This window comes from Geotoga petraea (assembly GCF_900102615.1).
GTDB lineage: Bacteria > Thermotogota > Thermotogae > Petrotogales > Petrotogaceae > Geotoga > Geotoga petraea.
The window spans coordinates 1-57671 of sequence record NZ_FMYV01000006.1 but is presented as its reverse complement, the minus strand read 5'-3'; the positions used below and the strand labels follow the sequence as shown (position 1 = coordinate 57671).

Below are 57671 nucleotides of genomic sequence, written 5' to 3'. Positions count from 1 at the left end.
CAGGGAAAACTACTACTAAAGTTTGTTTAAAAAATATAATAGAAAGTAATATATCTACTTTTGCAACAGAAAAAAATTATAACACTGAAATTGGAATACCTATTTCAATATTAAACAACTACTCTAACGAAGAAGTTGCCATAATAGAAATGGGAATTCAAAAAAAAGGAGACATGGAAAATCTAACAAAATTTTTTAATCTGGATGTAGCTTTTATAACAAACATTGGAACTTCTCACTTAGAATTTTTGAAATCAAAAGAAGGCATCGCAGAAGAAAAGTCAAAAATAATAACTGCGTTAAATGGTGGATTATTGGTTTATAATAGCGACTCTATTGAATTACAAAAATTTGTTAAAAGTTACAAAAACAAAATTTCATTTGGGCAGAAAGTAAATAGCGATGCATATTTAATTGATTATGAATATTTTGAAGACACTACGAAAGTACACTTTAAAACATTTGGAAAAGATGGATTGCTAACTCTAAAGTCTTATTGGAGCAAAGGACAAATATTAGACCTTTTAGCTGCTGTGACGTTTTCTATTTTTGCTAAAATACCTATAGACCCTTTTGTTATATCTGAAATTAAATTACCAGAATCCAGGTTTGAATTGATCAAAAATGAAAACAACATAATCATAAACGATTCTTATAACGCCTCAGAGGAATCTTTCTTCAGTGCGTTTGAAAGTGTTGAAAAAATTCAAGCAACTTCTAAAATACTCATTATGTCTGAAATAAAAGAAATAGGACAGGATGATAAAATAGTGTTAAATCGGGTTATTGAAAAAGCAAAAGAAATTTTTGATGAAATTTATTTTTATGATAAAGAGGACAAATATTCATTTGATGATGTTATTAAAATAAAAGAAATAAAGAAAATAGAAAAAATATTGAATAGCTCCAAAGGAGTTATTTTGATTAAAGGGTCGAATTCAACTGGTTTATATAAATTTATGCAAGAAAGGGGTTAATTATGGAGCTTTTAATATCTTTACTAATTTTTATATTATTACTTTTTTTATATCCGGTTTATATAAAATGGGCCAAGAAAAAGCAATTTGGTCAATTTATAAGAAAGGAAGGACCGGCTCTTCACAATTATAAAGAAGGTACACCAACCGCTGGTGGACTATTGTTTGTAATATCTATAAGTGTTTTGAATTTTATCTTCTATTTTTTAAACTCTCAACCTTTGTATTATATTATAGGCTTGACCACGTTATTATTTGGATTCATTGGTTTTTTAGACGATTTTTTAAGTATATACAAAAAACATTCTACTGGTCTAAATTCAATACAAAAATTGATTTTACAGTTTATTTTTTCAGGGATAATTTTATATATAATACAACTGAACTCACCAGAAACATCTATAATAATACCTTTTTTAGATACAGAAATTAATTTAGGGTTACTCTACATTCCGTGGGGAGTTGTATTCATATCAGGTATGTCAAACGCAACTAATTTGACTGATGGGTTGGATGGTTTGAACGGCTTTATATTCACATCTTCTATGATTTTTACAATTTTAATCTCTGGCTTTAACAATGTTGAATTTATTTATGCTATTGTCTTTCCCGTTATAGCTTTTTTGATTTTTAACATAAAACCTGCAAAGATATTTATGGGAGATACAGGTTCACTTTCTTTAGGAGCTATTTTTGCAGTTTACCTTATGTACAATTCTATGGACGCTTTTGTTATTTTCACTGGAATTATCTTTATTGCAGAACTATTTTCTGTTATAATACAAGTTTCCAGTTTCAAATTGAGAAAAAAAAGAGTCTTCCTAATGGCACCAATTCACCATCATTTTGAATTGAAAAAATGGAGTGAAGAAAGAATAGTAATGACTTTTTTATTGATAAACGTCTTGTTTAGTTTAATTGGATTTGGGGGTATGTAAATGAAAGTTTGTTTAGTGGGGTTTGGTAAGAGCAATAGTGCCCTTGTCGACATAATATTAGACAAAGGAAATTCTCTTTGTATTTCCAATAATAACAAATTCTCTGAAGAAGAGAAAAAATTTTTTATCAGGAATAATATCAAATTTGAAGAAGATCACGGAGAACTGTTAAAAACCACAGATTTAGCCATAATCAGTCCGGGTATAAGACCAAATAGTAAAGCAGCAAAAATAATTTTTGATAATAACATAAATTATACTACCGAACTGGAATACTCATGGATGCATTTGAAAAGATTTAACCCAAACGCCACTTTTATTGGAGTAACAGGAACAAATGGTAAAACAACAACTACATCTTTAATAAATCACATAATTCAAATTTCTGATAAATCTTCTTATAAAGCAGGAAATATAGGGATACCTTTAATAAACGCCCCTTTAAACATAGATTACTATGTTTTAGAAGTTAGCTCTTTTCAAATGTATTGGTCTAAAAAATTTTCCCCAGATATAGCGATATTGTTGAATTTGGCTCCAGATCATCTAAACTGGCATTCTGATTTGGAGGAATATTACAACAGCAAGTTAAATATGGGTGGGAGAACCCTGGAAAACTACGGAACATTCATAATCAATTCAGAAATAGATTATGGATGTTCCAAAAACAACTTAATCAAATTTTCACCAAAGTACAACTATAAAGAAAAGAAAGTCTTTTATAAAAACGAAGAAATAATGGTTAAAAATGATACATTGAATTTAGCTATATATAGAGAAAATGTTGTAGCAGCTGTGGTATGTTTATTAGAACTAAATTTCGATAAAAAAACAATAGAAATGGGAATATCTACTTTTAAACCTTTAGCGCATAGACTTGAAAATTTTGCACATATTAACGGGACATATTATATAAACGATTCAAAAGCAACCAATGTTCATTCTGCTTACTACTCTTACATGAGTTTTAGAAATAAAAAGTACATCGCAATTTTATCTGGAGAACCAAAAAATGAAGACATGTCCAAACTAATAGAAGAACTGAATCAATACGCTGCAAAAGTGCTTGTTTTTGGACAAATGGTATCTGAAGTAAAGAAATACAAATTAACTGACAAATTTTTATTTCTAAATAATTTAAAAGAAGTAGTTGAAGTTTTGAAAAATACTGAATCTGAATTTGTTGTTTTTTCCCCTTCTGGGGCTAGTTTTGACTTATTTAAAAATTATGAACATAGAGGATATGAATTCAAAAAGTCCATATTGGAAAACATTCAATAATATTGAGGGGATTTTTATGTATAAAAGTTTTAGACAAAGATTTATATTTTATTTAGTAATATTAGGATCAACTCTTATAATGGGTGTTTTTTTTGTATATAGTTCTTTATACGCAATGAAAAGCCTTGAAGGGTTAGACCCTGAATTAAAATTGTTTAACTATATCATCGCTTTATCTGTAGGAATTTCAGCTGGAATTTTTATGTTTTATTTTGGGGAAAGAATTATAAAAGGTAGTTACTTTTTGCCTTTTATTTTCATCATTCACATAGGCCTTTTGTATCTCCCACATATGTATAGCTCTGTAGCGAATGTTAACAGATGGATTGATTTAGGATTTATTCAATTTCAACCATCAGAATTATCCAAAATACTTCTGCCGGCAATAATAACATACATTTTTTATAAGGAAAAGAACAACATTTTAAAGTATTTATATTCTTCTCTATCTATAGCAATTACAATATATTTCATTTTTATTCAGCCTGACCTCAGCACATCGATAATAGTTTTATCGATAGGAATTTTTACTATATTTTTAAATCTAAAAAATAAAAGAGAATTTATTGTTTTCTCATTAATAATATTTATACTTTTCTTCGCGGTATTTGTTAACAAAGATTTATTTCTACAAGATTATCAAATGGAAAGAGTTTTAGGGCAAGATAGCTTTCAAACAGAACAATCCAGAAAGGCAATTGAAAATGGAGGAATAATTGGAACAGCTCCTTTTGGAGGAATGTTAAAATATAATGTTCCAGCCTCTTATGCCGATTTTATAATGTCAATTATTGGTGAAGAATGGGGTAAAGTTGGAATTATATTAGTTTTGACTTTATTCTTTATATTGTCCAGAGAGATGACGAGACTTTCTTACTTCACCAGAGATCAAGTAACTTTTTCTTATTCTACAGCAATAGCCTTTTTCATTTTTTTACAAATGGCTATAAATGCTTTGGTAGGTTTGGGGGTCCCAGGTATTCCAGTAACTGGAGTAACACTACCATTAATGAGTTACGGAAATAGCTCTTTAATGATGACTTTGGCGAGTATTGGGCTGGCTATAGGGTTGATTTACTATAACGGAATAAGAAGAATAAACGACGAAGGTGAAGACATTGAAAACTAAAAAAATTGTTGTGGCTGGAGGGGGAACTGGTGGGCATTATTATCCGGCTCTTGCATTTATAAAATATCTTGAGCAATATTACAATTTGGATATTTTGTATTTCATGACAAAAGGTAGAATTGAAGAAAAAAAAATACCCAAAGATATTCCTTATGCTAAAACTATAACTCTTGAAACCAAAGGATTATTAAGACCTCTCTATAATTTAGAAAACGTCAAAAGAATAAATGACTTTTTAAAAGAATCGAGAGGTATTAAAAAGATAATAAAAGAATTTAATCCAGACTTTGGTTTTTTCACAGGTGGCTATATAACTGCTCCAGTTATTTTAGCTATGAAAAAACTGAAAATACCATATTATTTGCACGAACAAAATTCAATCCCAGGACTAGTTAACAAAAGGTTTTCTAAGTATTCAAAAAAAACTTTTATTTCTTTTAAGGAAACTCCTTATTTGCAAAATACTGTCTACACCGGTAACCCCGTTAGGTATCCAAGCAAAGATATCAAAAGAGAAATTTTGCTAAACTACAACTTAGAAGATTTATACAAAAAAACAATTCTCGTAATGGGGGGTAGTTTGGGATCGGAAAAAATAGATGATATAATGTATGAGGTGTACCAATCGACTGAAAATATTAACTTTATACATATAACAAAAGATTCAGAAAGATTCCAAAGTTTTAAAAATGTTAAAACATTTGATTATATAGATAATGCTTACGAAATAATGGGTGTTATTGATGGAATAGTATCAAGAGCTGGTGCAACTTCTATAGCAGAAATCATATTTTATAACCTAAACTCCGTTTTAATACCTTGGAAGGGAGCTGCCGAAAACCATCAAATGATAAATGCCAAAAAAACACAAGAAAATGTAAACAGCATTATATGTGATGAAGATAATTATTCAACTAATTCAATTATTAATTTTTTAAATAATATCAATAGTAAACCCGCTGATTATATTTGGTATCAAAAATCAGATGATAGCGTAAAGAATATAACAAATTATATTGAAGAACTAAATTAGGAGGAAAAAATGAAATATTATTTTTCGGGTATCGGCGGTATAGGGATGAGCTCTATTGCATTACATACTTTTTATAATAATGAAAAAGTATATGGCTCAAACAACATAAAAAACGAAAGAATAGAGTATTTAAAAACTAAAGGTATTGAGATAAAAACTAAACAGGATAAAACACTACCAGATGACTTAGACTATTTTATAAAAAGCACAGCCATAAAAGATGACAATCCTGAAGTAATAGCCGCTAAAAAAATGAATATCCCAATAATTTCAAGAATGGAGTTTCTAAATAGCATATTAAAAGAAAATAAGAGTTTGGGAATAACGGGAACTGATGGAAAAACAAGTACAACTGCTATGATTTCACAAATATTTAAAGTAGCAGGTAAATGCCCAACCGTCTTTTTGGGAGGAATTCATGACTCTTTAAAAGATGGTAATTATTCTTTTGGTGAAGATTTAATAATAGCTGAAGCTGATGAAAGTGATGGATACATAAAAAAAACTATAGTTGATTTTTTAATAGTTACTAACTTAAGACCTGATCATCTTGAACATTATGACAACGATTTTGAAAACCTAAAAAATTCTATAGAAAATGCCATAAATAACACAAAACAAAAAGTTTTTATCAACAATGATGATAAAAATTTAGAAAAAATGAATATTAAATCTAAAAATGTAATTACATTTGGTTTGAGCGAAGAAAGCAATTACTATTTTAAAAATAGAAATCAAGTTGGAAAATACCAAGAATTTGAAGTTTATTACAATAAAGTATTCTTGGGAAAAATAACAATGTCAACTCCAGGTCTACATTACGCTTTAGATGCTTTAGCAGCTATAGCTTTTTGCCATGATTATGGAATTGGTTTCAAGTATATTTCTGAAGGCCTTTTCTCATATAAAAATGTAGACAGAAGATTCAATATCTTATATTCAAATACATCCAGATATATTATTGATGATTATGCTCACACACCTGAAGAAATAAGACACACCATCCAAGCAACAAGAGAATTTTTCCCAGATAAAAAAATCGTTTCAGTATTTCAACCTCATAGATATACAAGGCTACATAGAGAAAAAGACCAATTTGTAGACTCTCTTTTAAAATCGGATGAAATAGTGGTTTATAAGATTTACTCTGCATTTGAAAAACCTATTGAAGGAATAAAAGAAAATTATGTTGTTGATAAACTTATAGAATCAAAAAAGAACGCAATATTTATAAATAATACCAAAATCCTTTTCAAATATTTAAGTGAATATAGTGATACTGTATTTCTTTTTTTAGGTGCTGGAGACATAAGCAAAGTAGCATACGAATTTAAAGAACATTTAGATAAAATGCATGTTAGAACTTAAACTAAAATTTATACTTATTAAAGGAAAATACTTGACATATAATTTTTAATATGGTATTATATATTTCGGCTGTCGATGATTGCCCCCATCGTCTAGAGGCCTAGGACATTGGCCTTTCACGCCAAAGACACCAGTTCGAATCTGGTTGGGGGCGCCATTAAAGGGCGCTTAGCTCAGCGGGAGAGCATCTGCCTTACAAGCAGAGGGTCGTAGGTTCAAATCCTGCAGTGCCCACCATTAATTTGGGCAGATAGCTCAGTCGGTAGAGCAACGGACTGAAAATCCGTGTGTCGACAGTTCGATTCTGTCTCTGCCCACCAAAAACACCAGTTTACTGGTGTTTTTTTTATATCATTTCAAAATCTTTTTTAACCCACAAGATAAAACAGGTCATTATTTAAAGGAAAGACCTTTTTAATTTTAATATTTTTTCTTCAACAGAAATCTCTGATTTCTATTCTTCCAAACTCCAACTTCCAACTAACCACAAAATAAATTGCTTTGTGATTTATTTTAAAACATCATTTTTATGTAATTAGCAAATATAACAACCACTAAAGCTGGTAAAAAGTTCCCTACCTTTATATCTTTTATATCCATCAATCTTAAAGAAATTGCAACTATCATCGCACCACCAACAGCTGTAAAGTCGTTTAGATATATTTCCTGAGATAAGAATTGTAATTGTCTTGAGCCAACAACTAATAACCCCTGAACAACCCAAACACTTAAAGCTGAAAAAATAACTCCAACTCCATACACAGAAGACAATATGATTGACGAGATGCCATCTAACATCGATTTTAAGAAAAGAACAGAGTTGTCATTACTAATCCCCGCATTTAAAGAACCGAGTATCGTCATAGGCCCTATAACGAACAAAACAGTTGCTGTGATAAAACCTTTAACAAATTTCGTTTCCCCTTCTGATTTTTCGATTTTGTTGGCTATTTTTCCAATTCTATCCTCTATTTTCAAAAATTCTCCAATAACTCCACCTATTGCAAGAGATATTAAAACAACTATCAGGTCATTTGCCTCTAACCCCATGTTTATACCGATAAAAATCGTTGTCAAACCAACACTTTGAAACAAAATTTTTCTGATATTATCTGTTAATTTGTTTCCAATAAAAGTTCCAAAAAAACCGCCGAAAATAACGGCTATTGTATTTACTAGGACAGCTACATTAAACATTTTTTTAACTCCTTAATCAGCTACAGCAAATTGAAGAAATTCGTCTTGACAAGTTATGAGTAGAAATTTGTCCTTCAATTTGTATAAATTATGTATAGATTTACTAAAATCATAATTAAATATAATTTCTGAATTTCCTTCCTTATCAAATTTATACAAATTATCTCCATAAATAGTGTATAGATTCTCATCAATTATAACAACAGAGGACCTGTAATTTTCTTCTTCAAAATTCTTTTCCCAAGCTAATTCATCATTCTTAATTGAGGATATTTTATTTTTAGAAACTATGAATAAATTTTCACCATCGTGTTCATAACCATAAACGGGATCTATTTTTATTTCTTTTAAATTTTCTCCATTATAAACAAAAACTGAATCATATGCTATCAAATATATTTTATCATTAATTATTACAAGGTTGTATAATTTGGTTCCAAAGTCTTCTAAAACTTTAAATTCTCCATCGTGATACTTGTACAATAACGAGGAATTAATTATATATATTTCTTCATTCCAATACTCGATGTCTGAAACTTTTAAATCAAGGTTATATTCTTTTAACAAAGTTAGATCCCTCATGTCGTAAACTAAAATTTTTGTACTAAATGTACTATAAATTATTAAAAGATCGCCTCTAAGTTTATATAAAAAGGAATGTGAAAACTCCCTTTTTTCTTTGACTTCAAAAGTTTTAGCGTCTAAAAGAAGTATACTCCTATTATCTCTTAATAAAATGTGGTCCTCAGTACCTCTTATAACACTTATATAATGGCTATTTGTATCAAACTCTTCAATAACCTTTTCTTTATTTATTAGACCCTTTTCAGAAAGCGCATACAAATTGCTGTAATTATCCATTATAAAATACTCATTTTCGTTATAACCTGAAGAGAAATAATCCATCTTTCTCTTAAAAATCAAGTTTTTATTTATACTTACTATATCTCCTGACTTAATTTCTTGTTTATTAATAATTATTGAATCTTTTCCATATACAAATTTTCCAGAATAAGTTTTTTCTTTAGTTTTGATAGTGTATATATCGTTAGAAGCATTGTTCCCACCATCAAAAGAAGCATCAATTTTTATAAGAGAATTAAAGTCTTTTATATAATATTCATCATCAACAAAAGGTTTTATCCCTTTTTCTGTTATTTTTATGTCTTTTAAAAAATATATTTCATTGTCTTTGTTTAAAATATATTCTTTATCTTTTTTAGAATATTTTTCTAAATTATCATAATTTAGTTTCAGCTTTCCTTGAGGTGTTTTTATTAAATGTTCCTTATCATTAATTGAATTGATTTCTGTAAAATCTATTAAACTATCCTCAATTTTTATTTCTGGTTCATTTGAGTTTTCTATAAAAGATAATTGAACTATGTCTTTTTTGTTCAAAAATAATTTTGAACTGCCATCTGAAAATTCCAAAACCCCTTCAGACATATTTCTTAAAGGGATGGCCTTCTTTATTACTATTCCATTTTTTAAATAAAAACCATTTTTAAAATTTATGTTTTGGGTAAAAAATATATATGAAATGTTTGATGTTGAAAAAATGTGTTTATAATCGTCTACTTCTACAATTACTATACCTTCGTTGATATCTGTTATTTCACCTTCAACAATTCTACCGTTGTTCAAAAAAATAACTTCTGATATACCCGATACTAAAAAAAATAATATTAATAGTACACCAAATAACTTCTTCACAAAGCTCACCCCTATTAGTGCGTATATATACATTATACCATCAAAAAAACCCTTATTTAAGGGCTTTTTTGATTATATTTTTTTGATCGCTTGTGAAGCTGCTATTAAATTGATATCCCATACAGGTGAAAAGGGTGGTGCATATGGAAGGTCCATATTTAAAAGATCAAAAACAGTGGAGTTTTTATATATTAGAGAGACCATTGTGTTAACCCTTGCATGAACTTCTTTTCCAATGTAATGGGCTCCCAATATTCTCCCAGTTTTTTTATCAAAAACCATTTTCATTTTTATTCTTCCACCACCGGTGTAATACCCCGCTCGACTTATGGATTTTATTACCACAGAGTCAACATCAAAGCCCTTTTCTTTTGCAGCTTTTAATGTGAGACCAGTTCTTGTGTATTCTAAATCTTTGAATTTTGTAATGAAAGAACCTACAATACCCTTGAATTCATCTTTTTCTGTTGAAAATACATTTTTACCGGCTATTTTTCCCTGTTTGTTTGCTGTCGTACCAAGTGGGAAATATGTGTCTTCTCCAGTTATCAAATGTTTTACAGAAGCACAATCACCAGCTGAATAAACATCTTTAATATTGGTTTCACTTTTTTCGTTTATTATTATTGCTCCATTTTTAAGCATGCTAATTCCTGAGTCTTTTAAAAATTGTGTATTTGGCCTAACTCCTATAGCAACTATCACCATATCAGTATTTATCGATTTATTATTAGTTTGAACTTCAAAACCATCTTCTTTTTTAACAATATTTTTAACCATGTTGTTCAAATGTACTTTAACCTTTTCTTCTTCCATCTTCGCCAACAAATCTTCATGCAGTTCTGGTTCTATATCTCCCATTAATGAATCGAGTCCTTCAATTAGATCGACTTGCAAACCCCTTTCCAAAAGTCCTTCTGCTGTTTCAACACCTATAAAACCACCACCTATTATAACTGCTTTTTTAGGTGATTTTTTTTCGATAAAATTTAAAATAGCTTTATCATCATTAGGGTTCCTCATTTTAAAAACTCCATCATTACCAATTGCATCGAATCCTGGTATTATAGGAGAAGCACCAGTTGAAATAACGAGTTTATCATAAGACACTTCGATTTCTTCTTTAGAATTTCTTATATATACTAATTTGTTGTCAAAATCAACATCATAAGCTTCGTGTTCTGTATAAACTTTAGCTCCCTTTTTCTTTTCAAACTCCTCTGGCGAAAAAGCTATAACATCGTCTACATTTTTAACATCGCCTGTTATCGCGTATGGAAGGCCACACCCTCCATAAGAAATAAAAGGTTCTTTTTGATAAATCACCACATCTTTTTCTTTATTTTCTCTTATGGCTGCAGCTGCTGCAGATGTACCAGCGGCAACTCCCCCTAAAATAACTAAATCATGACTTCTTTTTAACATATTAACCCCCCTTTGATAGTTGCATTTTGGTTGTTGGTTGTTGGTTGTTGGTTGCTGGTTGTTTGTTGTTGGTTTGTTTGTTGTTGGTTGTTGGTTGCTGGTTGCTGGTTGCTGGTTGTTGGTTGCTGGTTGCTGGTTGCTGGTTGCTGGTTGTTTGTTGCTGGTTTGTTTGTTGTTGGTTTGTTGGTTGTTTGTTGCTGGTTGTTGGTTTTTTTCTATTTTTGATTTTTATCAATGTTTTTTCTTCCAACTTCCAACCTTAAACCTTCAACAGAAATTGTTGTAAAACAATTTCTATTTAGTTTCTATGTGCTTTTGAAACAGTCATCCCATAAACATTTTTAACCTGATCTTTTATCAATTTATAACATTCGTTCATGCTGGCTCCTGTAGTATAAACATCATCTATAATTATAATATATTCTGGTACTGACTTTGTTAATTTTATCTTTTTATGCACATTATCTGATCTTTGATGATGTCCCAAAGAAGCCTGCTTTTTCAAAGTCAAAGATTTATAGAGTTTTATATACTCAAGGCCAGAAAGCTTTGAAAACTCTTTGGCTATTAACTCTGCTGGTGTAAACCCCCTGTTTATATAACTTATATAATTTGAAGGAACAGATGTAACTTTATAATTTTCTACGTCTAATTTGTAATAAATCAACAAATCCATTATCATTTCTGCTAAATATTTCGATATTTTTGTAAAATTCCCATATTTATATTTTCTTATTATTTTTTTCATTTTCTCATCATAATATGTCATATGATATGTATTAAAAACCCCATCAGTAATTGTAGGGTTTTTAACAGTTTGAATGCAATCATCACATATTATAGTATTAAAATTTGTTCGAGTTTCACAGCTTATACACCTATTATCAAATAATTCTGAAAATATTTTTTTAAATATTTGTCACCATCTCCGGATTTAATTTTAGCAAAGCGTTTAATGATGCCAATTTTAGTTGCCCATTTTCGTATGGATCTTTTAATATATTAAAAGGTATTTCCCATAAATTTTTAGCTTTGAAATATTTTAATAGATTTATAGCATTTTTTCTTATAGACATAGGGTATTTTTTGTTGTTTGCAATATCTGAAATTTCGTTTATAAAGTTTTCCAATTTTAGCTTTTTGATTATTTTAAGAGCTTCTTTTATCCTTTTTGAGGACACAGAATGTAGAAATTCAGACACATAGTCTGTAAGTTGATAATCTTGGAAAAAAGTCAGGTAATCTGCCGCACCAATAACCAAATCATCGTCCACTTCATCTAACAGTTCCCTTGCATAATCAACATATCCTATATCTTCTTTATCTTGAGCTAATTTCAACCCAAACTTAACTATTTTTGGATCTTTGTGATCTACAAAGTTGTTTATCAACCAACTTGGTATATCTTCAGTCCCACAAACTTTTCTTATTACCTTTGTGATGGACATTAAAATTTCGTAGTCTTTTTCTTCTTCTATTTTACCTTCTAAATATTTTTTTATTATATCGCAAGGCAGCCCAGCTAAAAATCTCAAGATGATTTTTTTGGTTTCTTTATCAACTTCTCCATAAACTTCTTTTAAAGTTGTGAAAAATACCATTGCATCTGTCTTTTCATAATATCTTATTAATGATATTTTTTTAATGTTGGATGGAATAGTATCATCCAGCATAGTTTCAGATACATTTTCCAAAGCTTCTATAAGTTGTTTTATCTTTACATATGGATCATCTTTCATCTTTTCTATTAATTTTGGTGATTCTTCTGGATAATACTCTAAATAAGATATCAAAAGTTGATATCTTACGGTTGGATCTGGATCTTTTATTTTTTCTTCAATTATTTTTTCATCTTCTATACCCATGCTTATAAAGAATTTTATCGATTCTCTTCTTATTGCAGGAGAAATGTCTTTTGTCAATTTAATCAAATCTTCTTCTTCTAACAAGGCTAATTTTTCCAAGTATTTTAAGCTGGATAATCTAACCTCTCTATCTGGATCTTCTATGAATTCTTTTATAGCTGGTGTTTCTATTTTTAGTTTTGTTAATTCTTGTATAGCTCTTGACTTAAAAGCTGGATAATTGGAATCCAACATTTCAAAAAATATTTTGGCATTTTCAGATTTTATTTTTTCTTCCAATATTTTATATGATTCTATTATTTCGTTCGCCATTTTTATTCCTCCTGTTTTATATATATCTTGTAAGAATAACCTTCTAATTCAATTGTAAGATAATTATCTTTATACTCAAAAAAGTCTATATTATTTGTTATTAAAGTGGCTCCAGTTCTTGTTTTTCTTGTTACCTTTTTTAAAAAAGGACTATAGTCAAGTCCAACATATGTCCCATTTGGTTTATAATTGTAGATATAATTATTAGAAAAATTATTTGTTGTTTTTATTTCATCTTTTGCCAAAGTATAAATTGAAATAAATGCGTTTTGCGATAAGTTAAGGTCTCTCATCTCTGTTAGAGAGTTTTTTAATATAAACAAAGTCCTTGCAAATGTCGCAAGGACTGTTATTGTCATTATTGAAATTAAAAATAATTCTAATACTGATTCAAGTAATAAAAAACCACTTTTACCTTTGAATTTATTCATAAATTGGTGTTGAGATGAATATAGAAATATCTCTCCTTAGTTTTGTAAACCTAAACTGCAATTTCAAGTCATCTATAAAATTTGCAGGTTTCGGAACTGTATAAGTCATTCTCAAATTAAGGTAGTCTATAATATTTGTTGTTGGTTCAAAATCTTGACCAACTGGATATCCTACGCCAAGTTTGGCGCTGACATTTTGAACGTGAAAGTTAAAACCGACATTAGCAAAGATAACACTTCTATTTTCTCCAGCATCAATATAATCTTGAGTAGGTCTGTCATTCAACCAAAGCACACCTGCAGACAAACTAATCATGTCATTCAAATCTGCTAATTTTAAATCTAAATCTGTTATCGTTATCATATTCAGTTCTTCACCAAAATTTGGGCTTAAATCAAAGTACAACTTAAACTGTTCAGAATCAAAACCTGTTCTCAAAGCCCAGTTTACTTGTTCATCTGTCATAATAGTCAATCCATAATTAAAACTGTTAGAAAGACCAAAAATAAAAATGAAAATTATAGATAAAATGAGAAAAGATTTTTTCATTCTAATCACTTCAACTTTGTTTTAATTTCATCTATTTTGTCTACATCTCTTATAATTGTTTTCCCTTTCTGAATGTCTACAAATGCTTCATCCAAGTAGTTTTTATTGGCATGATATTTATTTGGTTCTTTCATGTCTTTATCATTTTTTATTTCTTGAGCTCTTTTTGCTGCTATAATAGGCACTGCATACTTGTGATGCATTTTTTCCATAATTATATCATAATTAAAACCTGTACTCATCTTTTCACCCCTATGAAAAATCGTATTTAAAAAATTTATCTACTTTTTCTTCAAGACCATCTTTTATTCTTGATATTTTTAATTGTTCAGCGATTATAATAGATATTAATCTGTTTACCGATTCGGGAACATCGTTGTTCTCCAAAAGATAATCAAATTCTTCCATACGCTGTATTTCCCACTTAGAATCTTCCAACCTCTTTTTGAGATCCTTTTCATTTTCTGTTCCTCTACCCATCAACCTTTTTTGAAGTTCTTTGTAAGATGGAGGAACAACAAAAATCAATACAGAATCGTATGGCATTTCTTTTTTTATATTTAATGAGCCTTGAACGTCTACATCTAAAACTATGTTAAATCCTTCATCCAATTTTTCTTTGATAAAAGATTTTGAAGTACCATAGTAATATCCATGAACTTCAGCATATTCTAAAAATTCACCTTGCTCTTTTAATTCATGAAACTCTTCTTCGGATATAAAAAAGTAGTCTTCCCCTTCTATTTCACCTGGTCTCTTTTCCCTGGTAGTATATGAAACTGAAAAAGTAAAACCTTCTACTTTATCCAAAGCTTTTTTTATTACTGTGGATTTTCCAGCACCGGAAGGACCGCTTACCACATATAAAACTCCTCCCGTCATCCGTTGAAAGCCTCTTTCCTAATTCTCTCCAATGATTTTTCTATATCATAGAAGTTTTGAGAAAATCTATTTGTTATTGTTTCTGGTTGTATTGCAGAAGCAATTACATGTCCCGAGTCAGTTATTATAAAAGCTCTTGTTTTTCTTCCATGATTAACTTCTAATAGCTTTCCCTGTGTTTCTGCTACATCTCTGAGCCTTTTTAATGGTTGACTACCTGGATTTACTATTGCTATAACCCTATCACCAACCACAACATTACCAAAACCTATATTTATTAAACCGTACACTAATAACACCTCCAGAAGCTATATTTTAATGAACATTTTGTACTTGTTCTCTTAATTTATTTACTACTACTCTCCCGTCAACTGATAAGTTCGTTATATCTGTTATTTTTGATTTTGAAGCTATTGTGTTGAATTCCCTATGTAGTTCTTGGCAAAGAAAGTCCAGCTTTTGTCCCTTGCTTTCGTTTTCGTCATTAATTATTTTTGTAAATCTACTTAGATGACTTTTTAATCTGTCTATTTCCTCAGAAATATCTGCTTTTTCTGCAAGGAGGGCTACTTCAAGCTCTAATCTATCTTCATTTATTTTTTCAGAATCTAATATTTCATCCAAATTTTCTTTGATCCTTTTTCTGAATTCCTCTTTCATATCATTACTCAAATTTTCTATTTTTTTGACCATTTCTTTAAGTTCATCAACGTTGGATAACAATATACTTTTAAGGTCTTCTCCTTCATGTTTTTGAAATTCTATGACCTTTTCAATTGTTTCTTCTAATACATTTTTTAAGCCTTCCCAGATTTCTTCCTGTTTTTCTTCCTTTATTTTTATTTTAATTATTTCTCTGAATTTTGTAAGAACATCCAAACTAACCTCATCTGAAAGATGAAGTTCACTTGCTATTTTATCCAAAGCTGTTGAGTATGATTTTGCAAGTCCAAGGTCAACATCTACAAAATCTTCTGGGTTCATAAATCTTATATCAATATATACACTTATATTTCCCCTATTTAGCTTTGATTTTATTAAATTTTGAATATCAATTTCTAATGATGAAAAAATACTTGCTAATGAAATTTTGACATTTGAATATTTTCCATTCAAGGTTTTGATCTCAACGGAATAATTATAATCGCCAATAATTTTCTCTATTCGTCCGTAACCAGTCATACTTCTCATATACATCTCCTCCAATTTAATTATACACTAAAAATTTCAAAATCTCAAAAATTCGAGTACTTTTTTGAGAATATTTATGAATCTTTGTACTTCATCGGCTGTGGTTAGAGCTGAAAGACTAATCCTCACCATCCCTTCTGAAGCTTTTGAAGAATAACCCAGTTCTTTTAAAACCCTGCTTCCAGAAGTACCTTTAGAAGAACAAGCAGCCGATGTTGATATATAGATCTCTTCATCGGATAATGCGTTAACTATTACATCACCTCTAAGTCCTTCAAAAAAAGCCGATAAGGTATTTGGTGTTGAATTATCCAACGGAGTTACAATTTTTGCTCCCAACTTTTCCATTTGTTCTGCTAAATTATCCCGCATGTTTTTTATATTTTCCATTTTTGGAAGATCTTCAAAACTAATTTCTAATGCTTTCGCCATAGCAACTATAGAAGCAACATTTTGTGTCCCACCTCTTTGAGATCTCTCTTGAGATCCGCCTGTTATCAAAGGATGTATCAATGCTGTATCTTTTTTATATAAAAACCCTATCCCTTTTGGGCCGTGAAATTTATGTGCTGAAAAAGAAGCCATATCACACTTGAAGTCTTTCAACCTAAAATCTATTTTTCCTATTGCTTGAACAGCATCTAAATGAAATAATGTTTTTTCATTTTTTTCTTTTATGATTTTATAAACTTTTTTTATAGGGTTTAATGTCCCAAGTTCGTTATTTGCAACCATCAATGTTACCAAAACTGTATCTTGCCTTATCTTGTTTTTCAAGTCTTCCAAATCAATTTTTCCATAATTATCAGTTTTTACGTATTCTATTTCAAACCCTTGTTTTTCTAAGTAGGATAATGTGTTTATTGTAGATGAATGTTCTACTTTTGAAGAAATGATGTGCTTTCCTATATTTTGTTTAGATAAGACGCTCCCTTTTATCGCCCAATTAATAGACTCTGTGGCACCAGAAGTAAAATATATTTCGTATGGCATAACTCCCATCAATTTGGCAATTTTAAACCGGGCTTCTTCCAAGGCAATCTCAGCTTTTACCCCAAACTCATGAATTGAATTTGGGTTTGCGTACACATCTATTGAGTATTTTTTCAGAACATTGAAAACCTCTTCATACATTATAGTTGTGGCATTGTTGTCTAAATAAATCAATTTTATGCCTCCTAAAACAAAATAATAAAATAGTAAAAAAAGGCCGGTTATCCGACCTTTCTTCAATTTTATATTAGTTATATTAACTTGAATTAATTAAATTATTAAGATAGTTTGTAATCAGTGAATTTTAGAGTGAATTGAACTCCTTTTTCTTTGTTTTCTACTTTTATGCTTATGTTTAATTTATCTGCTAATTTTTTGGCAATTGACAAGCCTAACCCATGTGATTTTGTACTGCGTGCTTTGTCACCTTTATAGAACCTTTGAAAGATTTTGTCTATCTCGTCTTCACTAATTCCATTACCATAATCTCTTATGCTTATTTCTCCTTCACCGTATTTTATATCAACTTTTTTTCCCTCTGAATTGTATTTTAATGCATTTTCTATTACCACTTTTAAAATTATGGATAGATATTCTTCTGATGTATTTATATAAAAATCTTCACCTTCAAGATTGAATATTTCATCTTCTTTGTGAAATATTTCCAATGTTTCTTTTATTATCTTTTTAACATTATGTTTTTGCTTTTCTATCTCGTAATTTGGTTTAGTTAAAATTAACAACTTTTCAACCATATCTTTTAAATATTCAGTTGAATTTTCGATACTTTCAATTGATTCAGTAAGAATTTTTTCATCTTTTGTTCCCCATCTTTTTAGCATCTTAACAAACCCATTTATAGAGGTCAAAGGGGTTCTAAGCTCGTGAGACACATCTGAAACAAATTGTTTTTGAGCGTTAAATGCATCTTCTATTCTTTCAAGCATCGAGTTCAATTTGTTGGATAAGTTTTGATATTCCACAGTGCTTTGCTCAGGAATTCTTTGGTTAATAGAGTTCGCATCAATTTGAGATATTTGTCTTGATATGGTTATAGTAGGTTTCAATAGCCTTCTAGCCAGTATATAAGAGATTGCTAAAGAAACAAGTGACAACAAAAATATCGCAACAATAGCTACTTTATCAAAGGTTTCTATTAAAGCTGTAAACTCTAAAGATGGACTTCCAACTATTAAAAGTTTATTCTGAAACACTTCCAATCCTACAAATATATAGTATTTATCTTGAGCTTTATATAGATAAGGTAATTTATCTATTTTAAAACCATTATATATGATGTTGTATGGGTCAGACATTACCGTTCCATCAATTATAACTATTTTGTTTGACAAAAGACTCCTTCTAAAAATATCGGTATCATCCATTAATTGGTTAAAAAGTTCTTCGTTATTCCGAGGAGCTTTTTTACTTTTTTCAAGATATTCTGGACTAATTTCATTTATAAACATTTTTCCATAAGTATCCATAGAAATATCTATAACTGTAAACCTCAATAATAATATAACTACTGAGGTTAATAAAAAAGTTGTTATTGTTATTACAAAAGTTTGTTGAATAACAGCAGATTTTTTCTTTTCATTCTTCTCGAATAACGTATCCAACACCTCTTACTGTCTTAATGTATTTTGACGCTTCGCCCAATTTTTTTCTTAAATAGTTCATGTAAACTTCCACAATATTTTTGTTTTCTTCTTCTGTATATCCCCAGACTTCTTCCATGATTTTTTCTTTTGATACAACTATATTTTTGTTGATCATTAGTGTTTTGAGTATGTTGAATTCTGTGAGACTTAAATGGATTTCATCTTCATTTACGTATACTTGCATCCTGTCCAAATACATGTTTATCCCATCTACTGTCAGATAGTCTTTGCTTTTGTTAAGTCTCCTAAGAAGAGCTTCTAACCTCGCAAATATTTCTTCAATTTCAAATGGTTTTACAATATAGTCATCAGCATATTTTAACCCTTCAACACGGTTTTCTAACTCTCCTTTTGCAGTTAACATAATTATACCAATGTCTTTATCATAATTACGTATTATCTCTGCAATTTCAAAACCATCTCTAATAGGAAGCATTATATCTAATAATATAACATCTGGCTTAAAATCCTCATAAAATTTTATGGCTTCATCTCCATCATTTGCAATTTTCGTATCATAGCCTTCATGGCTAAGTTCTAACTCGAGCAGTCTGGAAATTGATTTATCATCTTCTACAATAAGAATTTTATACACAGTTCCACCTCCATCAATAAAAAAACGCTCTTTGAGCGCTTTAAAAGTTATAAAAAATCTTAGTATTAACCTTGAATCCTTCGTTTATTATGTATAAAAGTTCTCCAACTAATTCAAATTTTTCGTATTCATAATTGAATTTTAATTCAGAATATGGATTTATTTTTATATTTGAAATATTAAAATAAATATCCGCACCCGCTCCTAATTCAATTGTATCATTTTCATAGCCAATAAAAATATCATAAAATAATCCATCAAAAGAAGGGTTTAAACTGTTGCTTTCAAATCTTATATTGCTTAACAACCCTATTTCACCATTCAAAATAATCTCTTCAAAATGCTGATATTCTTTAAAAGACAGTAAAAAGTACAACAAATCATCGTGATAGTCAATTCCCACATTTGAATAAAAATCTTTACTTATCTCATCTGTGAAAGTAAACTTATATTTGTCAAAAAAACCGTATTTAAAATTTAATTTGTAATCGTTTGTTATAAAATCGAGGCCTATGTAATCATTCCCTTTATCGAACTCATACTCCAAGCCTATAGAATTGCTATTTTTTTCTTGAAAATAGTTTGTATAATCCCTCTTTTCGTAAACACCCAAAACTATCATGAAATATTTATTTGAATTATTCATAAAATAATAAATAGGTGTATTCATTTGTGAATAACTCAAATTTAAATCCAGTATCAAAGAATCATCGATTAAAAGTTTAAGATCAATTCCATCGTTTTCTACTACTGATATATCTACTTTTTTATCGTAGAACACAAATGACATTTCATTCTCATTTTTAAAGACATTATAATAATTATATCTTAAATTTTGCTCAAAGTTCAAAAACTCAAAATTTGTCCCATTATTCTTACCAACAATGAAATCTATCGTTATGTTGTTAGCTTCTTTAACTTTCCATTGAGCTTCTGACAATTCTATTATATTAACGGCTAATATTTTGTTGGTGTAGCTGTTGTTGTCGATATCTCTTATCATCTCTATTATCTTGGTGGCAATTTCATCTTTTCCATAAACGATTACCAAATTAGAATCTTTTAAAAATTTGACTCTATAAGGATACAAACTTAGCAATTCTGATATTGAGTTGGTACTTATATTAGAAAGCTTTACCACATTGGGTTCTAAAAGATAGTTCGCTAAATTTGTTCTTTCTCTGTAATCACCTACAAAATATATATCTTCTGAATATTTTTCAAAAAAGAAAGGTTTCCCAAAAAGTATAAGTTCCAAAGCTGTTTCAACATTATTTGTGTTTATTAAAAGATCCACCTTTCCTGATACACTTTCTGAATAAACTATTTGAACATCTGCTGCAAAGGCTATATCGTCTAAAGCATCTTTTAAGTCCACATCTATAAAATCAAAAGCTATGGTGTTTCCAAATATAGAAAAAGTAAACAAAACAAATAATATAATAAAAAGTTTTTTATTCAAAGTTTTCACTCCTGATTTTGTTAAATTAAAATGATTTCATGTTCTTTCTCTTGTTATGTTTTTCTAACCATCATAGAAATCCATGTCTATTTTTAGAACTATGCTCTCAGAAGTTTAATAGTATACTGATTGGTAACATTAACTATTCTACACAACTTCTGTTATAATTATTACCAGAGATCTAATAAATTCCAATACCAGAAGAATAACGTCCTTTTCACTCTAATCCTCCTTTCTTTAGTTATTATTATATTATTCACATGTTACATTTATGTATATTTCGTGACTTCAATTTGTATTAAATTTGCTTATATTAGTGTATTATTTATTACTTTTAAAATAATAAATATACAGAATTAATTATCGCAGGAGGTGCCTGCATGGCAAAAACGTCCTACTGGCTAAAAAAATATGAAATAAAATTAAAAAAAAGATTTGGACAAAACTTTTTAGCAGAAGACACTATAGCTAAAAGAATTGTAGAAGAAGCGAATATAAAAAAAGATGATTTCATAATTGAAATCGGAACGGGGGCTGGAACGCTTTCAGAAGAAATTATAAGCAAAACAAATTCCCTTGTGTCATTTGAAATAGATAAAACACTAAAAGATTTGTTGGAAGATAGGTTCAGCGATGAAGAAAAAATAGAAATTGTCTTTGAAGATTTTTTATCTGTTGATATATCTAAATACGACGATAAAAAACCAATTTATATTGCAAACATACCTTACAACATATCTTCACCAATATTAGAAAAAATATTCTTAGAAACTCCGAATTTTCAAAGAGCTTATCTGATGGTACAAAAAGAGTTTGGAGAAAGAATTTTGGGCATGGACAAAAAAGATTTTAGTCCTTTAACGGTTTTTAGCCAATATTTTTGTGATGTGAAAAGTGTTTTAGAAATACCTAAAGGTGCTTTTATTCCCAACCCAAAAATAGATTCATTGGTTATTGAATTCAAACCACATAAAAAATACGATTTAGACAGTAAAGACTTTATGAGGTTTGTAAAAACATGTTTTTCTATGCGAAGAAAGACTATAAAAAACAATCTAAAAAGATTAACTAAAGATCCAGACTCTGTTTTATCTGAATTAAACATAAACCCAAAAAACAGACCAGAAGATCTAACAGTGGAAAATTATGTAGAATTATATAAAAAAACACGGGAAAGCTAAAAATTAAGCTTTCCCGTGTTTTTATAATTTTTCATTTTTTTCTTCTTTTTTCAATAGCTTCCGTAAAAGCTGAAAACAAAGGATTTGGTGTACCAACTTTCGATTTCAGTTCTGGATGGTATTGAATCCCTATATAAAAATCATTCTCTTTCATTTCGACTGCTTCGACAAATTCAGTTCTTGCAGACACAATCATTTGATCAAATATATCTCCAAACTGTTTATCGTTTACTTCATATCTATGTCTATGCCTTTCATATATTTCCGTTGTTTTATAAATTTCGTATAACTTTGTTCCTTTTAAAACTTCTGTTTTCTGTGCTCCAAGCCTCATAGTTCCGCCCATTTTCAAAATCTTTTTCTGTTCTTCCATAATATCTATTATTGGATATTTTGTTTCTGGATCAAACTCTGTCGAGTTTGCACCTTCTAAATTTTTAACATGTCTTGCATATTCAATAACCATTAACTGCATTCCCAGACAAATTCCCAATGTTGGAACGTTGTTTTCTCTTGCGTATTTCAGAGCTCTTATCTTTCCTTCAATTCCTCTTTTGCCAAATCCTCCAGGGATAATTATCCCTTCATATTTTCCTAAAACACTTTTTAATCCTTCATCGTCTAATTCTTCCAGCATTTCAGAATCAACTATTTCTGGTTTCTTTACCCCAGTTAAAAATATACTTTCCAAAATACTTTTATAAGCATCATCAGTACCCAAATATTTTCCTATCATTGCTATCTTCAAGTTTTTAAAAGTTTTTGGGCATGACCATTTTATGTTGTTTTGGATTTTCAAATCCAACCTTTTCGCTACCAAATCTTGTATATTCATTTTATTCAATACTTCAGGGACTTCATAAATATTGCTTAAATCTGGTAAGTTAACTACGTATTCGTTTTTAACTCCTCCAAATAACGCAACTTTTTCCAAACTTGAATAGTCAATTTCTTTCTCAGTTCTTATAACTATCATATCAGGATGTATACCAATTCTTCTCAATTGTTGAACAGATTGTTGAGTAGGTTTTGTTTTAAATTCATTAGTAACCCTCAAAAAGGGAACAAAAGTCACGTGAACAAACATGAAATTTTCTCTTCCTTTTTCATTGGATAGTTGTCTTATTGCTTCAAAAAAGATTTCTCCCTCAATGTCTCCAACTGTTCCGCCAATTTCAATTAACAAGAGTTCTGTATCAATACTCTCTATTCTCTCTTTAATCTCATTGGTCACGTGTGGGACCATTTGAACTGTTCCACCTAAAAATTTACCGTCTCTTTCTTTGCTGATTACAGAGCTAAAAACTTGACCAGCAGTCAAGTTATTCTCTCTCTTCATATCAATACCCAAAAACCTTTCATAATGGCCCAAATCAAGATCCGCTTCATAACCATCATCGGTCACAAACACTTCTCCATGTTGATTTGGATTCATAGTCCCTGCATCCACATTCAAATAAGGATCGATTTTTAAAGAATTTATTTTGATACCAGATTCTTTCATGAGCCTTCCCATAGAAGCAGATACAACCCCTTTTCCAATACCACTTAAAACTCCACCTGTTACGATGATATACTTCTTGGCCATGTCATCCTCCTTTACCTATTAATGTCTTAGTTAAACAATTTTTGTTGGAAAATGGAAGAAAAAAGCTGCATTTTAGTTGTTTGTTTTTGGTTAAATACTTTTTTTACTTTTAATATTTTTTCTAACAACTAACAACCAGCATCAAACAACAGAAATCTCTGATTTCAAAAAACCATTAAAAAAGAGGGAGCAAATGCTCCCTCTTTTATGGGTTAATCTTCATCATCAATATTTAGTTTGTCAGCAATTGAATTTACTGCATCTTCTACAGTTTTAATACTTTCGACTTCTTCGTCTTCAATCGTAATTCCCAATTCTGATTCGAATGCCATAGTTAAGTCGACTAACTCTAATGAATCTGCATCCAAGTCATCTGTGAAAGAAGCATCTATAGTTACATCTTCTTCGTCAACACTTAAAGTTTCAGAAATTATTTCTTTTACTTTTTCGAACAAATCTTCCCTTGTCATTTTATAACCTCCCGGAAAAAACAAATTTATAAAAATTCTTTTTAATTATAATAACTAAAGGAGGCCTTGTCAAGTTAAAAACCAACAGCTAAGTTAATTTTTGCTGAAATACCTTTTAAATCAAAAATATTTGACAATTCATAGTTGGTTAAAGATATATTAAATCTTGTTTCAACTAAATAAGCATTGAGTCCTAAACTAAAACCAGCTTTCCACAAATCTGAATATCTTTCAAGACTGAAAGAATATGGAATTATATTGAAAATATTACTTTTTGCATTTATTCCAAAGTTGAATTCTGAGGTTATAGGATACCATTCTACAAAAGGGATCCAATCAAAAATATATGTAAATTTGTAAAATCCAGATATACCTAAGGGCATTGAATATTCTTTGTTTACACTTGCATTATCAACAAACTCAAAATTTTCACTTGTTTCAAAAGACTGCTCAAAAACTATATTTGATGCTTCTACAGTATATTCCGCTTCAAGATTTATAGATTTTGCTAAATTAGCCTTTTTTAAAGTTATATTATTTACTGCTATTCCCCATTTAGGATTTTCGTCGTATCCATTTATATAACCTATATCAATTTTAAACCCATTGTTATTCAACAAATTGTTCATCACCAAGTCTGTGTCTAAATTTTCTAATTCGTTTGCACTGAAATTGGAATAAACTGGAACGCTGACTTTTACATTCCCATTAATTGAATTATCAGTCTCGTCTGTAGATAAACCATATTCAAAAAAAGCGTCTTCATCAGAAATGGCTATTGGTGAAAAAGCACCTATTTTAACTCCTAATAAGTTTTCATCTTTCCATGAAAAAGAGCCATAAGCTCCCGCTTCTATAGTACTATCTAAAACAACTTCTCCGCTATCTGTATAAGTTTGACCAATTTCATTCCCCTCAGTCAACAGCTTTAGCAAACTATTTGGTATATCTAATTTTAATTCTAAATCAACATTTGAATAAACCCCAAGGCCTAAATTCCAAAGGTTAATCAAACCATAAACATTAGCATTATCTACTGTGTATAGCTTTAAATCTTCTCCTTCTAATCCTCCATAAAATTGATCCAAATCTATAACTATTTCTTCTTTATCATAATTATCTAATATAAATTTAGAATCAACTAAATTTTGAAAAAACATTATATCAGGAGTAACCCCTATCTCAATAAAACCTCTTTTTTTTGAATCCATTAAAGCTGGATTGAATTGATTGTCCCAGGCTGTTAAAGATTCTGAAAAAATCATGACACTAAATATAGTCAAAATAAATATTATAATTAATCTTTTCATCATTCATCACCTCCACTGTTGAGGTTTATTGGAATGTCTAATTCTGTATCCAATGACGCCCAGAAACTAATTGCTATCTCACCATTTGCCAACTCATAATCTCCTGCTGGAATGAATGGCTCAATTGTAAGAGAAAATGGTTCATTATTTTTAATTTCTGTTATCAAATCGTTTAGTGATATTGAAGAATTAGAAAGTGTTAATGTATCAATAAGTTCCGAACCATTATATAAATTGATTCCCACATCTAAACCCGTTGTATTACTTAAATCTAAATTTAGATCCAAAGTTTTGATCTGATCCAACAAATCATTGATCATTTCTCTATTATCTGCATCTCTACCCAAAAGATCACCTTCGGTAGTTATGTTTTCTATAAATGTGGCGTCTTGAGTTACATTGAATTTCATTGGAAAATCAAGTTCAAATGACATTCCTATTTTTTGATCAGTCCCATCTAAAATTACCTCTTCTGTTTCTATTTTATAGCCAAAAACCATATCACTTGGTTTTCTATTTATAACAGTTGCAAAGTCTGTAGCAACAAAATTTTCTGAAATATTACCAAATATTGATTTTGTTTCAGTTTTAGCAGTTCCATTATCATCATAAGTATAAGTAGCTAATACTGTTAACGAAGCAGTAATATCATCTATGCCTTGCATATCAAAATTAATTGTTGCTGGGATTGTTGTTATTTCAATGTTTTTTAAGAAATCTAAATCACTTGATGATAAATCTATTGGAGTTTCAGATAATTCGTTTGATATTGTTGTAGCTCCAATTGTAATTTTGCCTATTCCCAAATCTCTTACTGTGAAAGTTGCATCAAAAGTTAAACTATCTCCAGGAGCAATAGGATTTGTTGGAGTTAAAGTTAATATACTACCGTCGTACCCAACTGGAGAAGCTTCTGCCGTAATATCTATAGTGTTATATGTTTCAAAATCTAAAGTTTTTCCCGATAAATCTATTGTTTCGTTGCTTGTTCCTTCAGTAAAATCTAAACTCTTATTAATTTCGAGCATTTCTGAATTTATAAATGATTTTATTGTCATTGGTAAATTGTTATTCCATTCTATGAATATTTCTCCGGCATTCAAATCTACTTGTTTTACCAAATTGCCAATTGTTTCAGGAATTTCTACATTTTGAGAAAAATTTTGTTCTAATCCTGTTTTTGAATATTCTATATAACCAAATGATGCATTATCTAAGTTTACATCCACATCAAAAGAACTATTAGATGGCATATCAAGACTAACTGTATTAATAACGACTTCGATATCTCCGTCTAAAGTTTTTCCAGATAAATCAAGTTCTATATTGTTATCTGCATTAATTGTTAAAGTATAAACATTAGTTCCAAAATCCACAGAACCATTTATTTCTTTGAAATCTACACCTGTTGCACTGATTATCATTTTTCCAGATGCAAAATCTACTCTGTTTAAATCAGCTGGTTTTGAGGCAGATGTATTTAAATTTACTTTTGCATCTTTTACACTTGAAACAGAAATATTAGGAGTTACTCCAAAAGATACTGTTCCAGTAGTAAATTCTGAATTGCTTGCTCCTGTAACCGTTGAATTTACAGTTACGTCAATATTATTAGTGTCTATATCAATATCAGAAAGATCTATAGAAGTCGGATATGTATTCAACGTTTGAGACTTTAGAACGTTGCCATTTTGTGCTAGTTCAACATTGCTAACAACACTAATATTTTGCCAACCTGATGGCTGAGTTAAAGTAAATTCTATTGAACCATTTAAGGTTGCAGTAGCAAATGCATCAGCGTCTAAAGATAAGTTTATTGTGTTTGAATTATTAAATGTTTCTTCGAACTCAACTCCACTTGCAGCACTAATTTTTCCACCTGTAATACCTAATATATCTATGGTAATATCTTCTGAAGTAGATGGAGAACCAGTGGTGGTATTTACTCTGAAAACTGGTTGTAAATTAAAAGTTGATGAAAGTGTTTTATTAGTTAAATCAATACTTAAGCTATGAGTATTACCATCAGAAATATCAACGTATGCAGATTCTGCTATAATCTCATCTGAAGTATTCAAGACTTTCAGTTTAATTTCAACAGTGTTTAAAGGTACTGACATCCCTACATTAACATCAAAAGTTCCTTGAGAAAGAGTTATACTATCAAAGCCTGAAGCACTTATTGTCTGGGCTAAGCTTGCACTATCAATTGTTTGTTCTGATCCTCCTGTATTTGGGACATCAACACTTAAAGATAAAGTTTCAGTAATATCTACGCCAGAAGGAACATCTAGATCGTTTACTGTATAATCCACATTTGAACTTGATGGATTTATTGTTGGTAATGTTATACTTTGTGAAGCTAAACTTGGTAAATTAGGTATGTCAAAACCAATAGATATATTTTCTTGTAAATCGTTAAAATCAATTTGATCTACACTGAAAAAATCAGACATGCTAATATTAACCAAATCTGTTGCAAATCTAAAAGTTAATGGTTTATCTTTAACTTTAGTTAAGCCATTTAAACTTTCTTCTAGTTGATCTTCAAAATCACCTAAAAAATCATTTAAAACTATTGAAGTTGCTCCGAGAGGAGCTTCTAATTTAGGTGTACCTGTAATTCTAACAGTTTGAAGGTTACACGAAGAAAGGAAAGCAATTAAAAATATCACCGTTAAGGCAAAAAATACTATTTTTTTCACCTCAAACACCCCCTTATTTTTTATTTGAATATTAATATTATATCAAAAAAACAATAAATTTATATTAATAATTATTCTTTATTACTTTTAAATTTCTTTATATAATTGTTTATTTCAAGTAAATCTTTCTTCAAAACAACATAGAATTCGCTATCAATTTTTTCTATTATTTTATTTCTTTCTAAAGATTTTAATTTTTTGTTCAATTTGGTTTCATCGAAATCGTATTTCAGCATTTCTTTTATTAGACCAATTATTTCCACTAATACAGAATTATGCCTTAAAGCTATTTCGTATAGATACCCCATTTCTCCAAGCGATTGTTCCAAACTTTCTTGATTTTCTATCTTTCTTTTTATAATATCCTTAATTTCTCTAATGTAATATCTATATTCCTCAATATCACTTTCTTCTACTTGATCCAGATCATCATCTGCTATTCCCTTAATCAAAGAAACAGAACTTTTTGAAAGCTTTTTCCTAAAATAAGATGAAAGCATTAAACTCATAGGAATGGACAGTATTATAATCCCTAAAAATAATATAATAAATATATGAATGTTGTTCATTATAAGCCTTTGAAAAACTGTGGAATTTTTCATAAAAAAACTTATTCCATATTCATCGAACTCATAGAAATACAAATACTTATTTTTAAATTGATCCAATTCATTTCTTATAGATAATCTTTCGTGATTTACCTCTTCAAAAAGAGAGCTACTACCGGCTAAGAATTTACCTTTTTGATTTGTAAAGAAAAATTCTTCATCTATATTATATTGTTCTAAGAGAATCTCGACCAATTTTTTCTTATCAAAAATGAGAGTGTAATGAACACCTTCGTAAATATAATTTACAGTTATAGTATCTTCTTGAGCTTTAATGTCATAAAATAATCCTTGTATTTTTGTTTTGTTCTCTATATGATTACCCTCCATTTTTATTATAGGGCCATAAGGGATCCCCTTGAATATAGAAGTGTTAACATAATTTTTCATAATCGAATCTAATTTTAAAGATATATTTGATATTATAAGTTTAGAATAGTTATTTATATCAAAAATATCAACGCTACTTCGAAAAAAATAGAAAAAGGTTATAATTATAATAGCTATTATTATAGTTACCATTATATTGAAGGTCAAAAATATTCTGAAAAAATTCTTTTTTGTGTTTACATTTTTCATTTATGGTTTCACCACCTTAAGTTTATTATACCAGTAAAGGAGGATATTAATAATGATATTTTATGAATTATTTCTTAGGTCTTTTTATGATAGCAATGGAGATGGAATTGGGGATTTTAAAGGTTTAGAAGAAAAGTTGGATTATTTTAAAGAGCTTGGTGTTGACACCATTTGGTTATTACCTATCATGAAATCTCCAGCTTTTCACGGCTATACTATTTCAAGCTTTTATGAAACTAATCCCGTATACGGGGAACTAAAAGATTTGAAATCTGCATTGAGAAAAGGCCATGAAATGGGATTGAAATTCGTATTGGATTTACCAATTAATCATGTGGCTGTAAACTCTGAATGGTTTCAAAAAGCCTTAGAAGATAAAGAGCCTTATAAAAATTGGTTTACATGGGCTAATGAAAAAACAAATCTTTCTGAAAAAAGGCACTGGGGTGACGATTACATTTGGCATGAAATTGGAGACAAATATTTTTATGGTTTATTTGGACCTGGTAGCCCTGATTTGAATTTTGAAAACAAAGAATTATGGGAAGAAATGAAAAAAGTTTTTAAATTTTGGTTAGATGCTGGATTTGATGGATTTAGATTGGATGCAGCAAAACATATTTTTGATTATGATGCAAAAAAAATGGTTTTCAAATACCAACATGATAAAAACATTAATTTTTGGAAAGAAATGCTTGATTATGTTTATTCCGTTAAAGAAGATGCAATAATAGTCAGCGAAGTATGGGATGACCAAAAAATTGTTGAAAAATATGAAGGTGTTTTCGATATAGGGTTTAACTTCCCACTATCTGGAGATATGAAAGACAGCATTAAAAAAGAAGACACGAAGAAATTTGTTAAATCTTTAAAAAACAATTTTTCAAAATATATAGACAAAGAAAATGATGTTGAAACTAAATCGGGGAACTTCTTGACCAACCATGACATGCAAAGACTTATAAGCGAATACGAAGAAAATGAAGACAAAACCAAATTCGCATATTCTATATTATTCACTCTACCTGGAAAACCTTTTATATTTTATGGTGAAGAGTTGGGGTTAAGGGGAGAACTGGTTAGTGTTAACTATACAGAAGATAGTCAAGAGCCATTCCAATGGTATGAAATAGGGTTTGGCCCGGGGCAAACTGAATGGAAAGGCTATAAATTCAATCCACCATACAGCAAAGTTTCTTATGAACATCAAAAAAACGACTCCAACTCTATGTTTAACCACATTAAATCATTAATAAGTTTTAGAAAAGAAAACAATTGGATTGATGATGCGAGCATATCTATTATCAGCCAAAACGAGAGCATAGTCAAAATAAAGATTAATAAGGATTCTCACTCGATTATTGCCATTTATAATTTTAAATCTTCCAAATCTTTATTGAATGTTAATAAAAATAAAATAATTAAATGCTATGGTATATATAGAGAAAAATCTGACTTAATTGAAATAAATGGTTTTACTACTTTGATACTTAAAGAGTGAGGTGATATTTTGAAAAAATTCATAATTATCGCTCTGAGTATTATTGTTAGTTCAATGGTATTATCGTTAAACCCACTTACGCTAATAGATGAAAACGACTCAAAAATTGATTTAAAATACAAAACATTTTTAATGGATTTTGTTGAACAACAATACTACTTGGCAGCAGGTAAGCCCATGTCAAACGAAAGAAAGCAGCAAATAGTAAATGGAATCATTGAAGCTTCTAAGCAATTTGAAATTTCGCCTTTGCTGATAGCTGCAATAATAGACACAGAAACAAACTTTAGAAATCTTATAGGAAGTTACGGGGAAGTTGGGTACATGCAGTTAAAACCTACAACAGCTAAATACATGATTGACAAATACCCTGAAATTTTTGAAAAATTAGGTTACACCGAAAAGAGTACTGATTGGATTGAAAAAAGATTATTAACTGACCCCATGTATAATATTTTAGTTGGAACGGCATATCTCAATTATTTGATGGAAATACATGAAGGTGATCTCTTTACTGCTATTGGCTGGTACAACGGCGGTGGCAACGAATACTATGCAAAAAAAGTTATATTCAAAATTAACTCAATTAATATTAAATACCCCACAATTTAAATTTTTAAAAAATAGAAGACTGATTAAGTCTTCTATTTTTTTATTCTGCGTTATATAAAAATGGTTTTTGTATATATCCTGTTTTATCTTTATATTTTATATGGTAAGAATCTCCCTTTACCCCAATTAATTGTACTTTTATCCCTCTTGAAATAACTCCCAACAGCTTACCCTTTTCATCTCTAATAGGCGCTTGATTTGATATCACAGTCAAAATAATATTTTCAAAGCTAATTTCAATATCTTTTTTAACTGAATTTCCTGCGTCATCTATAGCAACTATGGTAATAGAATTATCCTCAAGTTTTTCTATATCTATATTGTAATTAATATTCACAAAATTTTCATTAATGTTATAGATCTCATTATTTATCCTGACATTCATGATCTCCTTGTTGTCTGTAACGTTAATATTAATACCCTTGTTGTTCTTATCGTAAATAAATTTATTTACAGAATTTATTACAGGCGGATTGTTCTCTTGTAAAGTCAATCTATCCACTTTTTTATAGTTCAAAGTTTCAAATAAACTCAAGGGGGATTTTCTTATATAATATTTTTCAGTTTCATTATCTGGAATGTTCGTTATATAATCACCATTATCTTTAAAAGACAAATATCTTCCATCAGAAAAAATCATAAAAGAAGACAACACTTTTCCCTCTTGTAAATCCCAAATTCTAATAAAATTGGAATCATCTATCGAGGTAAAAAATCTACTATTATCATTCCAAGCTATATCTATTATCTCATTGTCGGATCTTTTTAAACTGCTATTAAGGCTTAAATCTTCAGATTCCCAAGAATATATGGTTCCATCATTTGTACCAGATAAAACAATCGAATCGTCAGGGCTCCACCTAACTACGTTAATGGGTGCAGTAGATATATTAGACCTAACCACTATTGAATTAAAGACAGAATCCCAAATCTCTAAAACACCTTCAAAACCACCTGTTACTATGTTATTAGACCTTTTTGACCAATCAATCGACCATATATTATAGTTAAAATTATTCAAAACATTCAATTGCTCTAAATTGTTGAGATTTGTGACAGAAACATTTTTGTCCAGCCCACTTACGGCTAACATTGTAGAAAATTCATTGAACTCTATTGATTTTATCCAATTTCTATGGGCGTCTGAAAAAGTTTTTAAAATATTCAAATTATCTTTTTGTAAAAGGTAAACGTTGTTATCCCAGCCCCCTACAGCTATATACTTTTCATTTTTTGATACGTCTATATTTGTTAGTGAAGATCCAGATATATTTTTTGATAAAACCAAATTATTGTTTTCAAGGTCAAAGACTTTCAACATGCCATTGCTATCTACGGTATATAAAATATTATCATAATCTAAATAAAAATCGTTGAATTTGTAGTTTATGTTGTAAATTTTTTCAATTCTACCTGTAGATGCATTTATAATTCCTATATTGGAAGAACTATCTGAATATATTATTTTATCTTCTCTCCAGAACACCTTCTTAGGTATGCTGCCTTTATTTTCGAATACTTTTCTGAAAATACCGTTAGTTATACTAATAGTATATATGTCTGTCCCATCGGTAACAAACATTTTTCCCCAATCATTAGTCCAAACTATATCAACAATTTTAAAACTCGTTTCTGTTAACTCTAACGACTTGAACATTGTTGAAACATTATACACTACTAAATCATTATTTGAAAAAAGAATTGCGAAATAGTCATTATCTGGAGATTTAATTACCTTGTTAATTGAATTACCAGTTAATATGGTATTTATAAGCCTTGTTCCATTAAATACTGAAATTTTCCCATCTAAAGTAAAAACAAATAATTCATTTTCGATCTTCAAGATATCTTTTACTGGTGTTGTACTTGGTGAATTTTTATAAACATCGTAATTTGTATGATTTATGGTTATTAAATTGCCTTTATTATCCCCCACATACAAATAATCATTTTCAAAATGTAAAGCTGTTGGTAGATTTTCTAATGAATATTTGAAATTCAATTTTCTCTTTGTAAGGTTATAGATATATACATCTCTGTTTAAAGAAACAAAAGCAACTAAATTCTCAAAAACATCTACGTCAACTATACTTTCATCAGCATAATTTACATCAAAACTAAAAATATCATTCTCCAAATTAAAAACTTCTATTTTACCTTCAGAATCTCCCGTTATAAAAAACTTTCTGTCGGGAGACCAAACTGATACAACGTTGTTATTTTCAGTTTTAAAATGTTTTTGCATTTCAAATGTTTTTGAATCAAAAATCCTAATATCATTTTTGTTATTCAAAATAGCAATAGAACTATCAGGACTAAATTCAAGTCCTGTTATATTTGAAGTAAAATAAGAAGATATAAAAATATCATTTGTAAAAAACAGTGAACTCAAAAGCAAAACAATAAGAATAAACAGAAACTTTTTCATATTTATAACTCCTTGCTTTTTCTATAATATTATACCATAGATAATACATAAGCATATAATCTTATTGTTTTTTATTACGTTTTAATGTAAAATATAAATATAAGTTAAAAAAAGAATTTGGGAGGGATAAGAATGGAATTCAAAATAGAAAAGAAAAAATTATTAACAAATGTAGAGTTAGCTTCAAATGCTGTAGCAAGAAAAACAACAAACCCAATACTGTCTGGAATTTTATTAGAGATTAAAGAAAATGAATTAAACATATACGCAACAGATTTACAAACTGGGTTTCACAAAAAAGAAGATATAGCATATACCGAAGAAGAATTTTCTTTTGTAGTTGATCAGAAAGTTTTTTCAGATATAGTAAGGACTTTACCAGACGGCCCGGTAAGAATAATATATGACGGGACTTTACAATTAGAATCTGGAAATTCCAGTTTCAAAATACCTACAATGGATGCCGGCGAATTTCCTAATGTAATACCAGCCGTTTCTGGAAACTCAATCAATTTAAATAGAGAAGAAACCTTGAAAATGATTGAAAAAGTTATTTTCTGTGCTCTTAAAGATAATGATCCACTTTCAAAAAACCTCAATGGTCTATACTGGGATTTCAGAGATGGTGGTTATTTAACTTTAATCGCATCAGATAGTTATAGATTGGCATTATCCGAAACAAAAATCGATGATGAAGACCTACCTTCGTCATTTCTTTTATCTTTAAAAAGTATGGAAGAACTTAAAATGGTTCTTGCAAGCTCAAAAGCAGAAACTTTTACGTTAAACTTCGATGGTTCAAGGTCATTGTTCACATTTGAAGAAGAAAATATACAGTTAATATTAAATGTTGTAGATGCAAAATATCCTAATTACACAGAAATAATCCCACAAGCTTTTAAAACAAAAATAGTTTCCAACTCTAAAGAATTCTTAGATTCTTTAAAAAGAGTTTCTATAGCAGCAGGAAAGAGTGAACAAGTGAAACTTGAAATCGAAGAAACAAACATAACATTAAAAGCGAACTCACCAGATGTTGGAGAAGCCAAAGAAATTATAGATATTGAAAAAGATGGAGAAGATATTGTTATAGCTTATTCACCTAAATTCTTGCGAGAAGCTATTGAAAAAGTTGAGACTACTGAATTTGAGTTTAACATATCTGGAGAAATAAATCCAACTGTTATAAAACCAATAGAAGACAATTCTTATATGTACATAGTAATGCCTACAAGGTGGGCCTGATGATAAGAATAGGATATGGTTATGATGTACATCCTTTTGAAAAAAATAAAAAATTAATAATTGGTGGAATACAAACAAAACATCCGAATGGCCTTGGGTTATCAGGGCATTCGGATGCTGACGTGTTAACTCACGCAATAATAGATGCTTTAATAGGTGCTTTTGGTTATGGATCAATTGGCGAGTTTTTCCCTGAAACAGACACATTTAAAGACTCTGATTCTATAGAACTATTAAAAAACATAATGAAAATCTTGAATGAAAGAGAAGAATTTAAAATAAACAATATTGACGCAACTGTTCTTTCAAGCTCTGTAAGGATATTTCCTTTGAAAGAACAGATTAAACAAAAATTATCAACAACGATGAATATGGATTCAAAATATATAAACATAAAAGGAAAAAGCGGCAATACTTTAGGTATCGCAGGAAAAGATAAGGGCATAGAAGCTCACTGTGTTCTTTTAGTCAAAGTAAAATAAGAGGTGAAAAATATGAAACAAAACCAAGTAAGAATATTTGTTTTCATGTCTATGGTTGTTTTCTCATTATCTGCTAATACAATAGCACCATTGATGACTTCCATACAAGAAGGATTTGGAATAAGTGTTGCAAAATCTTCAATTATTCCATTGATAAACACCATCGGAGTTATGACTGCCAACATAGTAGGTAGTTTTTTTATTGCCCAAATAGGAATTAAAAATTATTTATCTATATCATATTTAATGGCCTTAGTTGGTAGTACTGCATTTGTTTTTTCTGAGAATTTCATTATTTTGTTAATAAGTGTTTTTTTTATAGGAGCTTCAACTGGTGCTGCTTTTACAAGTCTTTCAACAACAATTTCTCATTTAGATAAAAAATATCAAAACTTTGGAATGTTGAACGCCTTTTTTGGAGTAGGAGGAATTATTGCTCCAATGATAACTACCTATTTTTTATCTCAAAATTTGAACTTTAGATCTATTTACTTGATATACTTATTTCTATTTATTTTATTATTAATTTACTTAAATACGTCAAAAATGATGACCAACATAAAATATGAAGCGATAAAATTTTTAGAAGCTCTAAATATAATAAAGAAAAGATTGATAATCTTTTCTTTATTGATTTTTTTATTTTACTCCGGTACAGAGATAAGTGTAATAACATGGGCGGGAAATTTATTTGTTGAAATGTTTGATTACACAAAAGAATTTTCATCTTTGATGATAAGTTATTTCTGGATAACTTTCACTGCTGGAAGATTCTTAACAGATTGGTTGAACAGAAAGTTCACAGAACTAAATACAATAATATTTTCATCAGTCCTATTCTTTATTTCTTTAGGACTAATTTTGATATTCAAACTCCCATACTTCTTTATAATAGTAGGACTGGCTTTTGGCCCAGTATTTCCATCTATACAAAAATATGCAAACCAAAAACTCCCTTCGAGAGAAGTTGGAATGTTCAACGGTTTATCCTTTGCATCCACTGGTTTAGGGGCTATGATCATTTCTACATCAATGGGAGTTATAGCAGATTTTAACATGATGCTATCATTTTCAATTCCTTATTTAACATTTTCATTCATAATAATACTCAGTTTATTGCTAAAGAAAAATTACACTAAATAAAAATTGGAAATTTTTGTTTTAAGAAAATTAGCGTATTGGTTTTTATTTCTACAAATCTACCAAACTGCTAAACAGCGAAAAAGCAGCTTTTTTCTAACAACAAACAAATATCAACAAACAACAGGAACAAAGTGGTTTCTAAAAAGCAACCAAAATGCGAAACATTTTATAAAAATTTGTCATTGACAAAGAAAAAAAGGGGAAATGAAGTAGGTGAAATATTCTAAGATCCAAACCGGATCTATTTCTGGTTATAACGTTAAAGAAGTAATAGTTGAAATGGACATAAATTCAAGATCATCTTATCAAACTTTTAAAATCGTTGGCCTTCCTACGACTTCTATCCTTGAAAGTGAAAAAAGAGTAATGAGTGCTTTAAGAAACACTGGATTCAGTTTACCTCACGGATCAATCGTAGCCAATTTATCCCCAAGTTCTTTGAAAAAAGAAGGAACGCATTTTGATCTACCTACAGCAGTCGCACTTTTAGAAGCTGCTTCACAGATAAAAAAACTCGATGAAAATTATTATTATTTTGGAGAATTAGGGCTGAATGGAGAAATACGACCGGTAAAAGGAATAACCCTTTTTCTAATGAGTATAAAAAAAATCAACCCTGAAGCTAAATTCATAATCCCCAGAGAAAATCAAGAAGAAACTCTTTTTATAAATAAATCAGATGTTCTGGTGATAGACAACATAAAAGACATCGTGAAAATATCAGAAGGAGAATTAGATAAATTTGTCCCCGTGAACAAAAAACAAATTGATAAAGAGTTCGAAATTGACTTTGCAGAAATAAAAGGCCAGTTAATGACAAAGAGAGCTGTTGAAATTGCAGCAAGTGGTTTTCACAATATAATAATGAATGGTTCTCCAGGTTCTGGAAAAACAATGATCGCAAGAAGAATACCAACAATCCTACCAGAAATGACAGAAGATGAGATAATAGAATCTACCAAATTGTATTCTGTTTCTGGTTATATAAATAAAATAGTAACTAAAAGGCCTTTTAGAGCTCCACACCATACAGCATCAAGTGTTTCTATAATCGGTGGTGGAAGTGATCCTAAACCAGGGGAAATTTCTTTATCCCATAACGGTGTTTTATTCATGGATGAGTTCCCTGAATACAAATCAGATGTAATAGAAGCATTAAGGCAGCCCATGGAAGATGGAGAAGTTACAATAACAAGGGCCAAAGCAGTTGCAAATTATCCAGCAAAGTTTATGTTAGTTGCTTCGAAAAATCCGTGCCCTTGTGGTTATTATGGAGATAAAGAAAAAGAATGTGTTTGTTCTATGAACCAAATAAACAACTACAATAAAAAAATATCCGGTCCTATACTGGACAGATTTGATATAAGAATAAATGTTCCAAGAGTAAAGATAGACGAACTAATGTCAAAAGATGATGGAGAAAGTTCTGAATCTATAAGAAATAGAGTTACTAAAGCGGCAAACATACAAATAAAAAGACAGGGTAAACTAAACGGAAAGTTAAACAACAGAGAGCTTAAAAACCACCTGAATTTAGAAGAATCTACAGAAGATTTCATAAAAAAAGCATCAAACAATTTAAAATTAACCGCAAGATCTGTAAACAGAGTTTTAAAAGTTTCCAGAACCATAGCAGATTTGGATAGTTCCGAAAAAGTGAAAATAAAACATATAACAGAAGCTTTAAATTATAGAGGATAAAAAATATATATGCGGGAGGTTTTAATATGAGAAATTTGGATGATTTAATCAAAAAGGCGAAAGATTATGAGATGAAAAGAGTTGTAGTGGTTGGAGCTGAAGATACTGAAGCTTTAAACGCAGTTTCGGCTGCTCATGATGAAGGCTTTGCTGATCCAGTATTGGTTGGAGACAAAGAAATAATCCAAGAAAATTTGAAAAAAATTGGGAAAACTTTTGATATCGTTCACGCTGAAAATTCACAAGATACTGCTGAAAAAGGTATAAGGCTTGTTAGTTCTGGTGCTGCAGACGTTGTTATGAAAGGAAATATTAAAACTTCTATATTATTAAAAGCTGCTTTGAACAAAGATTGGGGATTAAGAACTGGAAATGTGCTTTCCCATTGTGCGGTTTTAGATACTCCATATTTGGATAAATTGATATTTGTAACCGATGGTGGAATGATAATTAGACCAGATTTAAATCAAAAAGTGTCTATCATAAACAACGCAGTTAAACTGGCAAAATCACTTGGTATAGAAACCCCAAAAGTAGGGGTTATAGCAGCTGTTGAAGTTGTTAATCCAGATATGCCAGAAACTAAAGATGCGGCTATTTTAACTCAAATGAACAGAAGAGGGCAAATAAAAGACTGTATTGTAGACGGGCCTCTTGGTATAGATAACGCTCTTGATATGACCGCTGCAAAAATCAAAAAAGTTACTGGAGAAGTAGCTGGACAGGCAGATATTCTTTTAGTACCTGACATTCATTCTGGTAATTTCCTTGGAAAATCAGCTGTTTATTTGGCTGGAGGAAAAATCGCAGGTCTTATTTTAGGCTGTTCTGCTCCAATAGTAGTAGTTTCCAGGGCAAATGATGCACAATCAAAAATGGCTTCTTTAGCTCTTGGAGTGCTTAATGCATAAAAAAGAACCACTTTTTTTATACATCTTTTTGACAAGTATATTATTGATAACAATATCCAAAATAAATCTGACCGCAGGAATTCTCACTGCGGTCATTATTTTTACTATTTTTATGTTTTTTTTCAAAAAGAAAACTGTTTATCTTTTATTGGCAATAATACCTTTAATAACGATGAATTATACTGTTTTTCAGGGCGATGTTGCCATTTTAGGAAAAATAATAGATAAAAAATACAGTAATTACAAGGTATTATCAGAAAAGATTTATATTAACGATAGATGGGAGAGTCATAGGGAAATATACAGTTTTAACTACAATAAATTCAGTGTTGAAACAATAAAAAATGGGAATAATGTATATATAAATGGTTACTTAAACAACAACTATTTGAAAGCTGAATATGTAGCCATGTCAGATAATAACTCTTTTTTGCAAATAAAAGATAAAGCGATAATTAGATATCAAAACATAGAAGATTATACGGTTAGAGATATAATGATGAGTTCAATCATGGGAGGACTGACCAACAAAGAAACATTTAAAAAAACGGGAACGTTACACCTGTTTGCTGTTTCTGGATTTCATGTTTTTATAATATTTGGGATTTTAAAATACTTGTTATTCCCATTCAATTACAAAATAAAAAATATCCTAATATCTTTAATAATGGTTTCTTATCTTGCATTAACTGGATTTAGCCCAAGTTCTGTTAGAGCAGTGAGTTTAATTGTTGGGATAATATTATTCAAAAGTCTTGGAATAAATGTTTATTCTATCAACATTCTTGGCTTGATTGGATTTGTAAATCTAATAATACTCCCTTCTTCAATATATAACGTAGGTTTTCAAATGAGCTATTCAGCAGCTTTCATGATATTAATAACCAACGAAACGATAAAAAGTGAAAAATTAAAAGTTGTATTGATCCCTTTAGCTTCATTCATCGGTATAATGCCCTTTTCAATAATATATTTTGAACAATTAGCTCCTATAGGAATGTTAATAACGCCATTTTTGTCTATAATTATGGGATGCATAATATTTCTAAGTTTATTATATTTATTACTTCAAAATAGAACTATTGAGGTGATCTCTACAGCACTAATAACAGGAACAATAGCAGTGACTGAAGTTTTTACAAAACTTCCAATGTTAGAAAATCTAACTTTTTTCAGTTTAATCATCTGGAGTGTCATCTTTTCAGTTTATCTTCTATTTCTAAACAAAATAGAAGAATAGATCTTCTTTTCTTTTTTGTTAATTTTAGAAATTATTTTATTTTTATGATATTATATATATGTAATTAAACCGACAAATAAAATCATAATTGGGAGGGATAAAAATGAAAAAAACTTTAATAGCAATAATTTTGGTTTTGGTAATCATGAGTTCTTTTGCTTTTTCTAAAAGCGTAGTTGTAGGCTCAAAAATGTTCACAGAAGGCTATATAGTCTCTAATATGATCGTTGACCTTTTAGAAGATAACGGTTTTGATGTTCAAAAAAGATTCGGACTATCTTCTTTGCCTATTAGAAAAGGTATGGAAACTGGTCAAATAGATATTTATCCAGAATACACAGGAACAGCCTGGGCAGCTTATTTTAAAAAAGATACACAAATATATGACCCAGTTGAATTATTCAACAAGGTAAAAAAAATTGACCAAGAAGAATACGGCATAGTTTGGCTAGATATGATCCATTTTAACAACACTTATGGTTTAGCAGTTAGAAACGAATTCGCACAAGAAAACAATATTAATTCTTTATCAGATTTATCAGATTACATAAACAATGGAAACAAAGTTATTTTTGGCGTAAATCCTGAATACTACAAAAGAAGTGATGGAATATTTGCAGTAATAGATACATATGATATGAATGTAGATAAAAATAATGTAAAAACTATGGAAGCTGGATTAACCTATACAGCATTGGAAAATGGAAATATAGATGTTGCCATGGTTTATTCAACAGATGCCTTAATTCTAAAGCATGATTTAAAAGTCTTAGAAGACGACAAAAATTTCTTCCCATTATATTACCCAGCTGCTTTGGTAAGAGAAGAAACATTAGAAGAATATCCTGAAATAAAGGAAATTTTGAATCCTTTGACTCTATATTTGAACGAAAATATAATTATTCGTTTGAATTATCTTGTAGATGTAGAAGGACTTGAACCGGAAATAGTCTCAGAAAGATTTTTAGAAGCGCTTGGTTTAATAAATAATAACTAAAAAATATATTTTAAACGACCTCTCGATATTATTCGAGAGGTTTTTTCATGATATAATTTAAATAACCAATCCTATTAAAAGAAGGTAAAATCATGATAGATATAGTTGCTGTTTCTGATGATGAAAAAGCTATAAAAAATAAAGACAAGAAAACTTATGATTTACTAATAGGTTGTGGTGATCTTTCACCTGGTTATATGGATTATATGGCTAATGAGTTTAAGGCCAGATTCAACATCATAATCCATGGTAATCACGATGAAAAATATTTTAAAAACCCCTATATAGATGAAAACGAAAAATTTTCCAAAATATACAAAGGTTTTTTTGTATTAAATCATGGAATTATTAATGTAAAAAAATATATAAAAAAAGATGTATGTATAGCTGGTTTTTCTGGAGCTTTATCATATGGGAAGCCGCCATTCCACTTTTCAGAAAAAGATGTAACTAAACTGAAAAGAGATTTGAGCATAAAAATGCTGCTAAAACGGCAAAATAGCTTAGACATCATGGTATCTCACACTCCACCCCTGATTAAAAATACTCTCGAAAAATATGACAGATACCATCAACCTTCGGAAAAATTAACTGAAATTTTCAATAAATATTCACCAAAATTGTGGTTATACGGCCATTTACATAGAAACTACGCTTTTCAACAATTCGATTTTTTATTAAAAAAAGAAGGAAAAGAAACTTATTTGATCAATTCTGAACCTGTTAAATTCATAAAATATGATGAAATCAATAAAAAAGTGGTTTCGATAAAGAACATAAAAGAGATAAAAACAACTACTGTAATTTTTAAGTGAGGGGATAAAAATGTACAAAGGGAACAATTTCACCAAATTATCTGAAGAATACGCAAAAGCAAGAAGAGCTGGTCGAAGAGAGTTTATGTTAAATGCATCAACCGGGAAAGAAAGCTATCTGCCTGCTTTAGAAGATATAATAGAAAATGTGGAAATAGTTAAAGAAGAAGAAATTGGCTTAATTCAACTACCTTTGGAAAAAATCCAGGGAACTTATTATCATTCCAGAGCTTTATCTTTTTCGAGGACTTTCAAACCATTATTTGATGAAAATACTGAATTTTCTCAAAAATGGATAAACTTATTAAAAATCCAGTACGATGAGGGAATAAGAGAACCAATAGAAGTATATGAATATTTAAATTGGTACTATGTTGTTGAAGGAAATAAACGTGTTTCCGTATTAAAATATTTAGGAGCCTACTCTATAAGTGCCAAAGTAACCAGACTTATTCCTAAATGGGATGAAAACAACAAAGAAATAAGACTTTATTATGAATTTTTGGATTTCAATAAAAAGACTGGTTTAGTTGAGATATGGTTTACAGAAGAGGGTAGGTTCAAAGAATTCTACGATATAATAAAAAATCATAAAGTACACGATGAATTAATAGATAACAAGTACAAAGATTTCATAAACGAGTATTTTCTCCCTTTTAAAAAACACTTTGACAACCTTAACGGTGAAAAACTCGATATAACTCCAGCTGATGCCTTCTTAAGATATTTGAAAAAGTTTGGCAAAACATTACCTCCATCAGACAAAGAGCTGAAAAACAAGGTCAAAGTAATACTAAAAGAAATAGAAGACGAAAGATCTCCTGAAAGTGGATCTATTTGGGATATTTCAAAAATATTTGTTCCATCTGGGAAAAAATTGAAAGTTGCTTTTATATATAACACTAAAATAAAAGACTCTGCATGGACTTACTCACATGAGTTGGGAAGAAGATATGTTCAAGAAGAATTTCATAATGATATCGAGACAAAGTACTTTCAAGATGTAAACTCAAAAGAAGAATACGACAAAATAATGCAACAATTGGGTAAAGAAGACTATAAGATAGTATTTACAACGAGTTTCGATTTTTTAGGAGAGAATAAAAAGAATAAATTCCAAAATGTTAAATTTGTACACTTTTCTGGATACAACACAAAAGAAAACATTAATTCTTATTTTGGTAGACTATATGAACCAAGATACTTAGCAGGTATTTTAGCAGGAATTAAAACAAAAACAAACGTCATTGGTTATGTAGCTCCTTTTGGGATTCCAGAAGTTGTAATGGGTATAGACGCTTTTGCACTTGGCGCGAAATCGGTAAATACAGATGCTCACGTGGAAATATCGTGGACAAATACCTGGAACAACAGAGAATACGAAAGAAAATCTGCCGAATACTTGATAAATCAAAAAAATGCTGATGTATTAACTCATCATCAGGATTCATGTGAAGTCATAAAAGTAGCTGCTGAAAACAATTTATATTCTATAGGATATCACTACGATATGAGCGGCACTTATGACAAAGTTTTGACATCTGTAGTATGGAATTGGGGCAAATATTACTCAAGAATAATAGATGACGTATTACAAGGTTCCAACTTCTCTTTCTTTGATCTATTCGGTGGATCAAACGAAATAGAAAAATTCTGGGGAGGCATGAAATCAGGGATCGTGGATATTGCAGAAATGGGAAAAGACGTAAACCCACAAACAAAAACAATGATAGAATCAATTAAAAAATCGATCGTTGAAGAACTCTATCATCCTTTCACAGGGCCTATAAAAGATAACAAGGGTATGTTGAGGATAGAAAGAAACACTCAAATCAGTGATGAAAACCTTTATAATATAGATTGGTACGTAGATAATGTTGATTTTGAATAGTAAAAAACGGGCTTAGGCCCGTTTTTTATTTTTTATTAAATGGCTTAAAAACCTTATTTTCTCTCAGGTATGCCAAAGAAATTTCTCTAAAAGTTGGGTATCTTCCAACCTCTTCTTGTGTTTTGATCAACACTTCATCATCTATATTGGCAATTACTTCACCTTCTGGAATGGTTTCTCCTTGATTTATAATTCTATGTTTATCTTTAGCATCATCTATAGTATCTGTATATAGCAACTTTCCTTCTTTAATAATTCCAAAAGATGTTGAAATTTCTTCGAGCTCGTATATCTCGTGAGAAGAAATTATAACAGTTTTTTTCTCTTGATTAGCGAAGTCTTTCAGCATTTCCAAAACCTCATGCCTTATAACTGGATCAAGATTTTGTGTTGGTTCGTCTAAAATCAACAAATCAGCTCCAGAAGATACTGTCAAAGCAATGTGAAACAAAGTTTTCATACCCATTGAGTAAGTATCTATTTTCTGCTTCAAATCAAATTTGTAATGAATGGCAAAATCTGAAAAAGTTTCTCTACTAAAATTCGGATAGATCATAGCCCACATCTTCATATAATCTTCTCCGTTAAACCTTCCAAAAGTCAACCTATCTTCAGACATTACAGCGATCTTTGTTTTTTGTTTTTGTGTAAATTTTTCCCCAAAAACATCTATTTCTCCTTCATCTGGCCTTAGATCACCATAAATACACCTCATTGTTGTAGTTTTTCCCGCACCGTTAGGACCTATAAGAGAGAAAATTTCACCTTCTTTTACACTTATAGATATGTTATTTAAAACAGATTTGGATCCAAAACTCTTACTCATATTTCTTATATCTACAATCATTTTTGAACCCCCTTCTTGTCAAAAACATAAAGCCCTGTTAGAAATATTAAAACGGCGATTATAGCAGCAAGCCATGTAATACCCTGTGTTGTAGGACTAAAAGCATAAAATGGATTTATATTACTTATTCCAATATTGGAAACTATGGAATCAACAATCAAAACTAAAAAAGGTACACCAAAGTTATCCATACCAAAAGAAACACTCAAAATACTAACGCCGTAATAGGCAGTAACAAATATCAAAGAACTGATAAGATTAGCTATTCCATTCTCTATACTTCCTGAAAATATGGCTGAACCTGCTAAGGAGGTCAAAGCAACCACAGTCACTATAAATGTATACGACATCAAATAAACATCTTTATATGAAAATGGTAATGAAATTAATGTTGAAAATCTTTTATTGTTTATATCTGAGGCCAATCCAAACACCACAAATAAGAACAAGAAAAATATTTTAACTTCAAATTCCGGAATCATAAATAATAAAGAAAAAATTGCTATTCTACCAGCTTTTTCTGTGAACTCTTTCATAAAAAAAGCTTCAAGTTTCTTAATCGTTTGACTCATCTTTCCAAACCTCCTCAAAGAGTAATAATGACATTTTCAGATCAAGATCACTTTCTTTTAATTTTTTTATACAATTCTTTAAATTAGAAAAAACCTCATCTCCAATATTTTCTTCTGAAGTGATAAAATATCCCACCCCATGTTGAGCTTCCAACTTGCCTTCATAAGAAAGCTTTTCCAAAGCCCTTGTAACTGTATTTATATTAACTCCAAATATTTTCTGCATTTTTCTTACGGGGGGTAATTGATCCCCATTCTTCAAATTCCCAAGGATAATCTCTTTTTTTACCTGATTCATAATCTGTAAATACGCTGGAATTCCAGAGTGTTTATCTACTTTATTTAACATAAAACCACTTCCCTAAATAATATAATCATCAGTATCCTAAAAATGTATATTTTTCAACGTTATATCTTCCTTCGGTATTGACGATCAACTCTCCATAATTCTCTGTGGAATCACCAGAAGCTGTAAACATCTTTTCTTTTACTCCAACTTTAGCCTTCCCAATTTTAGAGTTTATATTAAGAGTTCTGCTCCCTTCCCACAAATCTAAATATTTAATATCTAAGTTACTCATATTGGAAGAGATACTAATAAATTCTGTTTTTTCTACACTTACATATGCTGAAATATCCACTCCTACTATACTTATAGCTCTTGACCTAAAAATACCATTTAGTTCCGCATTAGTTGAATTCATATCAAAATTATTTCCCTCATAATTAATTTTATAATTTGAAGTTGTATTACTACTGATAAAATTATCTACGATAAATTCTCCTTCTAATTTTGCTGTTGTAGAAGCTATATCAAAATTATCAGCTATGAGATCTAAATACATCTTTGTATTATTTGAGTTTATTTTCAGTTTTTTCGTTTTCAAATCTCCTCTAACATCTAAAACAACGCTTTGAATATCTATACTCTCATATTCCGTATTTTCAGTTCCAATAGAAATATCAGCCCTTCTATTGTACCAATCTCCGTCATAAAAAATTTTCAAAATTCCATTCTCAATTTCATAACTTAATTCTTCAGGAATTTCAATAACATCTGATTCATTATCGAAATTTATGTTTATATTATCTCCTTTTATATCTAAAACTTTGTTAGCAGGGATTTCTTTTTCTGCTCTCATGATTTTCAAATTATCTTCATAAGAATAATCATATCCTCTTTCACTTGAGTTATAACTAAACTGAACTGTACCACTAAAAAGATTGTTTAAAAATTCTGCTGGTTGCTGAAAATTGGTTAAAAACATAGCTATCAATGATGGTATCAAGAAAAACAAAATGGTAAAAGTTATAAAAAACGCAGTAAATTTTCTTAAGTTAAAAGAAAGAATTATGACGGCTATAAGACCTAAAACAAGTCTTACACTTGCAATTGGTATTAAAAATGCAAAAATAGCAAAAACCATTGCTAAAAGTGCTTTAAAGATATATGGATACTTCTGTTTCATGCCCACACCCCCATCTGTTTTATTTTATAGTGTTCTAATAAATTATAACACAACTGTCAACCAAAAATTTATTTTGTTGATATTTAACATTTTATTCCCGAATAATTTAGTCGGTTTTAATTAATATATTTCAAAAATATGTTATAATTACATAGTAATAGTATTTTTAAAATAATAGACAAAATTTAACAATACTCTAATTTGGGAGGGATATACATGAACTCAATCTTCAAAGATGAAGTCTCCATAGTTCTTTCCGGAGAAGCCGGGCAGGGAATACAAACTATTGAAAAGTTACTTACAAGAATTTTAAAAAGCGAGGGATACAATGTATTTGCCACAAAAGAGTACATGTCAAGAGTCAGAGGCGGAAGTAACTCTACTGAAATAAGAGTTGGAACAAAACCATTAAGAAGTCACAAACACAAAATAGATATTTTACTACCTTTAACCAAAAAATCCGTAGAACACCTAAATGATAGAGTGACGGATGAAACGATTGTTGTATGTCAACAATCATCCTTAAATGTAGAAAATGGAAAAGTTGTTGACGTACCTATATTCGATATTGCAAAAGATATTGGTGGGAAGATTTATTCAAACATAGTTGCTCTGGGGTTTGTTTTAGGGCTATTCGGAATAAAAGAAGACAATATACCAAAACATATGAAAAAATTCTTCGGTAAAAAGTCCGAAGATATAATAAATAACAACATAAAAGCTACAAAAGAAGGATTTGCAAAAGCCAAAAAATATTATGATAACAAAGAAATAAAAATTGAAATTAAAAGTAATGAAAAAGTAGAAAATAATTTGTTATTCAACGGAAGCGAAGCAATCGCTCTTGGTTCTTTAGCTGGGGGATGTGATTCGATATTCTCATATCCAATGACACCTGGCTCGGGAGTTTTACTTGCCATGGCTGGATTTTCTGAAACTTTTGACGATCTACTTGTAGAACAAGCAGAAGATGAAATTGCAGCTATAAACCAGGCTATTGGTGGTTGGTATGCTGGAGCAAGATCAATGGTAACAACTTCTGGCGGTGGGTTTGCTTTAATGGGCGAAGGCATTTCGCTCTCAGCAATGCTTGAAACTCCTGTAGTAGTTCACGTTGCTCAAAGACCAGGGCCAGCAACAGGACTACCTACAAGAACTGCTCAAGAAGATCTTAATTTAATTATGAATGCTGGACACGGTGAATTCCCAAGAGCTATTTTTGCTCCGGGAAAACTCGAAGATGGTTTCTCAGTAGCTCAAAATGCATTTAATTTAGCAGATAAATATCAAATTCCTGTATTTTTATTGACTGATCAATTCTTTGTTGATTCTTACTACAATGTAGAAGAATTTGATTTATCTGATGTAAAAATAGAAAAACAATTTATAAAAACAGATAAAGATTACAAAAGATATTCTTTAACAGAAGATGGTATTTCCCCAAGAGGAATTCCAGGATATGGAGAAGGAATTGTTGGTGTTGATTCGGATGAACACGACGAAGCTGGACATATCACTGAAGATTTAGACATCAGAAATAAAATGAACGAAAAAAGGTTAAAAAAGCTTCACGCTCTGAAAAAAGAAGCTTTAGAACCTGAATTATACGGAAACGAAAACTACAAAAAACTATTGGTTTCTTGGGGTTCAAATTACTATGTTGCAAAAGAAGCTTTAGATAATTTAAAAGATGATTCAATAGCTTTACTTCACTTTACGCAAGTTTACCCAATAAGTGAAAAAGCAAATGAATACTTTGATAAAGCCGATGAATTAATATTCATGGAAAACAACGCAACCGGACAGTTCGAAAAAATCGTTCAACTTGAAACCGGATTTAAAGCTGATCACAAACTATTAAAATACAATGGAATGCCTTTTGCTGTAGATGAACTTACAGACGAATTGAAAAAATTATCATAAAAGGGGGAAATGACATGAGCGAAAATATGTTTTCACTTGAATATGAAGATTCTTTAGATATAGCTTGGTGCCCAGGTTGTGGGAATTTTGGGATATTGAATCTATTGAAAAAAACTTTAGAAGAAGTTGATGAGTTAACTCCTGAAAATTTTGTACTCGTATCTGGAATAGGCCAAGCAGCAAAAATACCGCATTATTTTAAAACAAATTACTTCAATGGGCTTCACGGAAGAGCTCTTCCAGCAGCAACAGCTATAAAAGCAACAAGACCTGATTTAACAGTTGTTGCAGAAAGTGGCGATGGAGATATGTATGGTGAAGGTGGAAACCACTTCTTACATACTATCAGAAGAAATGTGAATATAACTAACATAGTTCACGACAATATGATTTATGGGTTGACAAAAGGGCAGGCATCACCTACCACAAGACAAGGTCAAAAAACTCCCGTTCAAGTAAATGGAGTAATTCTAAAACCATTCAACCCAATAGCTGTAGCGATGGCAGCCGGGGCTACATTTGTTGCGAGGGCTTCAATTACAGATATAAAAACAACTACTGAAGTAATCAAAAAAGCTATTGCACACGATGGTTACGCTTTAATAGACGTTTTCCAACCATGTGTTACTTTCAACAAAGTAAACACATTTAAATGGTTCAGAGACAACACATATCAATTACCAGAAGATTATGACCCTTCAAACAAAGAAGAAGCACTTAAATTAGCCTTTAAAGAAGATAAATTTCCACTTGGTGTAATTTATCAATCAAACGAAAGAAAAACTTTTGAGAGCCAATTAAACATATACAAAAACAGTAAAGAACCTTTGTTCAAAAGAAAAAGAGACATGAAAAAATTAGAAGAGTTTATAAATTCAAAAAAATAAGGAGTGATATTTAATGGCATTAAAAGTTGGAGACAAAATACCGGATTTTGAATTAAAAGATCACAAAGACAAACTACACAAGATTTCTGACTACAGAGGTAAAAAAGTACTGTTATCATTACATCCATTTGCATATACTCCAGTTTGTAAAAACCAAATGCAAGAATTAGACCAAAAATATGATACATTCAAAGATTTAGGAGTAGTTTCTTTTGGACTAAGTATAGACCATCAACCAGTAAAAGCTGCTTGGGCAAAAGATATAGGAATTAAAAAATTACCTCTTTTATCTGATTTCTGGCCACACGGAAAAGTATCCCAAGATATGGGCCTATTCTTAGATGACATGGGAACAAGTGCAAGAGCAAACGTTTTAATAGACGAAGAAGGGAAAGTTGAATGGATAAAAACTTATGATTTGGGAGAACAACCAGATTTTGATGAAATTATTGATTACTTGAAATAAAGAATTACCCCCGCCCAGCGTTTAGCTGGGCTTTTTTATACGCTAACAAATATTTTCAGAAAATTCACTGTGTTTTTATGTATATTTGTTATAAATAGATTAGCATCAAAAAAAGGAGTCTTAAAATTGAATTTAGAAAAGATAAGTGGAAATACTCATTATATAAAAGCCCCAACAAACATAGGTGTTTATATTTTCGAAAATAAAAATGCCCTATTAATTGATTCAACAATGAACAAATACGAATCACAAAAAATTGAAAGAGTACTAATTGATAACCATTTAAAACCAAAACACATAATAAACACCCATGCCCACATAGATCATTCTGGAGGAAACAACTATTTCAAAGAAAAATATCCTGGATTAGAAACATATATATCTAAAAAAGAAAAAGTTTTTATGGAAAATCCAGAAATTCATTATCTAATAACTTCTTCTGCTTATCCCAACAAAAAACTAAAAATAAGAAAAAAATCAAAAATAGATCATACCATAGAAACTGGAATATACAAAATAAACGACGAAAAATTTGAAATAATAGACCTCTCCGGGCACGCAATGGGCGATATAGGAATAATAACCCCCGACAGAGTCGCTTTTCTTGGAGATGCAATTTTTTCTCAATACACATTGGAGAACCACACATTAACCTACAACTTACATTTAGAAAAACGAATAGAAAGTCTAAACAAAATCAAAGAAATGGATGCAGACTATTTTGTAATAAGCCACGGAACGAAAATATTGAACAAAGAAGAAATACGTGAATTGGTTGAAGAAAACATGAAAAATACAAACAAAATAATATCAGAAATAGTTCAAATTTGTAGGCAACCATCTTCAAGAGAAGAAATACTACAAAAATTTTATATAACCCACGATATAAAAACAAAATACAATGGATATTTGGTAAACCTTAGTTCGTTGACCTCTTTTTTAAACTATATGTTAGATAACGAAAAGATAGATGCTTCCGTAAAAGACGGAAAATTAGTTTATTTCACAATATAGCAAAAAAATAACATAGTTTAAACTATAATAGTCTAAACTATGTTATTTTTTATAATATTTTATTATCAAATAAAAATATATTATTTTCTTTTTCCGATAGATCCAATAAATCCTTTCTAAAACCTGATTTTGAAAAGATAACATAAACTTTTTCTTTAGAAGAAATTTTCTCTGCTTTAAACTTCAATTTATTCAAAACTTCTTTTCCAACTTTATTCTTTTGATATTTACACTCTCCAAAAAGAACTGGATTCTGCTTGATATCAACTCCCAAAATATCTAATTCAAAGTTATTGTTCCAAAAACGCCCAACCTTTATAATATTTTTATTAAAAAAATTGTTCGCCGATAAATCCAAAACTTTTTTTCTACAAATATCTTCATAAACAAAACTTACGTGATTATCTATTAAATTATTTTCTATTTTTTCTAAAACAAAGGTTTTGTTGTTCATTTCTATAAAATTTCTGTATGGATATACAAAATTAAACCAAAAATTTATAAATTTATCTTTTATAAAATATAGCCCTCTTTTACTTTTTTGAGGATTTTTTTCGGTTATTGGTACCTGCCTTTCAATAATGTCTAAATCTTGTAAAACATTAATATAATATATTAGTGAAGATTGTTTAATCCCAATATCAGCTGATATTTTAGATAATTTATGATTCCCAAAAGAAATGCTTTTAATAATAGAAAAAAAGCTACCTATTTCTTTTACTTCTTTACTCAATAAAAATATGGGTTCTTCATATAAATAACTATTAACGTTAATGATATTATCCTTTATATTTTGAAGTAAGGATTTTCTCAAATCAAAAGATTCAACATACTTTGGCACCCCTCCAGTTACCGAATAAAAATCTATTATTTCCGATATTTTTTTATTATCAAAAAATTGCTTATAATCATCAAAAGATAGTTCTTGTAACTTAATTTGTCCCGTTCTTCTCCCGTATAATGGGCTCGAAGAATCCAAAGTTTCTGAATACATCATATTTGTAAGCGACCCACTGAGAACAAGCATCACATTTTTATTCTTCAAAAATTCATCCCAAATTTTTTGAATTTTAGATGTAAAAGATTTATCCGTCATAGTTAAATATTGGTATTCATCTATAACTAAAATCCATTTTTCACCATTAACAAAGTTAAACAAATTTTCCCAATTTATTTCATTATTCTCTGAATAAAAGTTATTTTTAGTAATCTGAAAAATAGTATTTTGAAGATTCTTCCTGTTCTCATTAATCGATTCTTCGGTAGCAAGAAAGTAAATAGCTTTTTTATTTTTTATAAATTCTTTAATAAGGGTAGTTTTACCAATTCTTCTTCTTCCATAAATAATAACCATAGAACTATCTCTATTATACTGTTCTTCTAAAAAACTCAATTCACTCTCTCTTCCAACAAATTTCATAAATTCACCTCCTTATAAAAATTATAACATAGTTTGAACTATAATAGTTCAAACTATGTTATTTTTTATATTTCGGAATTGTTTTAAAATTAAGTGCCTAAACTCCTCCCCTGTTTCACAGGGACTCCTCTGATACATTCAGAGGAGACTTAAATTTTATTTGAAAAAATCAAAATATTTCAACACTCCGTTTAATCCCTGTCTTGTATCTTCTTCAAAACTCTTTTTCCAGCTATCATCACCTGGATAAAATAGTCCTCTAAACATTTGATCTACTTTTTCTTTAGTCTTTGAATTAGCCGAACCATAATGCCATTCTTGGTTTTCAACCACAAGAGATTTTATGGTTTTTATAGAGCCTATGAGCCCTTCACCATAAGTCCCATATTCAAAACATGTGGAATAAAAATAATTTTTCCCCTTATATTTTTTATAAATATAATCGATCATATCTCCTTTTATTTCATAAAAAGAACTTTTATCTGTTTTCACTACCGGCGAATAGCCAAAATCCTTTTCCCAAGCACTACTTTCTTTATTTGAAAAAGCTGAATTAACAATACTCATCTTATTTTTTGGCCCCGCTCCAGTGTGAATATCAAGGTGTAAAATGAATTCGTAATTGTTATATATATCGTCATATATTTCTTTCATATACTTTGTCGATTTTTCGTCTTTTTGTCCGCCATAATAAACACTCTTGTCTTCAACAAACTGACCCTTTGCCAAAGCTTCTGTAATCCCTTTATTCCCAAGTTTTGTCATGTAAGGAACCAGTTCCAAAAAACTTTTTATTAAATTCAAATCCGATTTTCTAGCCGGTCTTCTTTTTGTAAAATACTTTTTCATCTCCAAAAAAGAGCTGTTCTCAAGGTCATTTCTTTCCAATATAAAATTTCTATTTAAATCAACGTTATTTTCATTAACCCTTCTTTTGTGTTTCATTCCCCATGGATTTATAGCATGTACAAGGTTTACAGAAATACCATTATATTTCAAAATAGGTAAATACTCTTTTATAAACATCTGTAAAAAGACATTGCCTGCGTATCCTTCTATACCGTGTTCTCCTGTAGTAATCATAACAATCTTATTATTACCTTCGTTTTCACAAAGGAAACTGTCAATAAAGCAATTATCTTTAACAGTGAAACATCTCTTTTCTACAGATGAGTAGTATTCTTTCAAATCATCTTCAAAGTCTAAAAAAATATCCCTACATTTATCATAATCAAAACAATAATTATACATATAAATCACTCCAAAATTATATTGGTCCATAACCTATTTTTACAGCAATAAACAAATAAATCAAAGATACTAAAAAAATCACTGCTTGTATCTTCCATACAAATTTAAACCATTTTACAAAACTCACTCCCGCTATTCCCAAAGATATTAGCAATACAGCGTTTGTAGGATATAAAAGGTTACTAAAACCATCTCCAAAAACAAAAGCTTGTACAGCAGTTTGCCTTGTTATCCCAACAAGATCAGCAAGAGGAACAATAATTGGCATTGTTAAAAAGGCCTTTGCCGATGCAGACCCTATGAACAAATTCATTACGAAAAACAGTAAATAAATTAAAAATACTGCAACTACGGGGCCAGATGTTGAAATAACTTCTGCAGCATTAAATAAAATAGTATCCAAAATCTTACCATTCATAATAATATGTTTCACAGACATTGCAAGAAGTATTAGTAAAACACCTGGTAAAACATCTTTCATCCCAAGCACAAAATCTTTCAGAACTTTCAATATATTTTTTTCTATTATAAGCCCTGACAAAATTCCAGCTATCAAAAACAAAATTCCAGATACAGGAAGCATGAGTCCACTCATAAAGCCTGTAAACCCAGAAATCAATATCAAAACAAAAAGTATAATTATTATTGATGCCAATACTTTAGATGCTTTTGAAACGTTTTTATCAAAGTGGGAAGTTTCCATTTCTTGTACGACAGCTTCACTGTGGTTTTTCCTCACATGTAAAATCATAAACCCAAGCAACAAAGCATATGTTGTGGCAAAAATAATTAGTCTAAACCCAATCCCAGAAAAAACAGGAACATCTGCTATTTTCTGAGCAACACCAAGACTAAAAGGGTTAGCAACAGCAGCAGAAAAACCAAATCCAGCTGCAAGAAGACTCATTCCAAGCCCTGTTAATTTGTCCCAACCTAAAGAAGCAGAGAACATGATCATAATGGGAATTAACGGAACTATTTCTTCAAAAATGCCCATCAAAGCCCCAAAAAGCATAAAGACTAAGATAACCAAAGACATCAAAACATATTTTTGTTTTTTATACCGAATAACTATATTATTGATTATATATTCTATAACATGGTTCTTATTCAAAACATAAATAGCACCAGAAACCACCAAGATAAAAACAATGATTGTTATAATAAGAGCAGAATCAGAGCTCCACAAAACTTCTATTGGCGCTGTAAACCATCTCCATACTGGGTAATCTGGCTTATCTATCTCAGAATATGAGTTCTCTATTATAACGTCTCTTCCGTTTACAATCTCTCTCTGATATTCACCAGAAGGTAGAGTTTTTGTCAAAACACCAGAAATAATCATAATCGAAAAAATAATAAGCACAGAAATTAAAAAAGTCTTTTTCCCTATTTCAACTGAATTTTTCATATATATCCCCCCATATTTGATCTATATTCAATTATACATTAAAAAAAGAAGAGATAAATAATTATCTCTTCTTGAAAAAATACTCAGTATGTTTGTATTTATTTTATCAGTTAGACTAATTAAAAATTTATATATTTATAATTCTATCCAACAGGTTGGATCTTTTTTGAAAATACTTTTTTTTAGTGAATAGCTTACAGCTGGACAGCCTTTACAAAACAAATAATATTTACAAATTTGACATTCATTTTCTTCTGTATTGAGAAATTGATCTTTTTTAATTTTTATAGAATAAAAATCATCTTTAATTATATTTCCAAATACAATAGGAACTTTTTTACAAGGTAGAATATTACCATTTATATCTATAACAAAAAAATCTCTCCACATACTACAACTATCAATAAAATTAGTACGATTATATTTTTTATATATGTAATTAATTCTTTCTATAAAATTTTCACTAATTATATTTTTCTCAAAAAGTATAGGAATTATCAAATGTTCTCTTAATAATATTTCAATTTTATTTTGATCATTTAATAATTCAAAAATTTCTGTAATAAAGTTTTTATATAAATTTGGTTTTATATTTTCAATAAAGTGTTTTTCATTATTTTTATTAGGGATAAATCTACAGAAGTTATATTTTATATTTCTAAAATTTTCTATAGTAGAAATCTCATATAGCATTTTTTTTATGTGTTTTATATTATAAGAACTAACAACTGATTTTATAGTTACTTCTATGTCATTTTCTATCAAATCTTTAATAGCATTTAACGTCTTAATGTAATTACCTGAGCTTCTGATATTATCATTTATTTGCTCTGGACCATCTAAACTCATTTGATAAGATAGAATCCCTTCATTTTTTAATCTTTTGATATTTTTTAGGCTAAGTTTATGATGATTACCACTAACTTTGAAAAAAAAGTTGTATTTGTTTATTTTTTTTACTATTTCCCAAAAAATAGGATTTAATAGTGGATCTCCACCTATAAGAATAATAATAACTTTTTTCTTTATTAAGATTGATAAATCATATATTTTATTTAACACTAAATCAACATGCTCGTTAGGGAAATCTTTTATTTTTTCTTTATCTAAGTAACAATGTTTACATTTCTCTTCACATCTATTAGTAATGTGCCATTGTATTATTAAATAATTGTCATCATTTATTCTATCAATAAATTGATTATATAATTTTTCTTCATAATTAGTCATTCAATAACGTCCTCCCCTTTCTTCATAACCGTCATACGATTTTCTGCATCAAAAAAATCTTTCAATATCGTTTTGTTTTTTAATGCTTCTTCTTTTTCTCCATCTAACACCACTTTCCCATTTTCTATTCCTATTATCCTTTTCGCCATGTTTAATATACTGAATCTATGCGATATTATTATTACTGTTTTATCTTTTGTATATTTTTTTATGTTTTTTATCACTTCTTCTTCTCTTATTTTATCCACTCCTTCAAGTGGTTCGTCCAATATCACTACTTCTGGATCTGATATCATCATTCTTGCAAGAGCTACTCTTACCCTTTGACCTCCAGATAAGTTTTTCCCGTTTTGTCCTACTGTTTTCTCATTTATAAATTTTTCTACTCCTGTTATATGAAGTATATTGTTCAATTTTTCTTCTGATATTTCTCTTCCCATCGTTATGTTTTCTTTTATACTCCTATTGAATATATGACTATTTTGACTTAATACACCTATCTTTTCATATATATTTTTTATTTCATTTGTTGGCTTATCATTTATTAACGTTTCTCCTTTTTCAGGCGTTTCATTTCCTGTTATTAGTTTTATAAATGTGGTTTTGCCTTCTCCACTTTTTCCTATTATTGCTACTTTTTCTCCTTTTTTTATTGTTATATTTACTTTGTTGAATATTTCTTTTTCTCCATATGAAAAATCTAAATCTTTTATTTTTATTTCTTTTATCTCTCCTATATCATATCTCTTCTCTACTTTTTCTTCT

At 29.6% G+C, this 57671-nt stretch carries 53 protein-coding genes and 3 tRNA genes (1 of these 56 running past the window's edge); 25 read left to right on the top strand and 31 right to left on the bottom strand.

All coding sequences use genetic code 11. The features are described 5' to 3' along the window. From murF to BLS00_RS07780, 9 genes are all read left to right on the top strand, one after another. A protein-coding gene (gene murF, locus BLS00_RS07820; RefSeq protein ID WP_176759872.1) for a UDP-N-acetylmuramoyl-tripeptide--D-alanyl-D-alanine ligase crosses the window boundary here: on the top strand, positions 1-977 show its 3' portion. Its footprint begins 286 nt before the window's first position; the window shows 977 of its 1263 coding nt (coding positions 287-1263); its start codon lies beyond the left edge, outside the window; its stop codon occupies positions 975-977. A 2-nt stretch (positions 978-979) separates the two neighbouring features. Next, complete coding sequence (gene mraY / locus BLS00_RS07815; protein ID WP_091404532.1) at positions 980-1915, top strand: phospho-N-acetylmuramoyl-pentapeptide-transferase; 936 nt, start codon at positions 980-982, stop codon at positions 1913-1915. After that, positions 1916-3196, top strand: coding sequence for a UDP-N-acetylmuramoyl-L-alanine--D-glutamate ligase (gene murD / locus BLS00_RS07810; RefSeq protein ID WP_091404529.1), 1281 nt, complete (start codon positions 1916-1918; stop codon positions 3194-3196). Positions 3197-3212: 16 nt separating this feature from the next. Beyond that, positions 3213-4325: an FtsW/RodA/SpoVE family cell cycle protein gene (locus BLS00_RS07805; RefSeq protein WP_176759871.1), complete on the top strand. Its 1113-nt coding sequence runs from the start codon at positions 3213-3215 to the stop codon at positions 4323-4325. Next, positions 4315-5358: a UDP-N-acetylglucosamine--N-acetylmuramyl-(pentapeptide) pyrophosphoryl-undecaprenol N-acetylglucosamine transferase gene (locus BLS00_RS07800; RefSeq protein WP_176759870.1), complete on the top strand. Its 1044-nt coding sequence runs from the start codon at positions 4315-4317 to the stop codon at positions 5356-5358. Before BLS00_RS07805 ends, BLS00_RS07800 begins: the two co-directional genes overlap by 11 nt. A gap of 9 nt (positions 5359-5367) precedes the next feature. Further along, positions 5368-6726, top strand: coding sequence for a UDP-N-acetylmuramate--L-alanine ligase (murC, locus tag BLS00_RS07795; protein WP_091404520.1), 1359 nt, complete (start codon positions 5368-5370; stop codon positions 6724-6726). Between the two features lie 81 nt (positions 6727-6807). Beyond that, positions 6808-6883 (top strand) — tRNA-Glu (locus BLS00_RS07790). 5 nt (positions 6884-6888) lie between these two features. Next, positions 6889-6963: transfer RNA gene (locus BLS00_RS07785), tRNA-Val, on the top strand. Positions 6964-6970: 7 nt separating this feature from the next. Beyond that, positions 6971-7046: transfer RNA gene (locus BLS00_RS07780), tRNA-Phe, on the top strand. Between the two features lie 193 nt (positions 7047-7239). Here BLS00_RS07780 and BLS00_RS07775 read toward each other — a convergent pair. The 16 genes from BLS00_RS07775 to BLS00_RS07700 all read right to left on the bottom strand — a co-directional run bounded on the left by BLS00_RS07775 (position 7240) and on the right by BLS00_RS07700 (position 21009). Continuing rightward, entirely contained in the window at positions 7240-7923 is a 684-nt protein-coding gene (locus BLS00_RS07775) for a DUF554 domain-containing protein (protein WP_091404516.1), read from the bottom strand. A gap of 12 nt (positions 7924-7935) precedes the next feature. Further along, complete coding sequence (locus BLS00_RS07770) at positions 7936-9639, bottom strand: hypothetical protein (RefSeq protein WP_091404513.1); 1704 nt, start codon at positions 9637-9639, stop codon at positions 7936-7938. Positions 9640-9711: 72 nt separating this feature from the next. Further along, on the bottom strand, positions 9712-11064 hold the full coding sequence (locus BLS00_RS07765; RefSeq protein WP_091404510.1) for an FAD-dependent oxidoreductase: 1353 nt from the start codon (positions 11062-11064) through the stop codon (positions 9712-9714). Position 11065: 1 nt separating this feature from the next. After that, a complete protein-coding gene (locus BLS00_RS10605) occupies positions 11066-11314 on the bottom strand; it encodes a hypothetical protein (RefSeq protein ID WP_176759869.1) in 249 nt (82 codons plus the stop codon). 48 nt (positions 11315-11362) lie between these two features. Continuing rightward, positions 11363-11833 (bottom strand): ComF family protein, encoded by a 471-nt coding sequence (locus BLS00_RS07755; protein WP_091404506.1) that lies wholly within the window; start codon positions 11831-11833, stop codon positions 11363-11365. Positions 11834-11972: 139 nt separating this feature from the next. Continuing rightward, entirely contained in the window at positions 11973-13241 is a 1269-nt protein-coding gene (locus tag BLS00_RS07750; protein WP_091404504.1) for a hypothetical protein, read from the bottom strand. A 2-nt stretch (positions 13242-13243) separates the two neighbouring features. Further along, positions 13244-13672: a type II secretion system protein gene (locus BLS00_RS07745; protein ID WP_091404501.1), complete on the bottom strand. Its 429-nt coding sequence runs from the start codon at positions 13670-13672 to the stop codon at positions 13244-13246. Continuing rightward, a complete protein-coding gene (locus tag BLS00_RS07740; protein ID WP_091404499.1) occupies positions 13665-14222 on the bottom strand; it encodes a hypothetical protein in 558 nt (185 codons plus the stop codon). The genes BLS00_RS07745 and BLS00_RS07740 overlap by 8 nt, the downstream gene beginning before the upstream one ends. Positions 14223-14227: 5 nt before the next feature. After that, positions 14228-14464, bottom strand: coding sequence for a DNA-directed RNA polymerase subunit omega (locus tag BLS00_RS07735; protein WP_091404496.1), 237 nt, complete (start codon positions 14462-14464; stop codon positions 14228-14230). 10 nt (positions 14465-14474) lie between these two features. Beyond that, positions 14475-15104, bottom strand: a complete 630-nt coding sequence (gene gmk, locus BLS00_RS07730; protein WP_091404494.1) for a guanylate kinase — start codon at positions 15102-15104, stop codon at positions 14475-14477. Then, a complete protein-coding gene (locus BLS00_RS07725) occupies positions 15101-15394 on the bottom strand; it encodes a DUF370 domain-containing protein (protein ID WP_091404492.1) in 294 nt (97 codons plus the stop codon). Before BLS00_RS07725 ends, gmk begins: the two co-directional genes overlap by 4 nt. 25 nt (positions 15395-15419) lie before the next feature. Beyond that, the gene (locus BLS00_RS07720; RefSeq protein WP_091404489.1) at positions 15420-16295 is read right to left on the bottom strand and encodes a YicC/YloC family endoribonuclease; all 876 of its coding nucleotides are present in this window, start codon (positions 16293-16295) and stop codon (positions 15420-15422) included. 36 nt (positions 16296-16331) lie between these two features. Beyond that, positions 16332-17462: a cysteine desulfurase family protein gene (locus BLS00_RS07715; RefSeq protein ID WP_091404486.1), complete on the bottom strand. Its 1131-nt coding sequence runs from the start codon at positions 17460-17462 to the stop codon at positions 16332-16334. A 104-nt stretch (positions 17463-17566) separates the two neighbouring features. Beyond that, positions 17567-18910, bottom strand: a complete 1344-nt coding sequence (locus BLS00_RS07710) for a sensor histidine kinase (RefSeq protein ID WP_091404483.1) — start codon at positions 18908-18910, stop codon at positions 17567-17569. Further along, positions 18885-19547, bottom strand: coding sequence for a response regulator transcription factor (locus tag BLS00_RS07705; RefSeq protein ID WP_091404480.1), 663 nt, complete (start codon positions 19545-19547; stop codon positions 18885-18887). The genes BLS00_RS07710 and BLS00_RS07705 overlap by 26 nt, the downstream gene beginning before the upstream one ends. A 40-nt stretch (positions 19548-19587) precedes the next feature. Continuing rightward, entirely contained in the window at positions 19588-21009 is a 1422-nt protein-coding gene (locus BLS00_RS07700; protein WP_091404476.1) for a hypothetical protein, read from the bottom strand. A 380-nt stretch (positions 21010-21389) separates the two neighbouring features. On the opposite strand from BLS00_RS07700, the gene rsmA reads away from it, so the two are divergent. Further along, positions 21390-22190, top strand: coding sequence for a 16S rRNA (adenine(1518)-N(6)/adenine(1519)-N(6))-dimethyltransferase RsmA (gene rsmA, locus BLS00_RS07695; RefSeq protein ID WP_091404473.1), 801 nt, complete (start codon positions 21390-21392; stop codon positions 22188-22190). A 31-nt stretch (positions 22191-22221) separates the two neighbouring features. Here the strand turns inward: rsmA and BLS00_RS07690 are convergent, their stop codons facing one another. The 5 genes from BLS00_RS07690 to BLS00_RS07670 all read right to left on the bottom strand — a co-directional run bounded on the left by BLS00_RS07690 (position 22222) and on the right by BLS00_RS07670 (position 29450). After that, a complete protein-coding gene (locus BLS00_RS07690; RefSeq protein ID WP_091404471.1) occupies positions 22222-23778 on the bottom strand; it encodes a CTP synthase in 1557 nt (518 codons plus the stop codon). Between the two features lie 212 nt (positions 23779-23990). After that, positions 23991-24248 carry an acyl carrier protein gene (gene acpP, locus BLS00_RS07685; protein ID WP_091404468.1) on the bottom strand — a complete coding sequence of 86 codons (258 nt, stop codon included), beginning with the start codon at positions 24246-24248 and terminating at the stop codon, positions 23991-23993. 74 nt (positions 24249-24322) lie between these two features. Next, complete coding sequence (locus BLS00_RS07680; RefSeq protein WP_176759868.1) at positions 24323-25558, bottom strand: hypothetical protein; 1236 nt, start codon at positions 25556-25558, stop codon at positions 24323-24325. Continuing rightward, the gene (locus BLS00_RS07675) at positions 25558-28263 is read right to left on the bottom strand and encodes a hypothetical protein (RefSeq protein ID WP_091404463.1); all 2706 of its coding nucleotides are present in this window, start codon (positions 28261-28263) and stop codon (positions 25558-25560) included. Before BLS00_RS07675 ends, BLS00_RS07680 begins: the two co-directional genes overlap by 1 nt. A gap of 71 nt (positions 28264-28334) precedes the next feature. Continuing rightward, positions 28335-29450, bottom strand: coding sequence for a hypothetical protein (locus BLS00_RS07670; RefSeq protein ID WP_091404461.1), 1116 nt, complete (start codon positions 29448-29450; stop codon positions 28335-28337). A 52-nt stretch (positions 29451-29502) separates the two neighbouring features. On the opposite strand from BLS00_RS07670, the gene BLS00_RS07665 reads away from it, so the two are divergent. Together BLS00_RS07665 and BLS00_RS07660 are read left to right on the top strand one after the other, a co-directional pair. After that, on the top strand, positions 29503-30951 hold the full coding sequence (locus BLS00_RS07665; protein ID WP_091404459.1) for an alpha-amylase family glycosyl hydrolase: 1449 nt from the start codon (positions 29503-29505) through the stop codon (positions 30949-30951). 54 nt (positions 30952-31005) lie between these two features. After that, complete coding sequence (locus BLS00_RS07660; protein WP_091404777.1) at positions 31006-31563, top strand: transglycosylase SLT domain-containing protein; 558 nt, start codon at positions 31006-31008, stop codon at positions 31561-31563. A gap of 40 nt (positions 31564-31603) precedes the next feature. Here BLS00_RS07660 and BLS00_RS07655 read toward each other — a convergent pair whose 3' ends face one another. Further along, on the bottom strand, positions 31604-33991 hold the full coding sequence (locus tag BLS00_RS07655; RefSeq protein WP_091404458.1) for a WD40 repeat domain-containing protein: 2388 nt from the start codon (positions 33989-33991) through the stop codon (positions 31604-31606). Positions 33992-34123: 132 nt separating this feature from the next. On the opposite strand from BLS00_RS07655, the gene dnaN reads away from it, so the two are divergent. The 9 genes from dnaN to BLS00_RS07610 all read left to right on the top strand — a co-directional run bounded on the left by dnaN (position 34124) and on the right by BLS00_RS07610 (position 44416). Beyond that, positions 34124-35236: a DNA polymerase III subunit beta gene (dnaN, locus tag BLS00_RS07650; protein WP_091404456.1), complete on the top strand. Its 1113-nt coding sequence runs from the start codon at positions 34124-34126 to the stop codon at positions 35234-35236. Next, complete coding sequence (gene ispF, locus BLS00_RS07645) at positions 35236-35718, top strand: 2-C-methyl-D-erythritol 2,4-cyclodiphosphate synthase (protein ID WP_091404453.1); 483 nt, start codon at positions 35236-35238, stop codon at positions 35716-35718. The genes dnaN and ispF overlap by 1 nt, the downstream gene beginning before the upstream one ends. 12 nt (positions 35719-35730) lie before the next feature. Beyond that, positions 35731-36861: an MFS transporter gene (locus tag BLS00_RS07640; RefSeq protein ID WP_091404450.1), complete on the top strand. Its 1131-nt coding sequence runs from the start codon at positions 35731-35733 to the stop codon at positions 36859-36861. 213 nt (positions 36862-37074) lie between these two features. After that, entirely contained in the window at positions 37075-38562 is a 1488-nt protein-coding gene (locus tag BLS00_RS07635; RefSeq protein WP_091404448.1) for a YifB family Mg chelatase-like AAA ATPase, read from the top strand. Positions 38563-38588: 26 nt separating this feature from the next. Next, the gene (locus tag BLS00_RS07630) at positions 38589-39473 is read left to right on the top strand and encodes a bifunctional enoyl-CoA hydratase/phosphate acetyltransferase (protein WP_091404446.1); all 885 of its coding nucleotides are present in this window, start codon (positions 38589-38591) and stop codon (positions 39471-39473) included. Further along, on the top strand, positions 39466-40713 hold the full coding sequence (locus BLS00_RS07625) for a ComEC/Rec2 family competence protein (protein ID WP_091404443.1): 1248 nt from the start codon (positions 39466-39468) through the stop codon (positions 40711-40713). Before BLS00_RS07630 ends, BLS00_RS07625 begins: the two co-directional genes overlap by 8 nt. A gap of 103 nt (positions 40714-40816) precedes the next feature. Further along, entirely contained in the window at positions 40817-41710 is an 894-nt protein-coding gene (locus tag BLS00_RS07620; RefSeq protein ID WP_091404440.1) for an ABC transporter substrate-binding protein, read from the top strand. A 92-nt stretch (positions 41711-41802) separates the two neighbouring features. Then, positions 41803-42525 carry a metallophosphoesterase family protein gene (locus BLS00_RS07615; protein WP_091404437.1) on the top strand — a complete coding sequence of 241 codons (723 nt, stop codon included), beginning with the start codon at positions 41803-41805 and terminating at the stop codon, positions 42523-42525. 10 nt (positions 42526-42535) lie between these two features. Beyond that, positions 42536-44416 (top strand): BMP family ABC transporter substrate-binding protein, encoded by a 1881-nt coding sequence (locus tag BLS00_RS07610; protein ID WP_091404433.1) that lies wholly within the window; start codon positions 42536-42538, stop codon positions 44414-44416. A gap of 25 nt (positions 44417-44441) precedes the next feature. Here the strand turns inward: BLS00_RS07610 and BLS00_RS07605 are convergent, their stop codons facing one another. From BLS00_RS07605 to BLS00_RS07590, 4 genes are read right to left on the bottom strand one after another with little or no spacing between them, the layout of a single operon-like run. Then, a complete protein-coding gene (locus tag BLS00_RS07605; protein WP_091404430.1) occupies positions 44442-45263 on the bottom strand; it encodes an ABC transporter ATP-binding protein in 822 nt (273 codons plus the stop codon). Further along, the gene (locus tag BLS00_RS07600; protein WP_091404427.1) at positions 45260-45835 is read right to left on the bottom strand and encodes a hypothetical protein; all 576 of its coding nucleotides are present in this window, start codon (positions 45833-45835) and stop codon (positions 45260-45262) included. The genes BLS00_RS07605 and BLS00_RS07600 overlap by 4 nt, the downstream gene beginning before the upstream one ends. Beyond that, positions 45819-46184 carry a GntR family transcriptional regulator gene (locus BLS00_RS07595; protein WP_091404424.1) on the bottom strand — a complete coding sequence of 122 codons (366 nt, stop codon included), beginning with the start codon at positions 46182-46184 and terminating at the stop codon, positions 45819-45821. The genes BLS00_RS07600 and BLS00_RS07595 overlap by 17 nt, the downstream gene beginning before the upstream one ends. Before the next feature lie 28 nt (positions 46185-46212). Further along, complete coding sequence (locus BLS00_RS07590; protein WP_091404422.1) at positions 46213-47304, bottom strand: hypothetical protein; 1092 nt, start codon at positions 47302-47304, stop codon at positions 46213-46215. 216 nt (positions 47305-47520) lie between these two features. Here BLS00_RS07590 and BLS00_RS07585 point away from each other — a divergent pair, with 216 nt between their 5' ends. From BLS00_RS07585 to BLS00_RS07570, 4 genes are all read left to right on the top strand, one after another. Beyond that, positions 47521-49227 carry a 2-oxoacid:acceptor oxidoreductase subunit alpha gene (locus BLS00_RS07585; RefSeq protein WP_091404419.1) on the top strand — a complete coding sequence of 569 codons (1707 nt, stop codon included), beginning with the start codon at positions 47521-47523 and terminating at the stop codon, positions 49225-49227. A 14-nt stretch (positions 49228-49241) separates the two neighbouring features. Continuing rightward, positions 49242-50114: a thiamine pyrophosphate-dependent enzyme gene (locus BLS00_RS07580; RefSeq protein WP_091404417.1), complete on the top strand. Its 873-nt coding sequence runs from the start codon at positions 49242-49244 to the stop codon at positions 50112-50114. Positions 50115-50127: 13 nt separating this feature from the next. After that, on the top strand, positions 50128-50580 hold the full coding sequence (locus tag BLS00_RS07575) for a redoxin domain-containing protein (protein WP_091404415.1): 453 nt from the start codon (positions 50128-50130) through the stop codon (positions 50578-50580). A 126-nt stretch (positions 50581-50706) separates the two neighbouring features. Continuing rightward, positions 50707-51594, top strand: a complete 888-nt coding sequence (locus BLS00_RS07570) for an MBL fold metallo-hydrolase (protein WP_091404412.1) — start codon at positions 50707-50709, stop codon at positions 51592-51594. Between the two features lie 49 nt (positions 51595-51643). Here BLS00_RS07570 and BLS00_RS07565 read toward each other — a convergent pair whose 3' ends face one another. The 5 genes from BLS00_RS07565 to BLS00_RS07545 form a co-directional block, all read right to left on the bottom strand. Further along, positions 51644-53014, bottom strand: a complete 1371-nt coding sequence (locus BLS00_RS07565; protein ID WP_091404411.1) for an ATP-binding protein — start codon at positions 53012-53014, stop codon at positions 51644-51646. A 156-nt stretch (positions 53015-53170) separates the two neighbouring features. Continuing rightward, positions 53171-54265: a M14 family metallopeptidase gene (locus tag BLS00_RS07560; protein WP_176759867.1), complete on the bottom strand. Its 1095-nt coding sequence runs from the start codon at positions 54263-54265 to the stop codon at positions 53171-53173. 16 nt (positions 54266-54281) lie between these two features. After that, positions 54282-55676 (bottom strand): YfcC family protein, encoded by a 1395-nt coding sequence (locus BLS00_RS07555; protein WP_091404406.1) that lies wholly within the window; start codon positions 55674-55676, stop codon positions 54282-54284. A gap of 135 nt (positions 55677-55811) precedes the next feature. Then, positions 55812-56906: a radical SAM/SPASM domain-containing protein gene (locus tag BLS00_RS07550; RefSeq protein ID WP_091404404.1), complete on the bottom strand. Its 1095-nt coding sequence runs from the start codon at positions 56904-56906 to the stop codon at positions 55812-55814. Beyond that, on the bottom strand, positions 56903-57671 hold a 769-nt coding region (locus BLS00_RS07545; protein ID WP_091404400.1), incomplete at its 5' end, for an ATP-binding cassette domain-containing protein. The genes BLS00_RS07550 and BLS00_RS07545, both read right to left, overlap by 4 nt.

Coding starts and splice junctions, on each gene's coding strand:
- BLS00_RS07560 (WP_176759867.1), bottom strand. CDS start 54,265: ATGTATAATTATTGTTTTGATTATGATAAATGTAGGGATATTTTTTTA.
- dnaN (WP_091404456.1), top strand. CDS start 34,124: ATGGAATTCAAAATAGAAAAGAAAAAATTATTAACAAATGTAGAGTTA.
- BLS00_RS07665 (WP_091404459.1), top strand. CDS start 29,503: ATGATATTTTATGAATTATTTCTTAGGTCTTTTTATGATAGCAATGGA.
- BLS00_RS07605 (WP_091404430.1), bottom strand. CDS start 45,263: ATGATTGTAGATATAAGAAATATGAGTAAGAGTTTTGGATCCAAATCT.
- BLS00_RS07740 (WP_091404499.1), bottom strand. CDS start 14,222: ATGAAAAAATCTTTTCTCATTTTATCTATAATTTTCATTTTTATTTTT.
- BLS00_RS07755 (WP_091404506.1), bottom strand. CDS start 11,833: ATGACATATTATGATGAGAAAATGAAAAAAATAATAAGAAAATATAAA.
- murD (WP_091404529.1), top strand. CDS start 1,916: ATGAAAGTTTGTTTAGTGGGGTTTGGTAAGAGCAATAGTGCCCTTGTC.
- BLS00_RS07720 (WP_091404489.1), bottom strand. CDS start 16,295: ATGAGAAGTATGACTGGTTACGGACGAATAGAGAAAATTATTGGCGAT.
- gmk (WP_091404494.1), bottom strand. CDS start 15,104: ATGACGGGAGGAGTTTTATATGTGGTAAGCGGTCCTTCCGGTGCTGGA.
- BLS00_RS07680 (WP_176759868.1), bottom strand. CDS start 25,558: ATGAAAAGATTAATTATAATATTTATTTTGACTATATTTAGTGTCATG.
- BLS00_RS07615 (WP_091404437.1), top strand. CDS start 41,803: ATGATAGATATAGTTGCTGTTTCTGATGATGAAAAAGCTATAAAAAAT.
- BLS00_RS07655 (WP_091404458.1), bottom strand. CDS start 33,991: ATGAAAAAGTTTCTGTTTATTCTTATTGTTTTGCTTTTGAGTTCACTG.
- BLS00_RS07575 (WP_091404415.1), top strand. CDS start 50,128: ATGGCATTAAAAGTTGGAGACAAAATACCGGATTTTGAATTAAAAGAT.
- BLS00_RS07670 (WP_091404461.1), bottom strand. CDS start 29,450: ATGAAAAATGTAAACACAAAAAAGAATTTTTTCAGAATATTTTTGACC.
- BLS00_RS07565 (WP_091404411.1), bottom strand. CDS start 53,014: ATGAAATTTGTTGGAAGAGAGAGTGAATTGAGTTTTTTAGAAGAACAG.
- BLS00_RS07595 (WP_091404424.1), bottom strand. CDS start 46,184: ATGTTAAATAAAGTAGATAAACACTCTGGAATTCCAGCGTATTTACAG.
- BLS00_RS07600 (WP_091404427.1), bottom strand. CDS start 45,835: ATGAGTCAAACGATTAAGAAACTTGAAGCTTTTTTTATGAAAGAGTTC.
- BLS00_RS07690 (WP_091404471.1), bottom strand. CDS start 23,778: ATGGCCAAGAAGTATATCATCGTAACAGGTGGAGTTTTAAGTGGTATT.
- BLS00_RS07630 (WP_091404446.1), top strand. CDS start 38,589: ATGAGAAATTTGGATGATTTAATCAAAAAGGCGAAAGATTATGAGATG.
- BLS00_RS07750 (WP_091404504.1), bottom strand. CDS start 13,241: ATGGCGAACGAAATAATAGAATCATATAAAATATTGGAAGAAAAAATA.
- BLS00_RS07640 (WP_091404450.1), top strand. CDS start 35,731: ATGAAACAAAACCAAGTAAGAATATTTGTTTTCATGTCTATGGTTGTT.
- murC (WP_091404520.1), top strand. CDS start 5,368: ATGAAATATTATTTTTCGGGTATCGGCGGTATAGGGATGAGCTCTATT.
- mraY (WP_091404532.1), top strand. CDS start 980: ATGGAGCTTTTAATATCTTTACTAATTTTTATATTATTACTTTTTTTA.
- ispF (WP_091404453.1), top strand. CDS start 35,236: ATGATAAGAATAGGATATGGTTATGATGTACATCCTTTTGAAAAAAAT.
- BLS00_RS07735 (WP_091404496.1), bottom strand. CDS start 14,464: ATGAGTACAGGTTTTAATTATGATATAATTATGGAAAAAATGCATCAC.
- BLS00_RS07580 (WP_091404417.1), top strand. CDS start 49,242: ATGAGCGAAAATATGTTTTCACTTGAATATGAAGATTCTTTAGATATA.
- BLS00_RS07590 (WP_091404422.1), bottom strand. CDS start 47,304: ATGAAACAGAAGTATCCATATATCTTTAAAGCACTTTTAGCAATGGTT.
- BLS00_RS07625 (WP_091404443.1), top strand. CDS start 39,466: ATGCATAAAAAAGAACCACTTTTTTTATACATCTTTTTGACAAGTATA.
- BLS00_RS07550 (WP_091404404.1), bottom strand. CDS start 56,906: ATGACTAATTATGAAGAAAAATTATATAATCAATTTATTGATAGAATA.
- BLS00_RS07765 (WP_091404510.1), bottom strand. CDS start 11,064: ATGTTAAAAAGAAGTCATGATTTAGTTATTTTAGGGGGAGTTGCCGCT.
- BLS00_RS07610 (WP_091404433.1), top strand. CDS start 42,536: ATGTACAAAGGGAACAATTTCACCAAATTATCTGAAGAATACGCAAAA.
- BLS00_RS07775 (WP_091404516.1), bottom strand. CDS start 7,923: ATGTTTAATGTAGCTGTCCTAGTAAATACAATAGCCGTTATTTTCGGC.
- BLS00_RS07805 (WP_176759871.1), top strand. CDS start 3,213: ATGTATAAAAGTTTTAGACAAAGATTTATATTTTATTTAGTAATATTA.
- acpP (WP_091404468.1), bottom strand. CDS start 24,248: ATGACAAGGGAAGATTTGTTCGAAAAAGTAAAAGAAATAATTTCTGAA.
- BLS00_RS07555 (WP_091404406.1), bottom strand. CDS start 55,676: ATGAAAAATTCAGTTGAAATAGGGAAAAAGACTTTTTTAATTTCTGTG.
- BLS00_RS07745 (WP_091404501.1), bottom strand. CDS start 13,672: ATGAATAAATTCAAAGGTAAAAGTGGTTTTTTATTACTTGAATCAGTA.
- BLS00_RS07660 (WP_091404777.1), top strand. CDS start 31,006: ATGGTATTATCGTTAAACCCACTTACGCTAATAGATGAAAACGACTCA.
- BLS00_RS07585 (WP_091404419.1), top strand. CDS start 47,521: ATGAACTCAATCTTCAAAGATGAAGTCTCCATAGTTCTTTCCGGAGAA.
- rsmA (WP_091404473.1), top strand. CDS start 21,390: ATGGCAAAAACGTCCTACTGGCTAAAAAAATATGAAATAAAATTAAAA.
- BLS00_RS07620 (WP_091404440.1), top strand. CDS start 40,817: ATGAAAAAAACTTTAATAGCAATAATTTTGGTTTTGGTAATCATGAGT.